Annotated in this window: 54 protein-coding genes (1 of these 54 only partly in view); 31 read left to right on the top strand and 23 right to left on the bottom strand. The window is 71.5% G+C overall.

Going from position 1 to position 55,942, the window contains the following annotated elements; all coding sequences use genetic code 11:
* Positions 1 to 19: 19 nt before the first annotated feature.
* Positions 20 to 976, bottom strand: a complete 957-nt coding sequence (locus tag ABR737_RS42415) for an NAD-dependent epimerase/dehydratase family protein (RefSeq protein WP_350256469.1) — start codon at positions 974 to 976, stop codon at positions 20 to 22.
* 423 nt (positions 977 to 1,399) lie between these two features.
* Between ABR737_RS42415 and ABR737_RS42420 the strand changes: the two genes are divergently transcribed.
* The 8 genes from ABR737_RS42420 (at position 1,400) to ABR737_RS42455 (ending at position 9,405) form a co-directional block, all read left to right on the top strand.
* Positions 1,400 to 2,215, top strand: coding sequence for a thioesterase II family protein (locus tag ABR737_RS42420; protein ID WP_350256470.1), 816 nt, complete (start codon positions 1,400 to 1,402; stop codon positions 2,213 to 2,215).
* A complete protein-coding gene (locus ABR737_RS42425) occupies positions 2,212 to 3,813 on the top strand; it encodes an MFS transporter (RefSeq protein WP_350256471.1) in 1,602 nt (533 codons plus the stop codon). The genes ABR737_RS42420 and ABR737_RS42425 overlap by 4 nt, the downstream gene beginning before the upstream one ends.
* 271 nt (positions 3,814 to 4,084) lie before the next feature.
* Complete coding sequence (locus ABR737_RS42430) at positions 4,085 to 4,348, top strand: acyl carrier protein (protein ID WP_350256472.1); 264 nt, start codon at positions 4,085 to 4,087, stop codon at positions 4,346 to 4,348.
* Positions 4,348 to 5,580, top strand: coding sequence for a beta-ketoacyl-[acyl-carrier-protein] synthase family protein (locus ABR737_RS42435; RefSeq protein WP_350256473.1), 1,233 nt, complete (start codon positions 4,348 to 4,350; stop codon positions 5,578 to 5,580). The genes ABR737_RS42430 and ABR737_RS42435 overlap by 1 nt, the downstream gene beginning before the upstream one ends.
* Positions 5,581 to 5,640: 60 nt before the next feature.
* A complete protein-coding gene (locus ABR737_RS42440) occupies positions 5,641 to 5,877 on the top strand; it encodes a hypothetical protein (protein ID WP_350256474.1) in 237 nt (78 codons plus the stop codon).
* Complete coding sequence (gene crtI, locus ABR737_RS42445) at positions 5,874 to 7,409, top strand: phytoene desaturase family protein (RefSeq protein WP_350256475.1); 1,536 nt, start codon at positions 5,874 to 5,876, stop codon at positions 7,407 to 7,409. Before ABR737_RS42440 ends, crtI begins: the two co-directional genes overlap by 4 nt.
* Entirely contained in the window at positions 7,406 to 8,395 is a 990-nt protein-coding gene (locus ABR737_RS42450; RefSeq protein WP_350256476.1) for a phytoene/squalene synthase family protein, read from the top strand. The genes crtI and ABR737_RS42450 overlap by 4 nt, the downstream gene beginning before the upstream one ends.
* A complete protein-coding gene (locus tag ABR737_RS42455; RefSeq protein WP_350256477.1) occupies positions 8,392 to 9,405 on the top strand; it encodes a DUF5914 domain-containing protein in 1,014 nt (337 codons plus the stop codon). Before ABR737_RS42450 ends, ABR737_RS42455 begins: the two co-directional genes overlap by 4 nt.
* 92 nt (positions 9,406 to 9,497) lie before the next feature.
* Here the strand turns inward: ABR737_RS42455 and ABR737_RS42460 are convergent, their stop codons facing one another.
* Both ABR737_RS42460 and ABR737_RS42465 read right to left on the bottom strand, forming a co-directional pair.
* Positions 9,498 to 11,054 carry an FAD-dependent oxidoreductase gene (locus tag ABR737_RS42460; RefSeq protein ID WP_350257136.1) on the bottom strand — a complete coding sequence of 519 codons (1,557 nt, stop codon included), beginning with the start codon at positions 11,052 to 11,054 and terminating at the stop codon, positions 9,498 to 9,500.
* A 102-nt stretch (positions 11,055 to 11,156) separates the two neighbouring features.
* On the bottom strand, positions 11,157 to 12,347 hold the full coding sequence (locus ABR737_RS42465; protein WP_350256478.1) for a lycopene cyclase family protein: 1,191 nt from the start codon (positions 12,345 to 12,347) through the stop codon (positions 11,157 to 11,159).
* A 341-nt stretch (positions 12,348 to 12,688) separates the two neighbouring features.
* Between ABR737_RS42465 and sigK the strand changes: the two genes are divergently transcribed.
* The 4 genes from sigK to tgmB all read left to right on the top strand — a co-directional run bounded on the left by sigK (position 12,689) and on the right by tgmB (position 15,796).
* Positions 12,689 to 13,276: an ECF RNA polymerase sigma factor SigK gene (sigK, locus tag ABR737_RS42470; RefSeq protein WP_350256479.1), complete on the top strand. Its 588-nt coding sequence runs from the start codon at positions 12,689 to 12,691 to the stop codon at positions 13,274 to 13,276.
* A complete protein-coding gene (locus tag ABR737_RS42475) occupies positions 13,273 to 14,019 on the top strand; it encodes an anti-sigma factor (protein ID WP_350256480.1) in 747 nt (248 codons plus the stop codon). Before sigK ends, ABR737_RS42475 begins: the two co-directional genes overlap by 4 nt.
* A 649-nt stretch (positions 14,020 to 14,668) precedes the next feature.
* The gene (gene tgmA, locus ABR737_RS42480) at positions 14,669 to 14,860 is read left to right on the top strand and encodes a putative ATP-grasp-modified RiPP (RefSeq protein ID WP_030079154.1); all 192 of its coding nucleotides are present in this window, start codon (positions 14,669 to 14,671) and stop codon (positions 14,858 to 14,860) included.
* 6 nt (positions 14,861 to 14,866) lie between these two features.
* Entirely contained in the window at positions 14,867 to 15,796 is a 930-nt protein-coding gene (gene tgmB / locus ABR737_RS42485; RefSeq protein ID WP_350256481.1) for an ATP-grasp ribosomal peptide maturase, read from the top strand.
* A 168-nt stretch (positions 15,797 to 15,964) separates the two neighbouring features.
* Here tgmB and ABR737_RS42490 read toward each other — a convergent pair whose 3' ends face one another.
* From ABR737_RS42490 to ABR737_RS42500, 3 genes are all read right to left on the bottom strand, one after another.
* On the bottom strand, positions 15,965 to 16,477 hold the full coding sequence (locus ABR737_RS42490; protein ID WP_502964540.1) for a hypothetical protein: 513 nt from the start codon (positions 16,475 to 16,477) through the stop codon (positions 15,965 to 15,967).
* Positions 16,478 to 16,682: 205 nt separating this feature from the next.
* A complete protein-coding gene (locus ABR737_RS42495; protein WP_502964541.1) occupies positions 16,683 to 17,960 on the bottom strand; it encodes an acyl-CoA dehydrogenase family protein in 1,278 nt (425 codons plus the stop codon).
* A gap of 338 nt (positions 17,961 to 18,298) precedes the next feature.
* Positions 18,299 to 18,757, bottom strand: a complete 459-nt coding sequence (locus tag ABR737_RS42500) for an RrF2 family transcriptional regulator (RefSeq protein WP_350256484.1) — start codon at positions 18,755 to 18,757, stop codon at positions 18,299 to 18,301.
* Positions 18,758 to 18,926: 169 nt separating this feature from the next.
* Between ABR737_RS42500 and ABR737_RS42505 the strand changes: the two genes are divergently transcribed.
* From ABR737_RS42505 to ABR737_RS42535, 7 genes are all read left to right on the top strand, one after another.
* Positions 18,927 to 19,418, top strand: coding sequence for a (2Fe-2S)-binding protein (locus ABR737_RS42505; protein ID WP_350257137.1), 492 nt, complete (start codon positions 18,927 to 18,929; stop codon positions 19,416 to 19,418).
* Between the two features lie 65 nt (positions 19,419 to 19,483).
* Positions 19,484 to 20,482 carry an FAD binding domain-containing protein gene (locus ABR737_RS42510; protein WP_350256485.1) on the top strand — a complete coding sequence of 333 codons (999 nt, stop codon included), beginning with the start codon at positions 19,484 to 19,486 and terminating at the stop codon, positions 20,480 to 20,482.
* Positions 20,479 to 22,728: a xanthine dehydrogenase family protein molybdopterin-binding subunit gene (locus tag ABR737_RS42515; RefSeq protein ID WP_350256486.1), complete on the top strand. Its 2,250-nt coding sequence runs from the start codon at positions 20,479 to 20,481 to the stop codon at positions 22,726 to 22,728. Before ABR737_RS42510 ends, ABR737_RS42515 begins: the two co-directional genes overlap by 4 nt.
* Before the next feature lie 246 nt (positions 22,729 to 22,974).
* A complete protein-coding gene (locus tag ABR737_RS42520; protein ID WP_350256487.1) occupies positions 22,975 to 23,685 on the top strand; it encodes a response regulator transcription factor in 711 nt (236 codons plus the stop codon).
* Complete coding sequence (locus ABR737_RS42525; protein WP_350256488.1) at positions 23,682 to 25,184, top strand: sensor histidine kinase; 1,503 nt, start codon at positions 23,682 to 23,684, stop codon at positions 25,182 to 25,184. Before ABR737_RS42520 ends, ABR737_RS42525 begins: the two co-directional genes overlap by 4 nt.
* 51 nt (positions 25,185 to 25,235) lie before the next feature.
* Positions 25,236 to 25,643 (top strand): hypothetical protein, encoded by a 408-nt coding sequence (locus ABR737_RS42530; RefSeq protein WP_350256489.1) that lies wholly within the window; start codon positions 25,236 to 25,238, stop codon positions 25,641 to 25,643.
* On the top strand, positions 25,640 to 25,870 hold the full coding sequence (locus ABR737_RS42535; protein ID WP_350256490.1) for a hypothetical protein: 231 nt from the start codon (positions 25,640 to 25,642) through the stop codon (positions 25,868 to 25,870). The genes ABR737_RS42530 and ABR737_RS42535 overlap by 4 nt, the downstream gene beginning before the upstream one ends.
* Positions 25,871 to 26,062: 192 nt before the next feature.
* Here the strand turns inward: ABR737_RS42535 and ABR737_RS42540 are convergent, their stop codons facing one another.
* Positions 26,063 to 26,722 (bottom strand): NADPH-dependent FMN reductase, encoded by a 660-nt coding sequence (locus tag ABR737_RS42540; protein ID WP_350256491.1) that lies wholly within the window; start codon positions 26,720 to 26,722, stop codon positions 26,063 to 26,065.
* Between the two features lie 163 nt (positions 26,723 to 26,885).
* A complete protein-coding gene (locus ABR737_RS42545) occupies positions 26,886 to 27,143 on the bottom strand; it encodes a WhiB family transcriptional regulator (RefSeq protein ID WP_350256492.1) in 258 nt (85 codons plus the stop codon).
* 485 nt (positions 27,144 to 27,628) lie between these two features.
* On the opposite strand from ABR737_RS42545, the gene ABR737_RS42550 reads away from it, so the two are divergent.
* Positions 27,629 to 28,231, top strand: coding sequence for a hypothetical protein (locus ABR737_RS42550; protein WP_350256493.1), 603 nt, complete (start codon positions 27,629 to 27,631; stop codon positions 28,229 to 28,231).
* A 161-nt stretch (positions 28,232 to 28,392) separates the two neighbouring features.
* The gene (locus ABR737_RS42555; protein ID WP_350256494.1) at positions 28,393 to 29,382 is read left to right on the top strand and encodes an ornithine cyclodeaminase family protein; all 990 of its coding nucleotides are present in this window, start codon (positions 28,393 to 28,395) and stop codon (positions 29,380 to 29,382) included.
* 771 nt (positions 29,383 to 30,153) lie between these two features.
* Here the strand turns inward: ABR737_RS42555 and ABR737_RS42560 are convergent.
* Complete coding sequence (locus ABR737_RS42560; protein ID WP_350256495.1) at positions 30,154 to 31,056, bottom strand: LysR family transcriptional regulator; 903 nt, start codon at positions 31,054 to 31,056, stop codon at positions 30,154 to 30,156.
* Positions 31,057 to 31,148: 92 nt separating this feature from the next.
* Here ABR737_RS42560 and ABR737_RS42565 point away from each other — a divergent pair, with 92 nt between their 5' ends.
* On the top strand, positions 31,149 to 32,123 hold the full coding sequence (locus ABR737_RS42565) for a PhzF family phenazine biosynthesis protein (RefSeq protein WP_350256496.1): 975 nt from the start codon (positions 31,149 to 31,151) through the stop codon (positions 32,121 to 32,123).
* Positions 32,124 to 32,264: 141 nt separating this feature from the next.
* Here the strand turns inward: ABR737_RS42565 and ABR737_RS42570 are convergent, their stop codons facing one another.
* Entirely contained in the window at positions 32,265 to 32,801 is a 537-nt protein-coding gene (locus ABR737_RS42570; protein ID WP_350256497.1) for a GNAT family N-acetyltransferase, read from the bottom strand.
* Positions 32,802 to 32,944: 143 nt separating this feature from the next.
* Here ABR737_RS42570 and ABR737_RS42575 point away from each other — a divergent pair, with 143 nt between their 5' ends.
* A complete protein-coding gene (locus ABR737_RS42575) occupies positions 32,945 to 33,424 on the top strand; it encodes a protein-tyrosine phosphatase family protein (protein WP_350256498.1) in 480 nt (159 codons plus the stop codon).
* 851 nt (positions 33,425 to 34,275) lie between these two features.
* Here ABR737_RS42575 and ABR737_RS42580 read toward each other — a convergent pair.
* Complete coding sequence (locus ABR737_RS42580) at positions 34,276 to 34,728, bottom strand: DUF6086 family protein (protein WP_502964460.1); 453 nt, start codon at positions 34,726 to 34,728, stop codon at positions 34,276 to 34,278.
* Positions 34,729 to 34,896: 168 nt separating this feature from the next.
* Between ABR737_RS42580 and ABR737_RS42585 the strand changes: the two genes are divergently transcribed.
* Complete coding sequence (locus ABR737_RS42585; RefSeq protein ID WP_350256499.1) at positions 34,897 to 35,331, top strand: hypothetical protein; 435 nt, start codon at positions 34,897 to 34,899, stop codon at positions 35,329 to 35,331.
* Between the two features lie 270 nt (positions 35,332 to 35,601).
* On the opposite strand, the gene dacB is transcribed toward ABR737_RS42585, so the two are convergent.
* From dacB to ABR737_RS42600, 3 genes are all read right to left on the bottom strand, one after another.
* Positions 35,602 to 37,215: a D-alanyl-D-alanine carboxypeptidase/D-alanyl-D-alanine endopeptidase gene (gene dacB, locus ABR737_RS42590; protein ID WP_350256500.1), complete on the bottom strand. Its 1,614-nt coding sequence runs from the start codon at positions 37,213 to 37,215 to the stop codon at positions 35,602 to 35,604.
* A 309-nt stretch (positions 37,216 to 37,524) separates the two neighbouring features.
* Entirely contained in the window at positions 37,525 to 37,857 is a 333-nt protein-coding gene (locus ABR737_RS42595; protein WP_350256501.1) for a barstar family protein, read from the bottom strand.
* A 75-nt stretch (positions 37,858 to 37,932) separates the two neighbouring features.
* Complete coding sequence (locus ABR737_RS42600) at positions 37,933 to 38,646, bottom strand: hypothetical protein (RefSeq protein ID WP_350256502.1); 714 nt, start codon at positions 38,644 to 38,646, stop codon at positions 37,933 to 37,935.
* A gap of 624 nt (positions 38,647 to 39,270) precedes the next feature.
* On the opposite strand from ABR737_RS42600, the gene ABR737_RS42605 reads away from it, so the two are divergent.
* Positions 39,271 to 40,629 carry an alpha/beta hydrolase gene (locus ABR737_RS42605; RefSeq protein WP_350256504.1) on the top strand — a complete coding sequence of 453 codons (1,359 nt, stop codon included), beginning with the start codon at positions 39,271 to 39,273 and terminating at the stop codon, positions 40,627 to 40,629.
* 143 nt (positions 40,630 to 40,772) lie between these two features.
* On the opposite strand, the gene ABR737_RS42610 is transcribed toward ABR737_RS42605, so the two are convergent.
* The 3 genes from ABR737_RS42610 to ABR737_RS42620 all read right to left on the bottom strand — a co-directional run bounded on the left by ABR737_RS42610 (position 40,773) and on the right by ABR737_RS42620 (position 44,121).
* Positions 40,773 to 42,593: a TIGR03767 family metallophosphoesterase gene (locus tag ABR737_RS42610; protein ID WP_350256505.1), complete on the bottom strand. Its 1,821-nt coding sequence runs from the start codon at positions 42,591 to 42,593 to the stop codon at positions 40,773 to 40,775.
* Positions 42,594 to 42,846: 253 nt separating this feature from the next.
* Complete coding sequence (locus tag ABR737_RS42615; RefSeq protein ID WP_350256506.1) at positions 42,847 to 43,284, bottom strand: SMI1/KNR4 family protein; 438 nt, start codon at positions 43,282 to 43,284, stop codon at positions 42,847 to 42,849.
* A 231-nt stretch (positions 43,285 to 43,515) separates the two neighbouring features.
* Positions 43,516 to 44,121 (bottom strand): DinB family protein, encoded by a 606-nt coding sequence (locus ABR737_RS42620; RefSeq protein ID WP_350256507.1) that lies wholly within the window; start codon positions 44,119 to 44,121, stop codon positions 43,516 to 43,518.
* A 277-nt stretch (positions 44,122 to 44,398) separates the two neighbouring features.
* On the opposite strand from ABR737_RS42620, the gene ABR737_RS42625 reads away from it, so the two are divergent.
* The 3 genes from ABR737_RS42625 (at position 44,399) to ABR737_RS42635 (ending at position 46,867) form a co-directional block, all read left to right on the top strand.
* Entirely contained in the window at positions 44,399 to 44,578 is a 180-nt protein-coding gene (locus ABR737_RS42625) for a ribbon-helix-helix domain-containing protein (protein ID WP_350256508.1), read from the top strand.
* Position 44,579: 1 nt separating this feature from the next.
* Positions 44,580 to 44,924: a VOC family protein gene (locus tag ABR737_RS42630; RefSeq protein ID WP_350256509.1), complete on the top strand. Its 345-nt coding sequence runs from the start codon at positions 44,580 to 44,582 to the stop codon at positions 44,922 to 44,924.
* A gap of 326 nt (positions 44,925 to 45,250) precedes the next feature.
* Positions 45,251 to 46,867 (top strand): DHA2 family efflux MFS transporter permease subunit, encoded by a 1,617-nt coding sequence (locus ABR737_RS42635; RefSeq protein WP_350256510.1) that lies wholly within the window; start codon positions 45,251 to 45,253, stop codon positions 46,865 to 46,867.
* On the opposite strand, the gene ABR737_RS42640 is transcribed toward ABR737_RS42635, so the two are convergent.
* Together ABR737_RS42640 and ABR737_RS42645 are read right to left on the bottom strand one after the other, a co-directional pair.
* Positions 46,841 to 47,563, bottom strand: a complete 723-nt coding sequence (locus tag ABR737_RS42640; RefSeq protein ID WP_350256511.1) for a hypothetical protein — start codon at positions 47,561 to 47,563, stop codon at positions 46,841 to 46,843. The genes ABR737_RS42635 and ABR737_RS42640 overlap by 27 nt on opposite strands.
* 342 nt (positions 47,564 to 47,905) lie before the next feature.
* Positions 47,906 to 48,415 carry a MarR family winged helix-turn-helix transcriptional regulator gene (locus tag ABR737_RS42645; RefSeq protein WP_350256512.1) on the bottom strand — a complete coding sequence of 170 codons (510 nt, stop codon included), beginning with the start codon at positions 48,413 to 48,415 and terminating at the stop codon, positions 47,906 to 47,908.
* A gap of 166 nt (positions 48,416 to 48,581) precedes the next feature.
* Here ABR737_RS42645 and ABR737_RS42650 point away from each other — a divergent pair, with 166 nt between their 5' ends.
* From ABR737_RS42650 to ABR737_RS42660, 3 genes are all read left to right on the top strand, one after another.
* Positions 48,582 to 48,995 carry a hypothetical protein gene (locus ABR737_RS42650; protein WP_350256513.1) on the top strand — a complete coding sequence of 138 codons (414 nt, stop codon included), beginning with the start codon at positions 48,582 to 48,584 and terminating at the stop codon, positions 48,993 to 48,995.
* Positions 48,992 to 50,512 (top strand): FAD-dependent monooxygenase, encoded by a 1,521-nt coding sequence (locus ABR737_RS42655; protein ID WP_350256514.1) that lies wholly within the window; start codon positions 48,992 to 48,994, stop codon positions 50,510 to 50,512. The genes ABR737_RS42650 and ABR737_RS42655 overlap by 4 nt, the downstream gene beginning before the upstream one ends.
* 334 nt (positions 50,513 to 50,846) lie before the next feature.
* Positions 50,847 to 52,886: a glycoside hydrolase family 5 protein gene (locus ABR737_RS42660; protein ID WP_350256515.1), complete on the top strand. Its 2,040-nt coding sequence runs from the start codon at positions 50,847 to 50,849 to the stop codon at positions 52,884 to 52,886.
* 113 nt (positions 52,887 to 52,999) lie between these two features.
* Here ABR737_RS42660 and ABR737_RS42665 read toward each other — a convergent pair whose 3' ends face one another.
* The 4 genes from ABR737_RS42665 to ABR737_RS42680 all read right to left on the bottom strand — a co-directional run.
* The gene (locus ABR737_RS42665; RefSeq protein ID WP_350256516.1) at positions 53,000 to 53,599 is read right to left on the bottom strand and encodes a hypothetical protein; all 600 of its coding nucleotides are present in this window, start codon (positions 53,597 to 53,599) and stop codon (positions 53,000 to 53,002) included.
* Between the two features lie 146 nt (positions 53,600 to 53,745).
* A complete protein-coding gene (locus ABR737_RS42670) occupies positions 53,746 to 54,096 on the bottom strand; it encodes a UBP-type zinc finger domain-containing protein (RefSeq protein ID WP_350256517.1) in 351 nt (116 codons plus the stop codon).
* Positions 54,093 to 55,550, bottom strand: coding sequence for an ATP-binding protein (locus ABR737_RS42675; protein WP_350256518.1), 1,458 nt, complete (start codon positions 55,548 to 55,550; stop codon positions 54,093 to 54,095). The genes ABR737_RS42670 and ABR737_RS42675 overlap by 4 nt, the downstream gene beginning before the upstream one ends.
* Positions 55,547 to 55,942, bottom strand: partial view of an NAD(P)/FAD-dependent oxidoreductase gene (locus ABR737_RS42680; RefSeq protein WP_350256519.1) — the 3' portion only. The gene runs 1,284 nt beyond the window's last position; 396 of the gene's 1,680 nt are visible here — the last part of the coding sequence; the start codon falls outside the window, past its right edge; the stop codon is at positions 55,547 to 55,549. The genes ABR737_RS42675 and ABR737_RS42680 overlap by 4 nt, the downstream gene beginning before the upstream one ends.

Raw genomic sequence — 55,942 nt, forward strand, 5'->3', positions numbered from 1 at the left:
GGCATGCCGCGTCCCGGTCTCAGCTCCGGGCGCCGGCCGGCAGCGCGCGGTACCAGTCGACGGTGGCGTCGAGGGTGGCGGCCAGCGGTATCGGGTGGACGCCGAAGGTCCGGGTGAAGGCCGCGGAGTCCATGATCTGCGGCTCGGTGTGCTGGTAGAACATCTCCGCGTACTCGTCCATGAACGCCGCGTCGAACGGCCCGAAGGGGCGCGGCTCGGGAAGGACGACTCGCTGCAGCGGGCGGCAGACCCGCTCCTCGATCATCGAGTGGATCTCGCGGGTGGTGGCGGCAGGCGCGGTGGGCAGATGCCAGACCCTGCCGTCGCCTTCCGGGTGCTCGCCGAGGGTGGCGAGGCCGCTCGCCACATCGCGGATGTCCGTGTAGCTGTGCGGCAGGTCGATGTCGCCCATGCCCAGGACCTCCCCTCCGGTCAGCGCGCCGGGGAAGACCGCCCCGCCGAGCGTGGAGTTGAGCACGCCGGGGCCGACGAAGTCCGCCGACCGGCCGAGGACGACCCGGGCGCGGCCCGCTCGGTGCGCGTCGAGATAGCGCGCGTCCAGCTCGGCCCGCATCCGCCCCTTGCGGCTGGTCGCCCGCCACGGAGTGTCCTCCGTCATCACCTCGCCGCGCGTCGGGCCGTACGGGTACAGCGTGTCCAGGACGACCAGGCGGGCACCCGTGCTCTCGACGGCGGCCAGCACCGCGCGCTGGACCTGCGGCATCACCTCGATCTGGCGGTGATAGTCGACGTTCACACAGTGGTACACCACGGCGGCGCCCTCGACGGCGGCCAGCGCCCCCTCCGGCGTGCTCACATCGGCGGCGTACCGCTCGATGCCCTCGGCACTGCTCTCCGGCGCCGAGCGGCTGACCAGCCGTACGGCGTGGCCGCGGCGGACGAGTTCGCCGGCGAGCGCGGTACCGGCGGGCCCGGCGCCCAGCACTGCATGGAGGGAAAGTTCTGCAGCAGACATGGCGATTGATTCCTTCTCTACGGGCCGGTGGCTGGCGGCCGGTGGTCGACGTTGCGCTCTGCTCTCTCACTTCTGTTAGAGACTATAACTCTCGTGATGAGGCATCGCAATGGGAGGGGTCGGTGGCTGTGCCAGGGGCCGACCCGCGGGGCGGACGCCCGCGGCGGCATCGGTGGCTGCCGCCGTTGGTGTCAGAGGGCGGCGGCGCCGTGCGTGGTGTGTGGAGTGCGGGGGCGGGGGAGTGCAGGGTCGGCGTGGGCATCAGTCGTGTGCCCGGCCGGAGGGCTCCCGGGGCCGCCGGCCGGTCGGCCGTGGGCGCCGGGACGGCCCGGCGCCCACGGCGGAACGCCGCCCCGTTCGGGGCGCTTTGCGCGGCAAGGGCGGAGCCCGGACCAGTGGAGCGCGAGGCGAAGGGCGTATGTCATGGGTGTCGGTTTCACGGAAGAGTCGACGCCGGTGACGGTCGCGGCCTCGGCGGTGCCGCAGCGCGTGGTGCTCGACGCCCGGCCGCAGGCGGCGCTGCGGCTGTACGGGGTGCCGCCGGCCGGGGCCGGTCCGGACTGCTATCTGCGGTGGGTGCCGTTGCTGCCGTCCTGGATCGAGCCGTGTTCCGTGGCGCTGCCCGGCCGGGGAGCCCGCTCCGCCGAACCGTCGCTGACCGACCCCGCGTATCTCAGCGCCCGCCTGGCCGCGGTGCTGGACGACTGGGCCGACCCCCGCCCGTTCGCGGTCTTCGGACACAGCGCGGGCGCGCTGCTGGCCTACGAGGCGAGCCGGCATCTGCGGCGCACCCACGGCCGCCTGCCCGCACTGCTGGCGGTGTCCTCGCTGTCGGCGCCGCATATCGATGCCTACAGCGCCGGGCTGCCGCCGCGCCTGACGGCCGGCCTGGAGGGCATCCGCGAACTCGTCGGCCCCATCCCCGAGCAACTGCTCGCCGACGCCCGTCTGATGGCCGCCGCCTGCACCCCGCTGCTGGCCGACTGCCTGCTGCTCCTGCACTACCGGCACCGCCCCGAGCCGCCGCTCGATCTGCCGCTGGCTCTCTACGGTGGCGAGCAGGACCTCGTCACCCCCGTGCAGGAACTCCAGGCCTGGAACGACCTGGTCACCACACCCGCAAGCCCCCGGCTCTTCCCCGGCGGGCACACCTACCCGCAGACCGGGACGAAGGCGCTGGTGGACCACCTCACCGGGGCGCTCGGCGCCGTCATCAACCGCCCCGTGGCGACGGCATGACGGCCGCTGCGCCGGCCGGACCCGCGCGGCGCATGGGAGCGGCCGCCGTGGTGTGCCTCGGCCTGTTCATGCTCGGCCTGGACCTGACGGTCCTCAATGTCGCCGTCCCCGACCTGCAGGGCGACCTGGACACCTCCACCGCGCAGGTGCAGTGGATCGTGGACGGCTACGCCCTGGTGCTGGGCGGAACGGTGCTGGCCGCGGGGGCTTTCACCGATGCCTGGGGCCGGCGGCGTTCCTTCGTCTGCGGAGTGGCGGTCTGCGGGGGCGCCTCGCTCGGCGGCGCACTGGCCGGCCACCCGTGGCAGGTGATCGCCGCGCGCTGCTGCATGGGTGCCGGGGCGGCCCTGCTGATGCCGGCGACTCTGGCGGTCCTGCACCAGCTGTTCCCCGAAGCCCGCCTGCGCAGCCGGGCGATCGCCGTATGGGCCGCGGTCGGCGGTATGGGCGGCCTGTGCGGTCCGGTCATCGGCGGCTGGCTGGTGGAACACTCCTCCTGGCGCGCCGCCTTCTGGATCAACCTGCCGCCGGCCGCCGTCATCATCGCCCTGGCGCTCGTGCTGGTCCCCGAGTCCCGGGCGCGGCGGCATGCCGGCTTCGATGTGCCCGGCGCCGCACTGTCGGCCGCGGGGCTGCTGGCCCTGGTGTGGTCCATCACCGAGAGCCCGCACCGCGGCTGGACCAGCCCGGCCGCACTCACCGGATTCACCGTGGCCGCACTGCTGCTGGCCGCCTTCGTCGGCAGGCAACTGCGCACGCCCGCCCCCATGCTCCCGCTGTACCTGCTGCGGGTGCCGGGCATCGGAGTGGCCGCCGCGGCCCTCGCCCTGATGTCCTTCGCCATGTTCGGGGCGCTGTTCGTCCTGACCCTCTACCTCCAGGGCGTGCTCGGCTTCAGCCCCTGGCAGGCCGGTGTACGGACGCTGCCGCTGCCGGCCGGGCTCGCGCTCGGCGCGGTGTGCGCGGTGCCCGTACGGGCCCGGCTGGGCGGCAGGATCCCCGTCGTCGGCGGCCTGATGCTGGTGACGGCGGGCTTCGCCGTCCTGGCGACCACCACGCCCGACTCCGGCTACCCGCACTGCGCGGCGTTCCAGCTGATCGCGGGCGTCGGCGCCGGACTGGTGGCGGCAGCGGCCACCGAATCGGTGATGGGCTCGGTCGCCACCGAACGGGCCGGGCTCGGCTCGGCCATCAACGACGCCACCCGCCAGGTCGGCTCCGCCCTCGGGGTGGCCGTCCAAGGCTCCCTGCTCGCGGCCGTCTTCACCTCCCGGCTCAGCACCTCCCTCACCGATCTGCACGCCCCCGCACTCGTGACGGAAGCGGCCGAGCACAGCATGCTGTCCGTCCCCGTACAGGCGATGCGCCTTCCCGGGCCGCTGCGCGACGGTGTGCTGGCCGCCGCGCGCCAGGCCTTCACGGACGCGATGACGCTCACCGCCGTCGTCGCCGGAGCCGTCACGCTGCTCACCGCTGCCGCGGCCGCACGCTGGCTCGGCCGGCCGCCCGGTGCGCACGAGGCCCGCCTCCCCGGTGACGGCCGTGTCGCAGCGCCGGCCGCGGCCGGGCCCGGGGACCAGCCGCAACCGGCCCGATAGAGCGATAAGTCACTCGTTCGGAGGTGCCTTCAAGCCCGTTGCCCGAGCACCGGGTCGGAGAAGGTAGGGAGCGCGAGACCGCCTCCGCACACCGGCCTCCGGTGTGCCTTCCGCCGCCCGCCTGGAGCCGCGATGACCAGCCCCGCCCGCACCGGCACGTTCCGGGGCGCCCCGGGCCGCTGCTGAACGGACGCGCGGTGCCGGTCCGCACCGGACGGCACCGCGCCCGTGGCCTTCGCCGGCACCCCCTCACCCACCGAAGGAGTCACCCGTGTCCACCCGTACCGAGCTGATCACCAGCACCCTCACCGAAACCTTCGATCTCGACCCGGCCCAGGTCACCCCCGAGTGCACCTTCGAGGATCTGGGGCTGGACTCGCTCGCGCTGGTCGAGATGGGGCTGATGCTGCAGGAACGGACCGGGATCTCGCTGGAGGACGTTCCCCTGCGGACGACCATCGAGGAGCTGGCGGCCCTCATGGATGCCCGGGACCCCGACACGGCTCTGACCGCGGCGCCGAACAGCGGGGTCTGATGCCCGGTCAGTGCCGGGATGCCGCCGTCACCGGCCTCGGCGTCATCAGCCCCGCCGGCATCGGCGCCCGGGCCACCTGGGACGGCCTGCTCACCGGCCGGTCCACCGCCGCACGGGACGTGGAACTCGCGGGTCTGCCGGTGGACATTTCCTGCCGGGTGCCGGACTTCGACACCGCCGCCATGGTCGGCCGCAAATCCGCCTGGCGGCTGGACCGGTTCGTCGCCATGACCCTCCTGGCCGCCCGGCACGCCGTCGCCGACGCCGGTCTCGGCAGCCCGGCCGGCTGGGACGCCGCACGTGTCGGGGTGGTCATGGGGACGGGCACGGGCAGCATGGAACGCTATCCCGTCGAGTTCGCCAAGCTCGCGGCCGGCCGTCCCCTAGACATCTCTCCGCTCGCCATCACCCGCAGCGTGCCCAACATGGCAGCCGCCGAAATCGCCCTCGACCTGGCGGTCACCGGGCCCAACTTCGCCGTCTCCACCGCCTGCGCCTCCGGCAGCAGCGCCCTGGGCATCGCCCGTGATCTGCTGCGCGCCGGGACCTGTGACATCGTCCTGGCCGGCGGGGCGGAATCCGCGTGCCACGCCATCCCCGCGGCCTGTTTCCACCGCATGGGAGCCCTCTCCCGGCGGACGGAGGACCCCGCGCGCGCCTGCCGCCCCTTCGACGCCCGACGCGACGGCTTCGTCCTCGCCGAAGGCGCGGCCGTCCTGGTACTGGAGCGCCCGGCCCACGCGCAGTCCCGCGGTGCCCGCCCGCGCGCACATCTGGCCGGCTACGGGGCGAGCTGCGACGCCTACCACTACGCCGCCCCCGAACCGGACGGCCGGGGCGCCGTGGCGGCCCTCACCGCGGCGCTGGCGGACGCCGGCGCGGCCCCCGGGGACATCGACCACATCAACGCGCACGGCACCGGCACCCGGCGCAACGACCTGGCCGAGGCCAAGGCGCTGCGCAGCGTCTTCCCTGAGCCTCCCGCCGTCACCTCCCTCAAGGGCGCGCTCGGACACGCCATCGGCGCGGCCGGCGCCATCGAAGCGGCCGTCACCGTCATGAGCCTGCAACGGGACACCATCCCTCCCACCGCCAACCACGAAGACACCGACCTCGACATCGACCTGGACATCGTGGCCAAAACCCCCCGCACCACGGCCCAGTCCGCCGCCGCCAGCCTCTCCATGGGCTTCGGCGGACAGAACGCCGCACTGGTCTTCCGGTCCGCCTGACGGGCACGTGGGGCGGACGACGGCCCACAGAACGGCGCGGAACGGCCCATGGAACGGCCCATGGAACTGCCCGCGGAACTGCCCGCGGAACTGCCCGCGGAACGGGCCACGGAACGGGCCACGGTGCGCGCCGGGCCTCCCTCCGACCTGACGAGAGGAACCACGATGCGCCCTCGTACCGGGGCACCGGCACACCCCGCCGTGCGCGGCGCCGAGTTGCGCGCGGCCGGCCCGCCGCCCACCGGCCGTCCGCCGGGGAAGGTGCCCGCGCACCCGGCCGAAGGGTGCGCTGCATGAGAACCGTCAAGGGCCCCACCGACCACGTCGTGGTGGTCGGTGCCGGCCTCTCCGGACTGTCCGCCACGCTGCATCTGCTCGGCGCAGGACGGCGGGTGACGGTCGTCGAGCGCGAGGCGCTGCCCGGCGGCCGGGCCGGCCGGATCGAGCGCCACGGCTACCGCATCGACACCGGGCCGACCGTGCTGACCATGCCCGACCTCATCGACGAGGCGTTCGCCGCGGTCGGCGAACGCCTCACCGACCGGATGGAACTGCGGGCCCTGCACCCGGCGTACCGCGCCCGGTTCGCCGACGGCAGCGAGCTGGACGTGCACACGGACCCGCAGGCCATGGAGGCGGAGGTCGAACGGTTCGCCGGCCCCGCGGCGGCCCACGGCTACCGGCGGCTGCGGCACTGGCTCCAGCAGCTGTACGCCCTCCAGCGGCACCGTTTCATCGACGCCAACTTCGACTCACCGCTGCAGCTGCTGCACCCGGACCTGGTCCGCCTCGCCGCGCTCGGCGGCTTCGGCCGACTCGACGACCGTATCGGCCGCTTCCTGCCGGACCCGCGGCTGCGCCGGGTCTTCTCCTTCCAGGCGCTGTATGCCGGTGTGCCGCCCGCACGCGCCCTGGCCGCCTACGCCGTCATCGCCTACATGGACACGGTCGCCGGCGTGTACTTCCCCCGCGGCGGGATGCACGCCCTGCCCCGGGCCATGGCCGACGCGGCCGCCGACGCCGGCGCCGCCTTCCGCTACGGCCACCCGGTCACCCGGCTGGAACGCCGCGGTGACCGGATCACGGCCGTGGTGACCGCGCACGAGCGCATCCCCTGCGACGCGGTGGTCCTCACCCCCGACCTCCCGGTCGTCCACCGGCTGCTCGGCCGCAGCCCCCGCCGCCCGCTCCGCCTCCGTCACGCGCCCTCCGCGGTGGTCCTGCACGCCGGCACCGACCGGACCTGGCCGCGGCTGGCGCACCACACGCTCTCCTTCGGCGCCGCGTGGGAGCAGACCTTCGACGAACTCACCCGCACCGGGCGGCTGATGAGCGATCCCTCGCTGCTCGTCACCCGCCCCACCGCCACCGACCCCGGGCTCGCCCCGCCAGGACGCCACCTGCACTACATCCTGGCGCCCTGCCCCAACACCGAGACCGGCCCCGGCGCCGGGGACTGGCACGACCTGGCCCCCCGGTACCGCGACAGCCTGCTCGCCGTACTGGAGCGCCGGGGACTCACCGGCATCGGTGCCGCCACCGAGGTGCACCACCTGGTCACCCCCGCCGACTGGGCCGCGCAGGGGCTCGCCGCCGGAACACCGTTCTCCGCCGCCCACACCCTGGCGCAGACCGGCCCCTTCCGTCCCCGCAACCTCGTACGCGGCACCGAGAACGCCGTGCTGGCGGGCTGCGGCACCACCCCGGGCGTCGGCGTCCCCACCGTCCTGATCTCCGGCAAGCTCGCCGCCGCCCGGATCACCGGTCCGCGGCCCGCCCGTTCCCCCGCAGGCACCGCCCGCCCCGCCCCGAGAGGCATCCCGGCATGACCACTCGCGAGCTGGACGCCGCAGGCATCACCGACCCCCTCCTGCGCGACGCCTACGCCCACTGCCGCCGGCTCAACGCCCGGCACGGCAAGACCTACTTCCTCGCCACCCGGCTGCTGCCCGTGGAGCGGCGTCCGGCCGTCCACGCCCTGTACGGCTTCGCCCGCCGGGCCGACGACCTGGTCGACGACCCCGGACCCGGCCGCTCCACCGCCGACTGCGCACGAGCGCTCGATGCCCTTCAGCGCTGTCTGGAAGAGGGCCTGCGCGGGGGAGAGACCACCGAACCGGTGGTGCGCGCGCTGGCGCACACCGCGGCCGTGTACGGCATCGACCACCGGCACTTCACGGACTTCATGGCGTCGATGCGCAGCGATCTGACCGTGACGGACTATCCGACGTACGACGACCTGCGGCGCTATGTGCACGGCTCGGCAGCGGTGATGGGCCTGGAGATGCTGCCGGTGCTCGGCACCGTCGTGCCGCAGGAGGAGGCCGCACCGTACGCCGCCGCCCTGGGCGTCGCCTTCCAGCTCACCAACTTCCTGCGCGACGTCGGCGAAGACCTCGACCGGGGCCGGATCTATCTGCCCGCGGATCTGCTGGCGGCACACGGCGTCGACCGGGCACTGCTGCGGTGGAGCAGGGACACCGGCCACCGCGACCCGCGGATCACCGCGGCCATGGCGGCGGCCGCCGACCTCACCCACGGCGTCTACCGCGAGGCGGAGCCCGGCCTCGCCCTGCTCGACCCGGTGTCGCGCCCGTGTATCCGTACCGCGTTCGTCCTCTACCGCGCCATCCTCGATGCCGTGCGCGACGACGGGTACGCCGTGCTGCACCGCCGCTCGGTGGTCTCCCGCAGCCGCCGCGTGGCCACCGCGTGCGGCGGTCTGGCCAGGGTTGCGGCCGCCCGTATCGCCGCCCGCCGCCCCGCCGTGCGACGTGACGGGGTGTCACCCCGCCCGCAGGAGGAGACCTCATGACCCGACAGACCCGCCGGCCTCCGCGGCTTCCGCTCCGGCTCCGGCCGAGGCCCGTGCCGTGGGAAGCGCAGCGTCCGACCTGGCGCGACGCACAGCCCGCGCGCCTCGCCGACGCCGTCAAGGCCGCCCTCGCCCGCCCGTCCGGCAATTGGTTCGTCCTCGGCGCGGCCGGCGACATCGGCGTCCACCGGGCCTTCGGCCGCACCGTCGCCGGTGTCGAGGTCGTCGCCTGGCGTGACGCGGCCGGCCGGCTGATGGCCGGGCCAGGGGCCTGTCCGCACCTCGGTGCGCCGCTGGACCAGAGCCCCGTGCACTGCGGCATCCTCCGCTGCCGTTGGCACGGACTCGCCCTGGACGGCGCCCCGTTCGCGGGCTGGGAGCCGTTCCCCGCGTACGACGACGGGCTGCTGGCCTGGGTACGCCTCGACGAGGCCGGCGGTGAGCTGCCGCTGCCCGAGCCGGTCCTGCCCGCACGGCCGGGGACGGCGGGTGCCGTCACCGCGGTGCACACCGTCACCGGACGGTGCGATCCGGAGGACGTGGTCGCCAACCGTCTCGACCCGTGGCACGGCGCCTGGTTCCACCCCTACTCCTTCGTCGACCTCACCGTGGCCGGCACCCCCTCGGACAGCGGCGGGGAGGGGACGGAGGGCATCGCCGTCGAGGTCTCCTTCAAGGTCGCCGGGCGTGCCGTGGTGCCGGTCACCGCCCTCTTCACCGCCCCCGAGCCGCGCACCGTGGTGATGCAGATTGTGGCCGGCGAGGGCCGGGACTCCGTGGTGGAGACCCACGCCACCCCGCTGGGTCCGGACGACCGGGGGCACCCGCGCACCGCGGTCACCGAGGCGATCGTCGCCACGTCCCGGCGCCCCGGATTCGCCCTCGCGCGCGCGGCCGCGCCCGCCCTGCGCCCGCTGCTGCGCGCCGGTTCGCGACGGCTGTGGCGGGACGATCTGGCCTACGCCGAGCGCCGCTGGCAACTGCGCAGCAGCGGACGCTTGCCGGGCTGACGCCGGCCGGCGGCTTCCCAGGCCCCGCCTCCCCGACGGGCCGGGAGCACCCCCCGGTCACCGCCCCGCCCGGCGGACCGGGAGCCCCCCGGTCACCGCCCCGCCCACCGCGCCGCCCACCGCAGCGCCGCGGAGCGCCCCCTGTCCGGCACGGTCCACAGGGTCTGGCCGCGCACACCCCAGCGCCCCAGCAGCGCATTGGCCGCGAGGAACCCGGTCGTCGCCGCGCGTTCCATCAGCGCCACCGGGTACGGGGTGCGCACCGCATCGCCCGCGACCACCACCAGGGGGTCGGGCGTGTGCACGGTCGGCCGGTCGCCGTAGCCGCCCACCGGGAACAGCGGGCAGTCCGCGCGCCACTCGTCCCGCCGGTCGACGATCCGGACACCGCGGGTCTCCGGGTAGACGGTGTGCAACTGCTCCACCAGGCGCCGCTGTTCGGCGGCCCGGTCGGCCCCCGGGGCGACGGCGTAGGCATGCAGTTCGAGCACCGAGCCGCCGGTGCGGGCCGACCAGCGGGCCGCCTCCCCCTCCCAGCGCTCCAGCACACTGACGTTGTCCAGCGAGCCGTAGCCGCTGGTGCCCAGGAAACCGGGCCGGTCGGCGCGCACCCGCCGCTCCAGCCACAGCCGTGACACCAGGAAGGGCGGCGCGGTCCGCAGCCGCCCGATCCGCGCCCGCCATGCGGTATCCCCCAACCCGTTCGAAGCGGCGACGAGTTGACGCAGCCCGCCGGGGTCCGGCGCCAGCACCACCGCGTCGAACCGGTGCGCCTCGCCCCGCGCGACGACCCGCACCCCGCCGCCCGCCGCCGGCTCGACCCGGGTCACCGCCGTGTCCGTGCGCAGCCGCACCCCGTGCCCCGTCAGATACCGGCCGAGGGGGTGCCACAACGCCTGCGGGAAGGGCTCGGCGGGCACGTCGAAGAGCAGCCCCTCGCTGGAGCCCAGAAAGTAGATGTGGAACATCAGGACCAGTTCCGCGGCGGACAGTTCCCGCGGGTCCGCGAAGAAACTCCGGGAGAACACCTCGAACGCGAGATGACGCGCGGCCTCGGGGAAGCGGATGCGGGAGAGGAAGTCCTGCGCGCTGATGCCGTCCAGCCGCTCGTAGACCTGCGGCACCCGTACGTCGAGCAGCGGCAGGGCCGCACCCGGACGCATCCGCGCCAGATCCCGCCAGGTGAAGGTGGGACTGAGCGCCACAAAACCCAGTGCGCTCCACGGCGGTGTCCGGGGCACCCGCGCAAAACTGTCCCGCAGGCCCGCACGGTGGCGCAGCGGGTAGTCGGGCAGCCGTCTGAGCAGGTCCAGCCCCGGGTCGGCCCGGCGCAGCAGCCCCCGCAGGTTGTAGTACTGCGGGAAGAAGGCATGGAATCCCCGGCTCATGGTCGCAGCCGAGCCGTCGGCGAGCCGCACGGGCCGGCCCGCCAGCCGGCCGCCCAGGTCCGCTTCGCGTTCGTACAGCGTCACCGGCACCCCGCGCTCGGTCAGCGCGGTCGCGGCGGCGAGACCCGCGATCCCGCCGCCGACCACCGCCACACCGGGGCCGCCGGGCGCGGCCCGCGCCCGTCCCGGCGGCCCCGGCACCCGTTGCGCCCGGCGGTCGCGTCCGTGCCGCGCGGCCCCGCCCCGCGCAGGTCCGCAGATCACGCTCTCTCCCGCAGGGCGCACCCCGTGGACGGTTCGCCCTCGTGCGGCAGTGTCATGGCGGGCTCTCCTCCGGTTGTCGGGAACGTGCGACGGGCTGGTTCACCGCACCGTGGCCCGACGGGACAGCAGCGGAAGTTCGGCGGCGGTGCGGAGCATGGGCAGCACCGGGGAGCGCAGGCCGATGGCGACGTCCTCCCAGAGGCGGGAGCGTCCGTCGAGAAACCGCAGCAGCCGCTCCATCGGCACCGTACGGAACAGCCCCGTGAAGAACTCGGCGCCGTCCACCCGGCCGCGGTCCAGTGCACGCAGCAGCACGGCGTCCATCGCCCGGTGCCAGGCCGAGTGCGCCGGCGGGGGGAGCGGAGGCCGGCCCGCCAGGAGGGCGGCCGCGATGTGCGCGGACTGCCGTTGCACGGCGGCGAAGGTGTATCCGGTCGACGCACGGGTGGCGCCGCCCGCGGTGCCGATGCGGAACACCGAGCGGCCCGCCCGCCGCGGAAACCGGCCGTCGGTCATCGGGATCGCGCCCTGCTCGACGGCGGTCACCCGGAACCCGTCCAGCCGCAGCACCTGCGCGGTGTACCGGAGCAACGCCCGCTCGTAGGCGGCGGTGTGGAGGATCCGGCGGGAGAACTCCGTGTACTCCACCAGCGCGGTGTGCTCGCTCAGCGGCAGGACATACCCGAAGGACAGGCCGTGAGCGGGCTGCGGGGTGCGGAAGTCCATCAGATCCGCGGTCGCGGGATCGAACACCGGCCGCGCGGTGCGGACGAACCAGCCCCGGAAGTGCTGCTGGAGAGTGGTGCGGGCCGGCGGGAGCCGGACGCCGGGCCGGGAGTCGAAGGCCCAGCGCGCCCGGTAGACCACCGGCCGTCCGGCCTCGTCGCGCCCCCGTACCTCCGCGCCACCGGCGGAGTCCCGTACGGACTCCACCGTCGCGGTGGCCCGCGCGACGCCGCTCCGGCCGGCGAGGCGGGCGCCGACGAAGGCCTCGAAGTCGCGCGAGCGCAGCATCTTGTAGCGGAAGGGGGCGGGCCGTCCTTCCGTCGCCGCCCCGTCGGGACCGTGCACGCGAAGCCGCTCCCACGACGCGGTCAGCGCGGAGTCGAAGGCGCCGCCCGGCGCTTCCCAATAGCACCAGGTCCGTTCCTGCGGGGTGCGCGGCCCGTGCGGGGCGTCGATGAGCAGCACCCTTGGCTGCCGGTTGCCCGCCGCCGGTGCGCACAGCCGGTAGGCGAGCGACAGCCCGGCCGCTCCCGCGCCGACGATGACGGCATCCGCGTCCCGCACGCCCGGTCCTCCCTGTGCCTCGATGAGCCCGGCCCGTCGGTGATCCTTCCGCAGCAAGGGGCCGGGAGGCGGTGTCCGACGCGCGGGCAACCGGTGGGCCGGCCGACGCCGCCGCCTCCTGGCGGTTTTGACTACCGGTCAGGAGCAGGAGCAGGAGCAGGAGCAGGCGCGCAGGCGCGCAGGCGCGCAGGCGCGCAGGACCGCGCGGTGACGGGCCGGCGCCATGGCGGGCGGGCCTGCCCGCGGCGCCCACCACGGCGTAGGCCAGAATCCTTTCCGACCAATCCGGGTGCCGCCCGGCGCCGAATCACCGGTGACCCTGTCACCGTCCGGAGGTGTCCATGCCCGTCGCAGCCCGCGGCGACCGATCCTCAGCGCCGCATTCCGGTGCCCTGGAAGCACTGCTCGACCGCGTCTCCCGCGGTGACCAGCAAGCGTTCGAGAGTCTCTACACAGCAGTGGCCGGTTCCGTTCTGGGTCTGGTGCGCCGGGTGGTGCGGGACCCCGCCCAGTCCGAGGAGGTGGCACAGGAGGTGCTGATCGAGGTGTGGCGGTCCGCGGCCCGTTACGACGCGCGACAGGGCAGCGCCATGGCCTGGATCATGACCTTGACCCACCGGCGCGCGGTGGACCGGGTCCGCTCGTCCCAGGCCGCGGCCGACCGCGACCACCGGGCCGGGGTGCACGCCTACACCGCGGCCTTCGACGAGGTCAGCGAGCAGGTCGAACGGCGGCTGGAGCGTGAGCAGGTGCGCCGCTGCCTGGGGCAGCTCACCGAACTCCAACGGGAGTCGGTGACTCTCGCCTACTACCGCGGGTACACCTACCGGGAGACCGCCGACCTGCTGGGTACGGCGCTGGGCACGGTCAAGACACGGCTGCGCGACGGACTGATCCGGCTCCGCGACTGCCTGGGGGTGTCGGCATGAACACCGTCGATCTGCACACGCTCACCGGTGCCTATGCCCTGGGCGCGCTCTCCGGACGGGAGGCGGCGGAGTTCACCCGCCACCTCGCCCAGTGCGAGGCCTGCGCCCGGGAAGTGCGGGAGTTGCAGGAGACCGCGGCCCGGCTCGCCCTGGCGGTCGCCGAGGTGCCCCCGGCGGATCTCCGGATGCGGGTGATGGCGGCCCTGCCCGAGGTCCGGCAGCTTCCTCCCGTACAGCGCGAGGCCACGGTGGTCCCGCTGCGCCGTCGCGCGCGCCGCCGCCTGCCCTACCTCGCGGCCGTCGCCTGCCTGGCCATTGCCGCGGTCGCCGGCGCACTGGCCGTCAACGCCCGCTACGACGCCGACCGGCAGCGGGACCTCACCGCCCGCGCCGAGGCGCAGGCGGCCGAGGTCAGCGCCCTGATGACCGCTCCGGACGCCACCTTCCACACCACGGCCTTCAAGGGCGGGGGCAGCGGGACCGTGGTGGCCTCCAAGCGGATGGGACGGACCGCCTTCCTGTACCACGGCCTGCCGGCACTGCCGGATCAGCGGGTGTATGAACTCTGGTACAGCCGCAACGGCACGATGGTGCCCGCCGGACTCGTCGAGCCCGGCCGCTCCTCGGGCACCCTGCTGCTGACCGGCGGACCGCAGGGCGCGGACGGAGTCGGCGTCACGGCCGAACCCCCGGGCGGCTCCAGCAGTCCCACCAGCCCGCCGCTGGGGCTCCTGCGGGTATGACGGCTGTGGCGGGTATGAGCTGAAGGACGCGACGGGTGACCGGCGGCCGACCGGCTGCCGGTGTCACCCGTCGATGTGCGGGCCCCTCGGCAGCCATGCCGTGCGGGGCCACACCATGCCCCGCGGCGCCCGTGAGGGGCGCCGGCTGACTGTGAAGCTCGTCACTGCCCACCTGGCCGGCGGGCCGTTGCCGGTACCGGCCGACGAGCGCACGTCGTCCGGATAGCGGCCCATATCCCGCACACCAGCCCCGCCCGCCACACCTTTCTGCGCACGTCCCGTCGGTCGCGCGCGCGGCGGGCGCGCAGCGAGAGGTGCGCACGACCCGGCGCGCGTTTCTGCCCCGCCCCTGATCGCCGTGCCGGGGGCCTGCCGCGTGCTCAAGTCCCGTGCGGGGAAGTCTTCTTGAGGGTGGGCAAGCGGTGTGCGCTCTTCCCTGAACGGGCCGTCAGGGCGTGCCTCGACGGCGGTACTTGGCATGTCCGGCGAGTACGTGATCGTCGCATTTGAGTCAAGAGAATCGCCGAAAACGAGCAAATGAAGCAACTTAGTGGCCAGATTGTCGCGTCTTCCGTGCAGAGTCATCAAACGGGGCCTTCAAGTGTGCCCCGCGCCAAGGGCTCGGAAACCGGGCTTCGAAGGAGAAGGTATGCGACCGTTTGCGTTGAGCTACGCCCGTCCGGCGGTGAAATCGCCGACGACCACCCCCTACAGCTATGACGCCACACGGCAACTCAACGTCCTCCCGGACGGGCGCCCGGCCACCTGTAGCCGGGCGGTGCTGCTGGCCACGGGCACCACTGCCTCCACCGCCGGTTCCAAGACCCACTTCGACGACTGAGCGCCCATGACCGTCCTGGTCCTCACCTGCGAGGAAGACTTGACGGCGGATATCGTGGTGTCCACGCTGCAGGACCTCGGTGTCCCGCTCGTCCGCCTCGACCCCGCCGACCTGCCCGGAAGGGTCGCCCTGTCGGCCGAGTACTCCGGGGACGACTTCCACGGATATCTCAAAGCGGGCACACGCATGGTGAGCCTCAGCAGCCTGCGTTCGGTATGGGTTCGCCGCCCCGGCACCCCCGGGGCACGCGCCCCGGAACAGTCCGCCTGGATCACGGCGGAATCCGAGCAGGCGCTCTACGGCATGCTCTCCTGCACCCCGGCGCGCTGGATGAACCACCCCGTCGCGTCCATGCAGGCACGTAACAAGCCCTGGCAGCTCCATGTCGCCCATCGCAGCGGTTTCCTCGTGCCCCCCACGTTGGTCACCACATTTCCGGCGGTCGCCCGGCAGTTCGCCGCGGCCCATCAGGACCTCGTGGTGAAATCGGTCAGCGGAAAGCACCCCGGTGACCCGCCACTCGTCCTGCCCACCACGCGCATCAGCCCGGACGCGGACTTCAGCGGGGTCGCGGCCGGCCCCACCCTGCTCCAGCAGCACATCCACAAGGAGGCCGATATCCGGCTGACCTGCGTCGGCGAGCAGCTGTTCGCCGCCCGCAAGAAAGCCGACCCCGACGAAGTGGACAGCCGTTTCAGCCAGCACGGCACCTGGGAGCCTGCCGAGGTGCCGGACTCCGTCCAGCAGGCGGTGAGCACCTATATGTCCACCGCCCAACTTGCCTATGGTGCCTTTGACTTCGCCGAAGACCCGGACGGGACATGGTGGTTCCTCGAATGTAACCAGGGCGGCCAGTTCGGCTTCGTCCAGTTGGAGACCGATCAGCCCATTGCCCAGGCCATCGCCGCCTGGCTGGCCGTGGAGCCCGTCACCTGATTCCTCGGGGGCGGACGGCCGCGGGAGCACGGTGCCGCGCGGGCGGGGGCGGGGGCGGGGTGGGGGGCGAGGCCGTGTCGCTGCCCCTTGCCTCTTGCCCCTCGCTTTCGCGGCACCGTCGCACCGGCAGTCCGGGGCCGGCGCGCCCCGGGCGGCCACCGCCGCCCCCTACTTGCTCAAGACGTTCGCCACCACGATGAACAGCCCGATCAGCACATCCACGCCACCGACCCTGAAGGACCCCGCCCAGCCCCGGCCCGCCACCCGGGCCGCCCACACCCCCCAGCCGAACAGCGCCACCATATTGAAGCCCAGGGCGACGTCGATCGCGCTCGCCTCGCCCCACCACTTCGCCTGGGCGCCGAGCAGCACCGCGATCGTCGGCACCATGGCGGCCACCAGCGGCCATTCGGTCAGCATGGAACGTACCGCGCTGGCGGTGACCTGAGTGTCGTCGTCCGTCCGGTGCGCGATGGAGTGGGCGTAGCCGTGCGCGGCGGCCGACGCCACCGCCGACAGGGCCACCCACAACGCGTCGTACCCGGGATCCGCCGGGGTGCCTTCATGGCCCAGCGCCGCCGCCAGCGCGCTGGCCAGCACCGAGCCGTAGACCCCGCCGAACAGCAACCGCTGCAGGGGCTCCCCCCGTCTGGCGGGCGGCAGGGGATCGTTACGCAGCACGGACACGGCGCCACCTCACAGGACCGACGGGGCTGCCCCACTCGGGGATGCCCCTACGAGATGTAGCAGCCCCCGGCACGGTCCGTCCGAAGCTACGCCGACCACTCCGGGCGAATTCCCCCCGTGGCGCGGCGGTGTGGCCCCGCGGTGTGGCCCCGAGGTGTCGCACGGAACCCCGGACTCCGCCCGGCCTGCGGCTGCGTCGTCAGGGGCGCAAGGTCAAGGCGGGATGCGTACCGTTCAGATAGTGGTCGCCGATGTCGCGCAGACTGCGGGTGGGGGAGGCCTGTGCCGTCAGCAGACGTGCATTGCGCCAGAACCTGTCGAATCCCAGGGCCCCGGCCGGGGAGTCGGCGCCCTGGGTGAGTTCCAGGACACGGGTGGTGATGTCCATCGCCGATCTGCTGGTGACGGCCTCGGCCGCGGCGACGAGGAGGGCGATGTCCGCGCGCTCGTCCACACCGAGTTCCTGCCCCGCGAGAAGACCCCGGGCCAGCGCCTCGGTCGCCGATTCGACCACCGCCGCGGCGGTGCGGGCGGCGGCCACCAACTCCCCGTAGGCGAGCAGCAAGTAGGGGTCCGTACCCGTCCGGTCCGGGTACGCATCCGGGTACGCACCGTTGTCCGGACCCGTAGCAGGGCGGCTGCGCGACGCGGCCCGGTCGATGTCCCGTGCCTCGGCAAGTGCTCCTTCGGCGGTCCCCAGGCTGACGTGGACCAGGGCGAGCCGGAGCGCCAGCGGGGCGAGCGTGGCGAAGGGGGAGACGGCGTGCTCATCGCGGGGGACGGCGCCGAGCACCTGATCGGCGGGGACGGGGACACCGTCGAAATCGAGGCGCCCGGCGCCCGCGAGACGCTGGCCGAGACGGTCGTGCTCGCTATCGGCAGCCACCCCCGGGTCGGCCGGATCGACGCAGACGATCAGTGACTCACCGCTCTCGGCGCACACCGCGCCGAGCATCAGCCGGTCGGCGACCTGGACGCCCGCGGCGAGCGTCTTGCACCCGTGGAGGACGTACCCGCCGCCGGCCGGGGTGAGCGTCAGGTCGGTGCCCGCCGCGGGCTCCAGATCTGGGATATCGGTACTGCCGCCCCAGAGCCACTGCTCCGCCGCCGACCTGAGTTCGAGCCCGTCGGCCCTTTCCGGGGTGCTGAAGAACCGTGCGCTCCACGACAACACATAGTGCCGGGCCAGCAGTTCACCGATGGAGCTGTCGGCCGCAGCGATCTCCCGGATGACCGCGCAGGCGGCACGCCAGTCGGTGCCGCACCGGTCCGGTCCGGGTGGCGTCAGCAGGCCGGGCAGACCCGCTTCGCGCAGCCGTGCGGCCTCGTCGAACGGAGGCTTGCCCGCCCGGTCGCGGCTGAGCGCGTCAACGGCGAGGTCATCCGCGATCTCCCGGGTGATGCGGAGCCGGATCTCTTCATCGGCAAGGGGGTGAGGGTCCGGGACGGCGGGGCGTGCAGCGGATTTCTTCGGCATGGCGCCGTTCACCGTCCCGTCGGGTGTCTTCGGCGCGGCCGGGGAGACCGGACCGCCGACCGGTGCATCGGTACGTACCGGTGTCCGCACGCCCATTTCTCCCACCCCTGGTTCCCTAGTTTTCCCACTGGATTGATAGGGAAGAGGATGCTTCCGGACTACGGGCGGATCAAGGGGTGTTCAAGGGGTGGACAGGCCGGTCTTGGCATCCGGATGCTCGCGTGGAGCCCCCGGGGGTTCCGGGGTAGGGGAGCGCTGAGGGCTCCCGGAACCCTGAGAGGCCCCGACATGCCTTGAGAAGCCCTGAAGAAGCCCTGAAGAAGCCCTGAGGGAGTCCTCTAAGGGTTGGACCAGGACGCCGGGTCCTCGGTCAGTGCGGATACCGGGGCCGGCAGCTCGGCCGAGGCGACATCGGCCAGAGAGACGCCGTCGAGGATCTGGCGGACGTTGGCCCGCAACGCGATCCACAGCGGCAGCAGGGACTCGGCGGGGCCCGTGTAGGACAACTCCGGTGGGCGGACTCCGCGTACGGACACCAGCGGGCCGTCCACAACGCGGATGACATCCGCGATGCTGATCGCCTCCGCGGGCTTGGCCAGCCGGTAGCCGCCGTTGCCGCCACGCCGGCTGTGGACGAGTCCGCCCCGGCGCATGTCGTTCAAGATGCCTTCGAGGAATTTATGCGGAATGTCCTGAGCCTGGGCGATGGCCTCGGCCTTGAGCGGCCCAGCGTCCCGGGCGGCGGCGAGTTGCAGCGCCGCCCGCACGGCATAGTCCGCTCTGGCTGAGATCCGCATGCTGCGCATTATCCCGTAAGGGGCCCGGCCCGGGACCTCCGGGTTCCTCACCCCCTTCGCCCGGTTGCGAGCCCGTACGACCGGACGGAGGCTCGACGTAGGCACCGACTCCGAGGTGAGTGTCGTGGCACACAAAGGCGCGTCAACGTCCGTCGCCGAGTCCTCGGCCATGGAAACGCGAGGGCCCGAGAGCGTGGGAATGACCCTGGTCGTCAACGGCGTCTCGTACGTCCTGGACCTGGAGCCCCGTGTCAGCCTGCTCGACGCGCTGCGTGAGCACATGGCTCTCACCGGTTCCAAAAAGGGCTGTGACCAGGGAACCTGCGGGGCGTGCACGGTCTGGGTCGACGGTCGCAGAGTGCTGGCCTGTCTGACGCTGGCCGTCACTTGCGAAGGCCGGGACGTGACGACCATCGAAGGCCTCGCCGAGAACGGGGAACTGCACCCGATGCAACGTGCCTTCCTCGAGCACGACGCCTTCCAGTGCGGGTACTGCACACCCGGGCAGATCATGTCGGCCGTCGCCTTGCTGGACGAAGGACATGCCGGGTCCGACAGCGAGATCGCCGAGTGGATGAGCGGCAACATCTGCCGCTGCGCGGCCTATCCCCACATCCGCTCCGCCATCCGCGAGGTGCACGGCCACAGGACAGGACAGTGATCAGCCAGGACGTTGACCGGACAGGACAGTGACCAGGCAGGCCGGCGAAGTGACGGGACAGTGAAGTGCGTGCCATCAGCTACACCCGTGCGACGGATGTGACCACTGCGGTCCGGGCGGTGACCAGTGACCCCGGAAGCTCCTACCTGGCGGGCGGCACCACGGAAGTCGACCTGCTCCGCCTCGATGTGCTGCGGCCCCATCGCCTGGTGGACATCAACCGGCTTCCCCTGGCCGGGATCGAGGACCGTCCCGACGGGGGACTGCTCATCGGCGCGCTGGCCCGGATGAGCGAGGTGGCCGAGGCGCCGGCCGTCGTGCAGCGCTTTCCGATGCTCTCCCAGGCACTGCTGCTCGGGGCCTCCGCCCAGCTGCGGAACATGGCCTCCATGGGAGGGAACCTGATGCAGCGGGTGCGGTGCGCCTACTACCGGGACACCGAATCCGCATGCAACAAGCGCGTCCCGGGTAGCGGCTGTTCCGCTCTGGAAGGAGCCCATCGCGGGCACGCGATCCTCGGCACCAGCGACCACTGCATCGCCACCCACCCCTCGGACATGGCGGTCGCGCTCGTCGCCCTGGACGCCGTCGTGCACGTGGAGGGCGCCCACGGCTCCCGCCGCATCCCGGTCGACGATTTCTTCCTGCTCCCGGAGGACACACCCGAGCGGGAGCACCCCCTCACACCCGGTGAACTGATCACCGCCATCGAGGTGCCCCCGGCCCCCGTGGCGCGCAGGTCGCTCTACCTCAAGGTGCGCGACCGGGAGTCCTATGAGTTCGCCCTCGCCTCGGCAGCGGTGGCGCTGGCGCTGGAGGACGGGGTGATCCGTGAGGTCAGGATCGCCCTCGGCGGCGTGGCGACCAAGCCGTGGCGCGCGCACCGGGCCGAGGACGTGCTCGTGGGGCGGCGCGCCGAGGCGGAGGTGTTCGCACGGGCCGCGGCCACGGAGCTGGCACCCGCCGTCACCCGCCCGATGAACGCGTTCAAGGCGGAACTCGCCCGGCGGACCGTCGTCCGTGCCCTGCAGACCGCTGCCGTGCAAGGAGGCGGGACGGTATGACCACGGGCGCCACCCTCACGGCCGTCGGCCGGCCTCTCCCGCGCGTCGACGGCCGGGCCAAAGTCACCGGAAGCGGCCGCTACGCAGCGGAGTACACCCTGCCCGGCACCGTGTACGCCGCCCTCGTCGGCGCCCGCACCGCCTGTGGCCGGGTCACCGGCATCGACACCAGTACCGCGGAGAACGCCGGCGGTGTGCTCGCCGTACTGACCCACCGGAACCTGCCGAAAATCGCCGGCCCGCCCCATCTGCTTCCGTCGCTGGCCGGTCACGCCGCCCCCGGGGAGAGCTTCTTCCCGATGCAGGACGATGCCGTGCACTACTTCGGGCAGCCGGTGGCCATGGTGATCGCCGACTCGTACGAACGCGCCCAGTTCGCGGCCCGGCAGATCCATGTCGACTACGAGCGAAGCGCCTCCGTCACCACCCTCGAAGAGGGCCGGGACCAGGCCTACGAACCCGAGGCGATCTTCGCGGGATTCCTCCCCGCACGCAGCGTGCGCGGAGACGTCGAAGCCGGCTTCCGGGCGGCCACCCAACGCCTCGACGCGACCTATCACTTCGCGGCAAACCACCACAATCCCATCGAATCCTCGGCCACCACAGCGGTCTGGGACGGCGACCGGCTCACCCTCTACGACGCCACCCAGGGCATCGTGGCAAGCCAGAACACCGTGGCGGCGCTGCTGGGCATCCCCTCGTCGAAGGTGCGTGTCCGTGCGCCGTTCGTCGGCGGGGGATTCGGCTGCAAGGCCATGATCTGGCCGCATGTCACCCTGGCCGCCATGGCCGCACGCCATGTGCGGCGCCCCGTCAAGCTGGCGCTCACCCGCGAGCAGATGTTCACCTCCTGCGGCCACCGCGAGGAGCAGGAGCAGCGCATCGAACTCGGCGCCACGGACGAGGGCCGGCTCACCGCCCTGCGCCACCACAAGCTCTCGCTGACCTCGCCGTTCGACGACTGGGCCGAACCCTCGCTCAGCATCGCCTCGCAGGCCTACGCCTGCCCCAACTACGAGGGCGTCTACCGGCTGATCCGCAGCAACACCATGACGCCCACCTTCACCCGCGGACCCGGCGAGACCACCGGCATGTACGCCATGGAATGCCTGATGGACGAGCTCGCCCACCGCATCGGCGTCGACCCGGTACAACTCCGGCTGCGCAACCACGCACAGTCCGACCCCCGGAGCGGCCATCCATGGTCGAGCGACGGTGCGGAGGAGTGCTACCGGCGCGGCGCGGCCCGCTTCGACTGGCACTCCCGCAACCCCGAACCCCGCTCCCAGCGGGACGGCAACTGGCTGATCGGCAAAGGCATGGCAACCGCCGGATACCCGGTGTTCTTCCCCATGCAGCCGCAACGTGCCCGGGCCCGTCTCTACGCCGACGGCTTCGCCGTGGTGCAGGCCGGCACGCAGGAATTCGGCACCGGAGCGGCCACCGCGATGACCCAGGTCGCCGCCGACGGCCTGGGAATCTCCGTGGAGAACGTGCGGTTCGAGTACGGCGATACCGACCTGCCGAACGTCGCGGCGACGGTCGGCTCGGCAGGCGCCGGCATGATCAGCGCCGCGGTGCACACCGCGGCCACCACGCTCCGCGACCAGATGATCGAGCAGGCGATCGCCGACCCCGCCTCCCCCCTCCACCAGATGGACCCGGCCGCCGTCGTCGTCCGTGGCGGGCGGATGGAGCTACCGGACCGGCCCGGCAGCGGCGAGTCCTACCGAGACCTGATGCAACGCCACTTCATGACCGATATGGACGCCCTCGGCAGCTGGAGCCCGCCGCCCCCGGACGTCCCCTACGGGCTCGCCACCTTCGGCGCACAGTTCGCCGAGGTCGCCGTCGACCCGGATCTCGGGGTGGTCCGCGTACGCCGGATGGTCGGCGCCTTCGCCCCGGGCCGGATCCTCAACGCCGCCACCGCGCGCAGCCAGGTCATGGGCGGCATGCTCTGGGGCATCGGCCAGGCGCTGTTGGAGGGCACCGTGGTCGACCCCCGCGACGGCCGCTGGGCGAACGCGAGCCTGGGGGAGTACCTGGTACCGGTCAACGCCGACGCCCCCGATGTCGACATCGAGTTCGTGGAGGTACCGGACACGGTCGTGAACCCGCTGGGCGTCAAGGGCCTCGGCGAAGTCGGCATGGTCGGCGCCGCGGCAGCCATCGCCAACGCCGTCTTCCACGCGACCGGATACCGCGCCCGCGAACTGCCGATCAGGATCGAACACCTGCTGTAGGGCCGGGCTCGCGGCATGCCGCCTCCCGCGTGCTGCCTCCCCGGCGTGCTGCCTCCCCGGCGTGCTGCCTCCCCGGCGTGCCGCCTCCTGGCCTGCTGCCCCTCGGCCCGTGTCCGGCATACGACGCCGACGGCAGGCAGCCGGCGCGGCCCGGCCCCTTGAGAACCCGGATCCGGACCGTGGCTGACGCCCGCCGGAGCCCATGACGCATGATTTCGTCAGGCGGTGTCCAGCACGGAGGCAAGCATGTACGGACAAAGCAGTACCGGCCGGGTCCTGCTGGTGGACGATGACGCGGCGATCCGGCGGTCGCTCGGGCGCGGGCTGCGGCTGAACGGCTTCACCGTGGGGCTGGCGGACGGCGGCCGGGCCGCGCTGGAGCGGATGGCCGAGGCGCCGCCGGACGTCATGGTCCTCGATATCTCGATGCCCGACCTCGACGGCATCGCGGTGTGCCGGCAGCTCAGGGAGCACGGCAACGACCTGCCCGTGCTGATGCTCTCCGCGCTCGACGAGGTCACCGACCGGGTGGCCGGACTGCAGGCAGGCGGGGACGACTACCTCGTCAAACCGTTTGCCCTGGACGAACTGGTGCTGCGCCTGCACGCGCTGCTGCGGCGCCGCCCGCCCGCCCCCACCGACGGCGTACGCGTCGGCGGTCTGGCGCTCGACACGGCGGCACACCGCGCGCGGCTCGACGACCGGGAGGTGGAGCTGACCCGGCGTGAGTTCGCCCTGCTGGAAGTCCTGGCCCGCAACGCCGGGCAGGTGCTGACCCGGGACCAGCTGCTGGAACGCGTATGGGGCTACGACTTCGAGGTGCGCACCGACGCGGTGGACACCTTCGTCAGCTATCTGCGGCGCAAGCTGGAAGCGGGCGGGCGGAGCCGGATCGTGCACACGGTGCGAGGCGTCGGCTTTGTGCTGCGGGACGACGAGAGCGGGTCGGCACGATGAGGCTGTCCACCCGGATCGCGCTCGTCGTCGGGATGGTGGTGCCGCTGCTCGTGGTGGTGTCCGGCTGGCTCCTGGTGCAGCTGGTGGGCAAGGATCTGCGTATCCAGGCGGACCAGCGTCTCACCGAACGTGCGCAGAGCGTGGCCGTGGCGGCGCGCGGCGTGCTGCGGGCCAGCTCCCACGACCGGCCCCGCGCCGAACAGGCCCGCCAGCGGAAGCTGTTCACCGCGGCCCTGGACGTCGGCGTCCGGCTGTCCGGCTCCGGCACCACCGTCATGGACGGCCCGCAACCCGACGCCTCGGTTCCGCTGCCCGCCGGTGCGCGGCATCCGTCCACCGTGCGGTCACAGGGCAGGAGCTGGCGGGTGCTGGCCGTACGGGTCACCGGTCGCAGCGCAGGGGTGCACGGGATGCTGTGGCTGTTCTCCCCGGACACGGCGCGCGAGGCACAGCTCAACATGGTGCGACGGAGGGTGATCATGGTGGCGCTGCTCGCGGCTCCGCCGGCCGGTGCCGCGGCCTGGCTGCTCGCCGCCCGTGCGGCCCGGCCGCTGCGGCGTCTGCAGCAGGCAGCCGGCGGACTCGACCCGCACACCAGCGCCGCTCGGCTGGATCACGCCCCCACCCGCATCACCGAGGTCGACGACCTCGCCCGGACCCTGCAGACCTTCCTGACCCGGTACGACGAGCAGGCCGCCCGCACCGCCGAGGCGCTGGCCTCGGCACGCTCGTTCTCCGCCGCCGCGTCCCACGAACTGCGCACCCCGCTGATGAGCATGCAGACCAACCTCGACATCCTCGATGCCTTCCAGGATCTCGACGCCGCCGACCGAGCGGAGACGGTGGACGATCTGCGGCACGAACACGCCCGTCTGCTGGGCCTCTTGGTGATGTTGCGGGCCCTCGCCCAGGGGGACCTGGTCGAGGCCGACTCGTTCGCCGTCATCGACATGGCCGATCTCGCCGACGAGGCCGCGGCGGATGCCCGGCGCAGGTACCCCGGGGCCGAGGTGGCGGTCCACAGCAGCCCGGGGCTGACGATCCATGGATGGCAGCCGGGGCTGCGTTCGCTGCTGGACAACCTCCTGACGAACGCGCTGGTCCACGGTCGGCCCGCCGAGGGCGGCGCTCACGTCACGCTCTCCCTCCGCGCCGGTGCGGACGAGGGCACCCCCTGTGTCGTCCTCGGCGTCGAGGACCGCGGGCCGGGTGTGCCGCACCAGCGCCGGGAGGCGGTCTTCCGGCGTTTCCAGCGCCGTGCGGACAGCCCGGGTTCCGGCCTCGGTCTCACCCTGGTCGCCCAGCAGGCCGCCCTGCACCGGGCGAGCCTGCGGCTTGCGGACGGCCCCGGCGGCCGGGGAGCCCGCTTCGAGGTCACCTTCCCCGCCGCGTCCGCCGCACCTGCCCACCCTCCTCAGCACACGGCGCTGCCTGCGCATCGGGACTGGCTGGCCGACCCCGCGGACCGCCCACAGGGTTTCCACAAAGAACATCCCTAACTTCTCCTCGCGGACGGGCACCGTGCCCGTCCGCTCGTGAGGAGGACCCTTATGCGTACCCGGAGCATCGCCCTCTCTTCGGTGGCTGTCGCGACAGCCCTGCTCGGTGTCGCGGGCACCGCCGCCGCGGACAGCAGCACCCCTGCTCCGTCCGCCTCGGCCAAGACCCGTACGGGAGACGGCGCACAGGCGCTGTGCAAGCGTGCCCCGAAGATCGAGAAGCGCCTCCACCGGGCACTTCACCGTCTGCAGGGCAAGGCCGGGGTCCGTGGCTCCGTCGCCCGCCTGGAGAAGCGTGCGGAGAACGCGAAGGCCGCCGGCCACACCGAGATCGCGACCTTCCTCAACCACAAGCTCGCCCACCGCAAGTCCCTCGTCCCCACGCTCCAGCAGCGGCAGAAGGACCTCGCCAAGGTCGCCACCTGGTGCAGGTCCCAGCACAACACGACCTCGTCGTGACCCGGACGGGACAGGCCGCGGTGCTCGCGGCGATCACCCTGATGTGCGGACTGCTCGTCGCCGGATGCGGAAACGGGGTACGTACCGAGGGCGATGCCCCTCATGTGACACCGTCGCCCTCCGCACCCACCCCCGCGCCCACCGACCTGGCGGAGATGCGCAAACTGCTGGACGGCGCCGAGAGCGCAGCGGCCGCGGCGGACTCCGATGCGGCCGCGGACCGCTAGGGAGACACCGAGACACCGAGACACCGAGGCACCCTGGGGACGGCGAAGACAGGACCGGGCTCGCTCCTCGCCCCCTCGCTCCTCGCCCCCTCGCTCCTCGCTCCTCGCCCTTCGTCTGTCTCGCCCTTCGCCTGAGCGTGTCACCCCGGCGCGCTCGGGCGATCCGGGGCAGATCTCCGCTCAGTCCGCCGCTCAGTCCTCCGCCCGCTGGGTGACGGGAGCCCCGGTGCGGTCGCCAGGGAACTCGTACCAGCGGCGTTGCAGACAGACATAGCGCGCATCGGCCTCGACCAGATGGAGGAAGGCCGTCACGGTCTCCCGCAGGCGCTCCTGCAGCGCGGGATCGGTCAGCTGCCCGTCCTCGGTGAACCCCTGATGCGCCGCCGCAAGACTGAACATATCGGGGTAGACCCGGGTGCCCAGATGCTCCAGCGGCACCCTCAGGGCCCACAGTCCCCGGTTGCCGCCCACCAGGGACGGGGAGGCGGAGACCAGCAGCGCATGCTTGGTCTTGAACGGCTGCGGCCGGATCCGCGAGACCCAGTCGATCGCATTCTTCACGACCCCCGGCAGGGAAGCGTTGTACTCGGGGGAGGCGACCACAAAGGCCTCGCAGCGCTCCAGCCGGTCCCGCAGGGCCAGCGCACCGTCCGGAACCCCTCCTTCGGCCTCGGCATCCCCGTCGTACAGCGGCATATCGAATTCCCGCATCGTGGCGAGATCCACCACGGCGCCGGCCTCGGTCATCATGCGTCCGACAAGGGACGCCAGACGGGCATTGGTCGACCCTGCCCGCAGCGCGGCGCCGAGAACAAGGACGCGCAGCGGTCCGGGGTGTTCATCCGTGGGCATGGTGACGTCCTTCCGGCACAGGAGAGCGCGTGCCCGTTGCTGCCGCACACACGGCCACCGCCTGAGGTGACGAAAGCGTACAGGCGCACAGACGGCACACCCGGTACCCACCACGCCAGTTCTGACCTGCGCCGCTAGCCGGCGCGGGCGCCCCCTGTGCGGGCTATGCGGAAGTGCTGCGTGCCCGGTTCCGGGCGGCCCGGCGCCGCATGGCGCGCCGCTCGTCCTCGCTCATCCCGCCCCACACTCCCGCATCCTGACGAGATTCGAGCGCCCATTGCAGGCACTGCCCCATCACCGGGCAGCGGCGGCAGACGGCCTTGGCCTCCTCGATCTGCAGGAGCGCGGGGCCGGTGTTGCCGACGGGAAAGAAAATCTCCGGGTCCACTTCGCGGCACACCGCGTCGTGACGCCAGTCCATGGCTGCCTCCGTTCTCCGCGGCCGAGCGCGGTCGGTTTCCTCACATTCGAGGCGCCGGGGCTTTGTGCGCACGTCCTCAACTGCCTTGCCCGGGCCCCTCGTTGTCGCCCTGTCGTCGTCTTGTTGTCGTTGTTGTCCTCGTGTGCCCGTTCCTGTGCCCACAATGCGCCGTCATCGCGGTCACCCATCGCCATCGACATCACCATGGCCACCGCCAACCGGCATTGCGGTCCGGCGCGGCGGGACCACCGTTGCGTACGGCTGTGGCGGCGCCTACCCGTGGCTCGCCGTGGCACTCCTCCACCGGGCAGGGTGGGGAGAGCGCACGTGCCCCGCGTCGCCCGATGGCGCCGGTCGCCCCCTCTCGGGGACGATAAGACCGGCGTTGTCCACGTCGTCAATGCCATCGTCATTAATGCCATCAACGCGCCTTCTCCGCTTCTCCGCAAGCAGCCCGAAAACGAGCGCCCCACAGGGATGAACCAATGACCCACCCCGAAGACCGGCAGCAGCAGGCGACCATCAGCCGTCTGATGCTGTACCACCTGAACGCACCCATCGCCGAAAACTGTTCCCTGCGAGGCGTCCTGCCGGCCCCCGGCGCCGTACGGATCGCCGTCCATGGCGGAGACGAGAAGATCTTCCTCTACGAGATCCCCCACGACACCGTGGCCCCTGCCTATCTCCCCGGCATCATGCGCACTGCCCTGACCGGGACCCAGATCTACAGCAGCGACGACGTCGGCGAGGCCATGGGGATGACCCTCATCCGCCTTCACCCGGAGAAGATCACTCCCACCCCCGAATCCGGACAGAGCCAGGCGCTCAGCGTGCTGCGCGCCCTGTCCGACCCCGGCGACGACGAGGACCCCTTTCTGATCGGCTTCCTGTGGAATGGCGACAGCGCGATGCGCCTGTATGTGCAGCCTCGCGCCCGCACCGGCATCATCGGCGCCGACATCCGCCTGACCGACATGCTCACCGGGCTGATCGCCGCACTTCCCACCCTCATCGAGGAGGAGGAACGCCATCAGCCGGCCCCGGATGACCCGCACTGCGATCTCCTCGTGGACCTGACCGGCTGGTAGGCGCACACCCGCCCTCGCGGCGCTCCCCAGGACCACTCCTCGCCTCGCGTCCCAGGGCCACCCGCCGATCGTTCACCGAACGAAACACGCAGGGGACTACGGTCGCCGCCACGGCTCGGCGTACCGTCGGCCGTACCGCTGTGATCAGGAGGTTGAGACGGATGCTGGTACTTGGGCGTTCGCAGGTCGAGGCGCTGCTCGACCTGGATGCGCTGATCGACGCCCTGGCGTCGGCGATGACGGACCTGAGCGCCGGCCGTGCTTCCTCGCCGGACCGGGTCGCCGCCGTGGTGCCGGAACGGGACGGGTTCTTGGCAGCCATGCCGGGCTTTGTACCGTCGGCCGGGGTGCTCATGAGCAAGCTGGTCTCCGTCTTCCCGCGCAACGGGGGCACCCCCGTGCCGACCCACCAGGCACTGATCGTCGTCTTCGATCCGCACACCGGAGAACCGTCAGCGCTGCTGGACGGCACGGCCATCACCGCGGCACGGACCGCTGCCGGTTCGGCGCTCTCGGCACGCCTGCTGGCCCGCGAGGACGCCTCGGTGCTGGCGGTCCTGGGCACCGGCGCGCAGGCCCGGTCGCATGCGGAGGCGATGTGCCGGGTCCGCCCGATCCGGCACATCCGTGTGGCGGGCCGCGACCGGGCGAAGGCGGCCGCCCTGGCGGGCCTCCTGTCATCCGAACTCGACATCCCGGCCGAGGCGAGTGCCAGCTACGCCGAAGCCCTTGACGGCGCGGATATCGCCGCCGCGACCACGCACGCCGTCGACCCCGTGATCCGCCGCTCCTGGCTGACCCCGGGCGTGCATGTGACCTCGGTGGGATTCAACCCGGAGGGCCGGGAGATCGACGATGCCACGGTGGCCGAGGCGCTGGTATGCGTCGAGTCACGGCAGGCGGCGCTGGCGCCCTTCCCCGCGGGCAGCAACGACCTGCTGGTCCCTCTCCGCGAGGGCGTCATCACCGAAGCGCAGGTCCACGCCGAGCTCGGCGAACTCCTCGCGGGCAGCAAGCCGGGCCGTACATCGCCGGACCAGATCACCCTCTACAAGTCCGTCGGAGTAGCAGTGCAGGACGCGGCGGCCGCAGCCCTTGTCGTCGCCGCGGCCCGCAAACAGCCGACGGGGACGGACATCCGGCTGGACTGATCGACAACCGGGCCGGCGGGCGCAGGGGTGCACGCCCACATGGACGCACGAGCCCACAGACGCCCGGGCCGCCTCAGCGTCCGTACGTCCGGTGGCACAACCGCAGAAGATCCGAACGGACGTGGCCGGACGCTATCCGGCACACCACGCCGGCGTCCATGCTCGGCCGAGGCCGCGGGGCCCGCGAGAGCGCTCGCGGAGCAGGGGCCGGGGCCTGGGCCTGGGCCCTGTGGTGCCGATGCCGGGGCACCGCCCGTACCGGCTCCGGGCGTGACCTCGGCGGCGCGGCGGCGTGAGCGGGGCGGGACAGTGTCCGTCCCGCGCCCCGTTGCCGCCGGTTCCCCGGCACCGTATGCCGGGGAGCGGCGCCATCACCCTTGTGTATCTTCGAGTGCCGTTTCGCCTTCCGCCTCACGGACGCAACATCCACCACCCGCTCATGCAACGGTCCCCGCGTGGGCAGCACCAACGGGGACGGCCGGGCCGGCGCGACCGTGCGTCCGCCCGGTGCGCGACCGGGGCCGTGCAACGGTCCGCCGGCCGGAAGGGATACGCAGCCGCTGGTGGCCAGGAGGACGGCCGCCGCTGCGGCGAGGCGAAAGAGTAGAGGGCGCACGCACTCACGGTGTCGGAGGGCCGGGGCCTGTCCAAACGACGCGCCGGGCGTCCACGCGGACGAAGGACAAAACCGAACTCTCGTGGGGCTCCTGAGCTCACCGGGAAGAGGCAGTATCTCCGAGGAGCGGCGCTGCCGGTCTGCTCTGCCGCGGTTCACCCCTCCGCGAAGGTGCGCGTCAGCTCCTCGGCCACGATCTGCGCGCCCGGCGCGAACCACCGTCTGCGGTGCCGGACGAGCTGAACGGGCACCGGCTGCGCCTTCGGGCCGTCCACCACCGCCAACTGGGCTTCCTGAAGGTGGCGTTCGACGGTGACACGGGGGAGCAGCGTCAGACCGAGGCCGGCCGCGACACACGACCGGGCGGCGTCGATGCTGCCGAACCGGGTGATCCGGGGTGGGGTCCCGGGCAGGCCCAGCAGCGTGCGGACGAGGCGGTCGCTGTACGAGCACCCCTCCTCGTGCACGAAGAAGCATTCACCCGCCAACTCCTCCCAGTCGGCTGCCCGACCGGCCAGCGGATGACCGGGCGCCGCCACGTACACCAGCGGTTCGTCCGCGATCCTGCGGGCCAGCAGATCGCTCTCGTCGGCCTCCGGCTCCAGCAACAGTGCGATATCCAGTCGGCCGGTGCGCAGTCCGTCCACAGCCGAGGCCGTGCCGGCGGCATGCAGTTGGACATCCAGACGAGGGTGCGTGTGCCGCAAGGAAGCAATCACCGCGGGCAGCCGGGAGGCGCACAGCGAATCACCCGCGCCGACGGCGACCTGGCCCTCGATGCTCCCGCCCGCCACGTCACCCTGGCCGGCCGCGGCTGTCGCGTGGAGCCGGGCCACCGCGTCGAGTACGTCTTCGGCCTCTTCCAGCAGCCGCAGCCCGGCCCGGGTCGGGACCGTCCCCGAGGGCATCCGGTCGAAGAGCGGGGTCCCCAACTCCCTTTCCAGGGTGCGGATCTGGACGGTGACCGTGGACTGGGCGAGATGGAGTGCGCGAGCTGTCGCGGTGAAGCTTCCCGCCCTGGCGAGCGTCACGAAGGTACGCAGAAGTCTGGTGTCCACCGGGCGTACGGTATCGCGGTATCGCGATATCCGATGGGCCCGAGCGAAAAGCATCGTTGGACGCGATGGGGCCGCGCTGCCATCGTGAAGCCATGACTTCCCAAGCATCGCCCCGTACGTCCCCCACCGGTCAGGGCCCGCACCCGGACAGCCTCACGGCCCCGGACGCCCTCGTGACCTCGGATGCCCTCCGGAGCCCGGACACCGTCGAAGTCCTGCGCTACTCCGCCTTCACCGCCGACCCGACGGGTGGCAACCTGGCCGGTGTGGTGCTGGACGCCGCATCCCTTGACGACGCGCGGATGCTCGCCATCGCCGCGGACGTCGGGTACTCGGAGACCGCATTCGTCACGGCACACGACACCACCGCCCGCCGCTACCGCCTGCGGTACTTCAGCCCTCGTGCCGAAGTCGCCTTCTGCGGACATGCCACGATCGCCACGGCCGTGGCCCTCGCCTCCCGTTACGGAACCGGCGAGCTGCTGTTCGACACGCCCGCGGGTGAGATCCGGGTGGGGACCGGCCTCGTCGACGGGTCGGCCCAGGCCACACTCACCAGCGTGCCGGCGCACTCCCACCCGGCCGAGGAGGCCACCCAGGTCGACCCGGTGCTGCGCGCCCTGCGCTGGACCAGGAACGATCTGGACGACGACCTCCCGCCGCACGTTGCCTTCGCGGGCAACGACCATCTCGTCCTGGGAGTACGGAGCCGGGCACGACTGGCCGCCCTCGACTACGACTTCGACGCGCTGCGCGACCTGATGCGGCAGCACGGCTGGACGACCGTGCACCTTGTCCACCGCGCGGGGCCCGGCCGCCTCGACTTCCATGCCCGTGACCCCTTCCCGGTCGGCGGAGTCGTGGAAGACCCGGCCACCGGCGCGGCCGCCGCGGCCTTCGGCGGGTACCTGCGCGCCCTGGGTCTGGTCACGGAGCCGCTACGGGTGCACATCCGGCAGGGCGAGGACATGGGCCGGCCCAGCGACCTCTACGTCGACGTCCAGCCAGATGACCCGCAGGTGCGGGTGACGGGGCAGGCCGTCCCGCTCCCCGCTCCGGGCCGGTGAGCCGGCAGGCGTGGCGGAGGTGACGGGTGGCCGCCGAGCTCACCGACCGGCGGCCACACAGCGGCGCGGACGGACGCCCCGAGGCGGCAGGCCGGACACCCCGAGGCGGCAGGCCGGACGCTCCGAGGCGGAAGGGGCCGATCACATGGGGAGGGACCGCAGAACTACCGGCCCCACGGGCCACTGTGCCCCGTCGTGCAGTGGCACCCACATGGACCGCAGCGGCATGACCACGGGGCCGTCCGGCTGCTCGACCTGGACGTCCTCCTGCAGTGTCCGCCAGCCGAGGCGTTGGTAGAGGGAGACAAGGTGCGGCCGGCAGAAGAGGAGCCCGTACGGCGGCCCCATCGTGCGGGCGTGTTCCAGAGCCGGGTCGACCACGAGCCGTGCCAGCCCGTGCCCCCGCAGATCAGGAGCGACGACCACCCCGCCGAAGCCCACCACCTGGGTCTCGACCGGGCCGGCCGAAAGGGGAAGCGTCACCAGGCCCGTGTGCGCTACGAGGCGGCCGTCCCGTCGGATGCCGAAGTGCTCCTGTTTGGGCAGCCAGGTCAGACCGGTCCCGGAAACGCCGAAGGGGTCATCGTTGTCCCCGACGATCTCCCTCAGCTCCGTAGCCGTATACCGCGCGAGCCGGACCACGGCAGGCGGCGACACTGAAGACGGGTTGGTTGTCATTCTCCGCATGATGGTGCCCGCGCCCGGCTGCGGGCAACGCCGGTCCGTGCACAGACCACCGCCAACCAACCCGCGTCGGCCCAGGGTGAGTTGCCCTCGCCTCGGTACGCCCGGCCCCGGACGTCGATCGATAGGGTGCGCGTATGACCGAGCACTGGAGCGCGTCAGACCCAGGAGTCCTACGCTTCCCCTCGGGCGCCTTGGTACGCGGCAGGGGCCTGCGCCACCCCCTTCCCTCCGGATCCACACCTACGCCTACGCCTACGCCTACGCCTTCGTCCTCGCTCACGCCCACCTTCGCGGTCTATCTCCTCGGTAAGCAGCCGCCACCGGCCGAGTGGGACGCTCGGTGGCTGTGCTGGCCTGATTTCCGGCTTCCCAAGGACCGCCGCGAGGCTCGTCTCGTGTTCAGGGAGGCGCTGACCCGGGCAGCGAACGAACGCGTCGAGGTGGCCTGCGGCGGCGGCCGCGGCCGGACGGGAACAGCACTGGCCTGTATGGCTGTTCTCGACGGGGTGCCGCCGGACCGAGCCGTCGCCTACGTCCGTCGCCACTACCACCCTCGCGCCGTGGAAACCCCCTGGCAACGACGCTTCGTACTGCGCTTCACGGACGACGCGTAGTGCGGCCCTCGGACACTCCCGAGTAGGTGATAGCGCTGCGGACCGTGCACCTGAACGCCCCCGCCGGTAGCCGGAATATCGTGGTCCCCACTGTCGTCGTGTTCCTTCCGCGCAGTGAGAAGAGCGTGCAGGCCATCCGTGCTCAGCAGGATCTGCGCGGGCCCCGACGTGGCGGCGGTCGCTTGGCGCAGCGTGGTGGCCGCCCTGTCCCCCCAACTCCTGACTGGTTCCGCAGTGTGGGCCTCAGCACGCAGCACGAAGAGGTCATCGGCCGGCTCCGGGGCAGCATCGGGAAGAATGCTGCGCAGCAACCGGTAGCGCCTCAGCCCAGGTCGTTGAATTCCCGGCACCTCTTGATCAATGCGGCCCACCATGGCCGCTCGGTGCTCACGCATGAAGGCGAGATGGGCCTCGTCGCTCGCCCACCGCGCACCACTCAGAAGCAGTCGTCCGTCCCGGCTCCCGAAGCAGCTGAGCTGCCGGAATGCCTCGGGCTGAAACCTCGTGCACAACTCGCGCCACTCACCGAGCAACGCTTCCGCCGCTGCATGTTGCCGCTCCGGTGTGTCCACGATCCATTCACTGACCAGAATCGTGCCGGCATCGGGCCGGGGCATGTCGGGCAACGATCGAGAAGCCATCTGTCGCCTCCAAGGAGTGGAGACCGAGCATCCGACCTCAACCGAAGTTGAGGTCAAGTCGTGGCGCCAGCGCTGCACAGAGCCGACGGCGACAGTTGAGCAGGTGGCTGCAGTCACCACCATCAGCCTCATGCGACACAACAACGGTGCGATCGCCCGGGGCGCTCATGACATCGTTTCTGACGGCTTCCCGGGCTCTGCGGACGTGGCTCAGCGGACCATGTAACGGTCGAGTTCGCGCGCCTTCTGGCGCAGGGCAACTGCCCATACTTCCCGGCCGGGAGCCGGAGGCACCGGTACCTGGACGTCCCTGAGGCCATCGACCGCGGTGCAGTCGGCCGCCTCCCAGTCGACCTCGATGCCGGCCCTCTGCGCGAGGACCAGCACCGTGGCGACGAACCCTTCGGACAGGGCGACCATGACGGTATGGCTGGTGTCGTGGTGTCGCGCCAGCAGTGCGCCGACGAACGCCGTGAAGTCGGTGGGGTCGATCTGGCACTCGTCGGCATCCATCGGTCCGACACCGGACGGCAGAGCCAGTTCGGCTTCATAGAGGGCAACTTGGCGCAGGAACAGCCGCGACACACCGCTGGACGGGTTCCACAGGGTCTGGTCGCCCATGTCGTAGTACTGGCTCATCGGGGAGGCCTTTCTGCTGGTCACGGTGGCAGCGTAATCAGGCGCTCCTGCGCGGCCGCTGACCTGCACCGGGTGCGGGTGCGAGGTGCGGGCGCGGGTGCGGGTGCGGTGCCGGACCGCGCCCGTGTCGGAGTGCGGCAGCGTCCCGGAAGTGCGGCGACACAGTGGTCGCACCGACCGTACGGTGCTGCCATGACCTCCACACCGGCCCTCGGACTCGCCCGTCCCGTACGGGGAGTGAAGGTGCACTCCCGACAGACGCTCGGCGGTTGTGCGCCGACGTACGGAAGGATCGAGCTCGACTTCGAACCCCTGCCCGCAGCGGTCGCCTCGTCCCTCGAGTTCGCCTGCGCCGTCTCACCCGAACCGGCACCGGAGTTCGAAGACTTCCTCACCCGGGGCGTGCTGCGAGAACTGTCCGGCACGGACACCGAAGACCCCGAAGCCCGCCGAGGCGCTCCGGTGCACGCCCGGGTCATCGTGCGCGCCATGTCCTGGCACTATGTCGACACCTGCGAGCTGGTGTTCCTCCGCCTCGGAGCCTTGGCAGTCCGAGAAGCACTGCGCTGCGTGGCGGAGGACCGTGAACCGCAGCTGATCGACACCAGGGCCAGGCTGGTCTTCTGATCCGGGCCGACCGGCGAACGAGGCCGGCACGGACGTTGCGAGATGCGCCACGGGCGTCGCGAGATGCGGCACGGACATCGCGAGATGCGGCACGGACGTCACGAGATGCGCCACGAACGTCGCGAGATGCGCCACGGACATCGCGAGATGCGGCATGGACGTCGCGAGATGCGGTCATGTCGCAGGTGATCCGGCATGAGCAGGTACTGGTCGGAACGTACGCCGAGAGGTGGCTCTGCAGCGCGCTCCGCCGGCCGGCGGGCCCGTCGTTCAGCGGTGGCCCGAGGCCTGCTGCTGGAGGTAGGCGGCGACATCGGCCACATCGTTGCCGATCGCCAGGACACCGTTGATGGCAGCGCTGGGGGTCGAGGCGCCGTTCACTCCGGCGAAGAACACCTCGAAGTGGCCCGGGCGCGTCTCCAGGTAGCCGGCCGCGGTCTCCGCGCCCACGGCCAACCGGTCATTGAGGGCGTCACCGCCGGCCGCGGTGCCGGTCTTGGCGAAGACCTTGCCGCGTGCTGGGCAGCTGCGGCAGGAATCCGCCAGGGTTCCGTCGACGCCCAGGATCGGTAGCGAGGTGCGGAAGCGCTGCGCCTCGGAGGTGTGCTGCCAGTACGTCAGAATCTGCGCCAGGGCGCGTGGTGTGGTCCGGTCGGCCGGGTTGCCGCCGCGGCCGTCGGCGAGCTGCACCGCCTTGCGTTCCACCCGTGCGTGGTCCAGAAAGGTGGCCAGTACGGGGAAGCCGTCCTCGCAGTCGGTGCTTCCCGTACTGGTGGCCATCAGGCAGATCCCCAGGTTCGCCCCGAGGTTGTGGCTCACCTTGAGGATGAGTTTGGCGTACTCGGCGTACAAGGGGGAGGTGTACCGGGCCACCGTGGGCACGCCCTCGTAAGACTTCGGCAACTGCCGGGCCGGGTTGGGCCCGATCGCCTTTGCGCGGACCTCGACCCCGGCCCGTTTCAGTGCCTCGATCAGCGCGGTCCGGCCGAAGGCATTCGGGTCCTTGATGGCGGACACCCGGAGCACGGGAGCCGATCCGGCGGCGATGGTGCCGGACAGCCGGATCCGCGTGCCATCGGCGGAACTGCTCACGCTGATGTCGGCCGGTTTGCCCGCCGCGACGGTCCGGACGGCGGATGTGACGTGGTAGGGCGCGACCTTCGGGCGCCAATCCAGGCCGGCCGGGGCGCCCGCTTTGGCGCCGGGGGAAGTCAGCAGATCGATGACGTTGTCGTTGATGATCAGTGGTGTCGGGGTCGGCGCGAGGACCGGATCAGGCCGGAACAGGCGCGCGTCGATGACCACGTCGCCGTCGACGCGGCGGATGCCCGAGTGGCGCACCTGGCGGGCCAACTGGTCGATGCCGGCCAGCGGATCCTGCGGGGTGAGGGTGGCCCCCGGGACGGCGTTAGCGTAGGTGTGGTCGACGGCGGTGAAGGCGACGGTACCGTTTTTGCGCGTACGGCCGCCGAGGGTGAGGTCGCCCTGCGCGACCAGGTCCAGATTGCCCTTGAGCGTCGTGTTGTGGCGCTGCCCGACGGCGTGGACCGGTGTGATGAAGCGGTGGTCGCCGCCGAGGGTGTGCCAGGTGCCGCTGACGCTGAAGAGTTTGGCTGTGGATCCGGGGATGAAGAACTGGTCGGCGTCGCGGGACTGCGTCAGCCTGCCGGTCTCCGGGTTCCGCTGGAGCAACCCCCACCGGGCATAGCGGTAGTCCGGCTTCCGAATGATCGAGGTGATCCGGGGATCGAGCGTGTGGGGCGTGGGGGAGGGGGAGGGCGCGACCTGGACGAGACCGGTGATGACGACGCCAACGGCCAGCGCGACGCCCAAGGATCTGGCGAGGCGCCCGCGGGAGGCCCGAGGAGTGACGGAGGGGGACATGCAGACTCCACCGATGGTGTTGATCTGTCGTGTATCTACCGTTATGTCCCATGAAGGTACTGCGCACCGTCACCACGGGGCCGCAGGCGTCGGCCGGGGTCCCCCGGACGCTTCAGCGCACGGGCCCGTCAGGCCCGTCAGGCCCGTAAGCCCGTCAGCCGGTCACCGACGTCAGCCCGTCAAGCGCCACAGGCGAGGAAAGCCGACCGCCGCCCCGACCGGCGCTCCCGGCCGGCCACCCGGCGGCAGGCAGGTCGCAAGTGCGCCGCAGCTCTTGAGGAGCCATGGCCACCACGGTCCGGTTCGGCTTCACTCGAGGACCACCGTGGCGCCGGCGCCTTCGAGGATCTGCACGATCTCCTCGACGTAGGAGAACAGCCCATCCGGTCCGGACGCGGCCCCGTCCGGCGCGCGGCGCGCGATCGCGGCATCGTGCCAGATCAGAGTGAAGGGCGCGATCACGCCGAAGCCGCCGCACAGGCAGTCACGGAACGCGTCCCATCCCCAGCCGAAGTACCGTCCGGGGCCCGCGAGGGCTTCGCTCAGCGCGCAGTGCACCCCGGGGATATCCGTGACGAACCGGCCGTCGAGGTGGTGCACGCCGCCCGAGCGGTCGGGGCGTCGGGGCCCGGTGTTCCGCATGGCGAGCCTGAGCCATTCGGCCCTGCCCCGCGCCGAGTACGGAGCCCATCCGTTGGGCGTCGTCGGAACGCCGTGTTACCAGGATTCCCAGACCGGGCGGACGGCGGGCGAAGGGCGGTTGTCGCCGCCATCCGCGAGGGTGATGTCGACCAGGGCACCCCCGAGCACGGACGGGCGCGCCCCGTGGATGTCCAGGCCGACGTCCTGGCGTGCCATCACCCGCCCGGTGCGGTCCAGCGCCCACAGTTCGGCCCCGTCCCGCTCCCACCTGCGCGGCCTGCGCAAGGCGGCGAGCAATCGTTCCGTGGGTTCACAGCCGATGAGCTCCATGGGGATCTTGGCCGGGGCCGGTCGTGAGGCGAACAGGCCGTCCACCGCGAGGCAACGGCCTGCGGAAGCATCGCCCCCTGTGAAGAGCTCGAAGCGCGGGGGCGCGGTCGCCTTGAAGCCACCGGACGACGGCCCCTTCACCCCTGCACCCACAACGACGTCCAGCAGAGAGGGATCGAAAGCTGAGGGGTGGTGGGCCAGGACGACGGCATCCACCAGTTCCCACCATCCGGCCTGGGTGTCGTCCGAAGCCGCGATCCAGCCGTCACCGAGAAGGTCCGTTGCCTCCCCGGGCCGGGCCACGGCCTCGCGCAGCGGTCCTGAGGGAGCGCAGCCGCGGAAGATCAGGACCTCCCGTGGTGGCGGTGCCGGCTCCACGAACAGCCCCTCGACGCCCGCGCACCGGCCCCACAGCTGGTCTTCGCCCTCCTCGTCCTCGCGGGCCAAGAGGTACTTCACCGGAAAGCTCCGGTCCCACACGGCATGATCCCCGACCCGCACACAGCCCCCGAACACTCGGACAATCCCTACGGACAGTCTCCATGAACAATCCGTACGAAGGTATCGAAATTACGGCGACCGCCCTCCGGTTCGTCCTCCTTGCTCGTCGTCCGGCTCCTCACACGGGCTGACGGTGCCCGACTGCCAAGGCGGGCCACGCGGGGAGAAGTTGCGGCAGGCAGGCAGGCAGGCAGGCAGGCAGCGGGGCGGAGCTGGGCGGAGAAGGGCGGACCGGGGCAGCGGGGACCGGCCCCTCAGGGGTGGTCCTGGTGCCACCCCGAAAACGGGCACCAGTGTGATCGAAACCCGTCCCCTGACCCCCGAGGATCCCTTGTATGGCAGCGCACCCTGCGCGCCGACGGGAGGATCGCGATCGATGTCCGCGTGGAGAAAACCGTGGTGGCCGGTGGCCGCCCTGTCCGGAACGATGGCTGCCGCGCTGATCTCGGCGGTGCTGCCCACCGCGCCGCCGGCCCGGGCGGCGGGCCGGGCCGGGCCGGGCCGCCGATACCGGCGCGCTACGCCCATCAGCGGCTGCACTGGCAGCCCTGCGCGGCGAAACCCTCACTGGAGTGCGCGAGCATGACCGTGCCGCGCGACTGGCACCATCCGGGTACCGGGGCCGACCTCACCATCGCGGTGTCCCGGCATCGTGCGGCCGGCCCCGCCCGGCGGCGCGGGGTGCTGATGATGGCGGCGGGCGGGCCCGGCGCCTCGGGGCTCACCCGGCCCGCGGACTTCGCCGCGCGCTCGCCCGCCGTGGGCGCCGCGTACGACGTGGTCGGCTTTGACCAGCGCGGCGTCGGCAGCAGCACGCCCGCGCAATGCCAGACCGACGCCGAGTTCCGGGACTTCTACGCCCACGACTTCCGCGACCGCTCGCCCGCCGCTCTCCGCGGTGTCCTGGCCCGGTCGCGGCAGCTCGTCGCCGGCTGCCTGCGGCACGGCGGCGATCTGGTCCGCCGGCTGACCACCGACCAGGCCGTGCGCGACATGGACTTGTTCCGCGCGCTGCTGGGCGTGCGCAAGATCACCTATTACGGGCCCTCGTACGCCACCTGGCTCGGTGCCTACTACGCGACGGAATTCCCGCAGCGTATCGAGCGTGCCGTACTGGACAGCAACGAGGACTTCAGCGGCACCTGGCAGCACGCCCGAGGCGGTCTGCCCAAGAGCTTCCAGCGACGCTTCGAGCAGGACTTCCTGCCCTGGATCGCACGCTACGACACGACGTACCACTACGGACGCACGGCGGCCGACGCCAAGGCGAGATGGGAGGCACGCCGTCGCGCCCTGCACGAGCGCCCGCTCACCGTCGGCGCGCTGACGATCGGGCCCAACCAGCTCGACAACACCACGATCCAGAGCATGTACAACGCGCGGCAGTTCCCGCAGCTGGCGTCCGCGCTCAGGGCTCTCGACGACTGGCCGTCCACCACACCGGCCGAGCGCACACGGGTCGCCAAGCTCTTCACGAGCTACCTGTCACCAGGATTCGCCGCCGTGTACTCCTCGGTGACCTGCAACGACACCCCGTGGCACGGCGACCTCGACTACTGGCTGGACCGCAGCGCGAAGGACACCGCCGCCTCTCCGCTCGTCGGGGCGCGCGAGCTGGCCTACGCGGCCACCTGCATGGCCTGGCCGGTCTCCGACGCGCCGCGCGTCCGGGTCACCGGCCGGGGCCTGCCTACCACGCTGATGCTCAACTCCGTTCACGACCCTGCCACTTACTACGAGGGTGCACGTGCGGCACACCGTGCGCTGCGTGGTTCACGGCTGGTCACGGTGACGGGCAGCGGCGATCACGGTCAGTACCAGAACGACAACGCGTGCGTGGACGGCATCGTGAACGCCTACCTCCTCGACGGAACCGCTCCGGACCATGACGTGACCTGCGCGGCCGGCCCGTTGCCCGTGCCCTCGGGACGCCGCCGATAAGGGGGACGAACGAGCGCGATGGACGGGGGCGGAAGAATCGGCGGGATCGGGTGCGGGTCGGCGGAAGTCGGTGGAGGCCGGTGGAAGCCGGTGGGTGGCTTCCGACTCCTGCCCGGCGGAGGGCCCGGTGGCCGGCCCCCGTCTCACGCCCGGCGGACGAGGAGTTCGGTATTGCGGTCCGCCGCCGTGCCCGCCATTTTTTCGTGGACGCCGTCGGTCAGGCCCGCGGCGAGCCCGGGCGCGTTGTAGGACAGCTCGCGGTAGAGCGAGGCGAGGCCGACCGAGGAAAGGTCGTCGAAGTCCGTGTGGTGCGGGGCGGCGGACTCGATGAGGGTGGTGAACAGGGACAGCGTCCCGTCATGGTTGTCCACGAGTTCGATGATCCGCGCGTGCTGTGGATAGTCCACGTGTGAGGCGGTGTTGACCTCCCAGAAGGAGCGTGCGGCCGTCGGGTGGGCATGCGGCGTGATGTGGTTGATGTGGCTGTGACCGTTGACCCATGCCACCACGTTCGGGAACCGGCTCAGCAAGGCGATGACCTCTTCGCCGTCGTGCCGCTTCTCCTCCGAGCGGGCCGCGTCGGGGCGCCGGGTCATACTCGGGCTGTGGTGATGGCTGAACACCAGGATGTGCGCGTCATCGGCACCGGTGTTGCGTACCAGCCGTCCGTCCTCGTCGTAATGGCGGGAGCTGTGAGCGGCCAAGGTCCCCTCCAGCCACCGTAGTTGCTCGGTGCCCAGCGATCCTTCGTAGTGGCCGCTGCGGTAGGTGGTGTCGATGCTGATGCCGATGACACCCTCGGCGATGGTGAAGGAGTAGTACATCCGGTCACCGTCGAGGTGGTTGTCGGTGTAGCCGTGTCCGACCGGCCCCGCGCCGGCGAAGGCCGGGTTCAGGTGCGCCCGCAGGTACTCGTGGGGTGTGAACATCCGGCGGCGCTCGTCGGCGGTCACGGTGCGTGCGCGGGAGGCGTTCCGGCGGAGGATGTCCTTGAGCACGGTGCTCTTGGGGTCGTCACCGCTGTCCAGCACCTTGCGGAAGGCGGCCACATCGCCATCCGGTACGGAGAACAGCTTGCGCGCCCCGGTGACGTACTCCGTCAGCACGGGGTCCTGGGGCGCCAGACAACCGCCCGGCAGATCGTCGTGGTTGCCGGGCGTGGAGTACCAGGGAAGCCGCAGGCCGGGGCTGACGACCGGGCGCATCGCGGCTTCGAGGTAGCCGGGGATCGGCGGCAGCCCGCGTCTCTTGTCCTGGTCGCGCAGGCCGTTGTCCGGATGCCAGTACAGCGCGAGGCCGGAGTTCTGTACGCCCTCGTACGACGCCGGGTCCCCGGTGTTGGGGGTGATGCGGCCACCGCTCATGAGCGTCAGGAACCACTCGAGTTCCACCATGGAGTGGTTGTCGATGTTGTCACCCGTGGACATGACGAAGGCCGGCGGCCGGCCGGTGTGCGGTCCACTGCGGACCGCGTTGGCCTGCTCCACCAGCGACACCGCACCGGCCACCGACAGCGCCTCCTGCGCCCGCCACGATCCCGGCGATCCGACGCGCAGGTACTCGGTGCGCAAGGGGCTCTGTACGTCGGCCACATGCAGGTCGGTGAACTGGACGAAGCACGCCAGGGCGGTCTGCCGGTCCTGGCGTCCGGCCGCGGCGGAGGCGAGCTCACCGCGGACGACCAGGGGCCATCCGGGACCGGAGGTGATCCGGCGGTAGCTGCCGCTGCCGACGAGGCGGGCCGTGGTGTCGAGGGTGGTGGTCCCGAACGGGGCCGCGCGTCGCCCACCGGGCTGGGCCGGCGACGTACGGCTGAGGGACTGTGCGTGGGCGGTGCCCGGGGCATCGCTGCTGCTGCGCCGGCTCGGCAGTGCCCATGCGGCACCGGCTCCGGCGACGGCGGCACCGGAGCTGAGGAGGAAGCGACGACGGTTGGTGGGGGTGTGGGTTTCAATACCGGCCATGAGGCCCTCCGTGCCGTGGCCGGTGTACCTGACCACGGCGGTGTCACCAAGCGGAATGTCTCATTCCAGATCCTGGGCGGAGAGCGTGACCAAAACTTGAACGGGCCCGGAACTGGGCACACCCATTGCCCATCGGTAGGGTCCGCCCCTTCGGGGGCGCCCCGGTAGCGTCCCGGTGGCGCCCGGATGACGCGCGGAGGGCCGTGGCGACCGCCCACGGCGGAAGAGGTGGCGCCGTCCTGTCAGTGAGGGCTCAGGGCTGGTACCAGTCGTCGTCACCGACACGCAACGAGCGACCGAGATAGTCCCGCAGGCTGCCGGCCACCCACCTGCGGCTGTCGCTCTCGTGCTCCCAGACGAAGACGTCCGGCCGCTGGGGCTTCCGCACGAAGGCGAACTGATCACCGCCCCCGTTGTCCCCGAAGAACAGGAGGGCATCGAACGGCATGTACAGCTGGGCGAAGGACTCGTCGGACCAGAAGAGAAGGTTCTGCTCAACGATCTGGTCGATGCTCCAGACCGTGTCCACCTGGCTGTGGCCGATCACCCCATTGCTCTGCAGAAGCAACTGCTTGAGCTCCGGCGGCAGAACGCTCCCCAGCCGCCCCTCGGCCTCGACGAGCTCCGATTCCTGTACCGGTTCCCGAAGGCCCGCCTCGGGGCAGGCCTCCAGCACTGTTTGCGTCCACATGATCACGAGCGTAGCCACCTCATTCGCCGACATGAACGGCGTCTGCAGGTCAGAGGCCTTACGACGGAAGCGCTCCGGCCGATGCCGGTGGCGTCGCCGACCGGCTCACCGAACGCGGGATTGCCGTCGTTGCCGTCGATGCCGTCGATGCCGAGCGCCGCAACATCGCCCGCCCGCTGATGCACCGTGAACCCGCCGGATCACCGGCCCCGCCCGGTCCGAAGCTACGCGCTACGCGTCCCGATGGGCTTCCCGACCGGCTTCCCTGGCTACCTCCTCCAGCCGGGCCCGATAGCTCGCCCACCAAGCCGAGTCGCCCGGAGGCATGTCGTCCTTTCCCTCGCTGATTCCCACCGCACCATCGGTGAGTTCCCGGATGATGTCGGCGTGCCCTGCGTGCCGGTGCGTATCGGCGAGCACGCGCACTACGGCCTGGTGCAGCGTCACCTCATTCTTGTGGGCCGGCCACCACGGCACTGTGCCTGTGGTGTCCAGTGCCAGCGCGTCGATCGTCGCGTCTGCGTGCACCCACGCCCGGCGATAGAGGGCCACTGTCTGCTCGCGTGATTCGTCGGCACTGGCCCACATGTCCGCGGTGGGCTCGGCGCCGTCGTCGAGCCAGGGCAGCGGCTCGCCGGACGGCCGCCCGAACGTGTCGCCGAGGTAGCCCAGTTCCACGCCGGCCAGGTGTTTTACCAGCCCCAGCAGGTTCGCGCCGGTCGGCGTCCGCGGACGACGGATGTCGTACTCCGAGAGCCCTTCGAGCTTCCACAGCAGGGCTTCGCGCGCGGACTGCAGAGAGGAGTGAAGATCAGCCTTGGCATCCGATGCGGTCATGGGGCCAGTCTGCCGCTCGCGCGATCTTCATTGACCGCCTTTCCGCATCGCGGTGCATCGGGCCTCTGACGGGACGGGGGAATCGGGTGGATCCCTCGCGGTGCGGGCATGGCATCAGCCGGCAGACCGGGGCCGATCTCGGGTAGTTGCCCGGCCTTGGTAGTTGCCCGGGCTCGGCCGCGCGGACGGCAACCGGGCCGGCGCGTGAGCTGCAAGAGCAGACAGGCAAGCATTCGTGGGCTAGCATGCTAGCAATCTAGCGAGCTAGTATCCGTGCATGGGTGACACGGAAGTCAAACAGTTCAACGTGTATCTGCCGCTGGGGCTGATCAGGCAGGTCAAGCATCACGCGATCGAGACGGGCATGTCGCTGTCGGCGCTGGTCGCCGACGCATTGCGCGCCTACCTCGACGACGCCCGTGGACAGCGGGAGCACTCTTCCGGAAAGGAGTCATGACATGGCAACTGAAGGTATCGAGGCGGTCTTCGTGGAGACCCGCAACTGGGGGAGGACCGCAGGGTTCTTCCAGGAACTGGGTTACGAGCTGGAGACCTCCGCCGGCGACGGTTCCGGTGTATTCCGCAACGGCGAGGGCCCCTATCTCGTCGTGGTCGAGGTCCCTGAGGACCGGGAGCCCGGAGTACAGGTCGCGCTGAAGGTGCCCGATGCGGACCTGTTCCGTCCCGGCTCCGCCGTGGAGGTGGCCACGCCGTTCGAGGACACGCACTACGGGACCCGGGAGATGACCGTCCGGGATCCCGACGGGCGGCTGTGGAGTCTGCAGGCCCCTGCCAAGAGCTGACATCTGTCTCTCGTCCGGGCGGGCCGATTCGCCCCGGCCGGTGGTGCCGGCGCCCTGCCGGGCCGTTCCTGCAGCAGTGACGCGGCTCGCGCGGCTCGGCAGCGGCATCGCGCAGCTCGGCAATGGATTGCGCCGGGCAGGAGAGGCAGGCAGTACGTCGCTGCCTCTCCTGCCCCTGAGCGCGGACTGATCGAACCGACCGAGGCGAACTCCGAGGGACGGCACCGGCGCTGCACGGGTCATGCCACGGCGGAGACCGACGCCGACCGCCCGTCGAGCCGTCGAGCGGATTCTCGGGGACGCCAAGAGCAAAGGATGGGATACGCATGAGGAGTTGGCGCGGTAATCCCTGGGCGGTGCTGCTGACGCTCAGCCTGGGATTCTTCATGACACTGCTGGACCTGACGGCCGTCAATGTGGCCATCCCCAGCATGGTCGGCGATCTGCACGCGTCGCTGGACGAGGTGTTATGGGTGATCAATATCTACGTCCTCGTTCTCGCTGCACTGCTGATCACATTCGGTCGGCTGGGCGATGTGCGAGGGCCGCGCACCATGTTCATCGGGGGCGTCGCGCTGTTCACCCTGGCGTCCGTGCTCTGCGGCCTGTCGCAGGATCCGGCCCAGCTCATCGCCACCCGGGCGGTGCAGGGTCTGGGTGCGGCGGCGCTGATGCCGCAGACCATGACGATCATCATCGGCACGTTCCCGGCCGAGCGCCGGGGGGCCGCGCTCGGCGTCTGGGGCGGTGTCGCGGGCGTGGCCACGATCGCCGGGCCCACTCTCGGCGGGCTCCTGGTCAGCACGGCGGGCTGGCGGTGGATCTTCTTCGCCAATGTCCCGATCGGCGCGATCGTCCTCGCGATGGCCGTCACGCTCGTCCCCGGCATCCGGCACGGCAACCGCCGGAAGCTGGACGTTGTGGGCGTCCTGCTCGCCGCGGCGACGCTGGTATGCCTGACCTTCGCACTTACCGAGGGGCAGCGGTACGACTGGAACGCCGGGATCTGGGCGCTGCTGGGCGCCTCCGCCCTGCTGCTGGTGCTGTTCCTGCTGCACCAGGGCGCCCGGCAGCACCGCGAACCGCTGCTGCCCTTCGTGCTCTTCCGCGACCGCAACTACACGGTCATGAGCTTCGTGTCCGCGACCGTCCAGGTCGGGATGCTTGGCCTGTTCCTGCCGGTGATGATCTATCTGCAGTCGGTGCTGCGCTTCAGTGCCCTCGCGGCCGGACTCGTCATGGCACCGGCGATGGTGGTGTCAGCGGTGCTGTCACCGGTCGCGGGCCGGATGGCGGACCGGATCGGCGGCAAGTACGTCCTGATGACCGGCCTGACCCTGTTCGCGGCCGGCATGGCCTGGCTCACCTGGGTCACCGATGTCGGCCGCGCGTGGTGGGAGCTCCAGCCCGCCCTGATCACGGCCGGAGTGGGCATCGGCTGCGTATTCGGCCCGATGGTCACGGTCGCCATGTACCAAGTGGAGCCGATGATGGCCGGGGCGGCTTCCGGTGTGCTGAACACGATCCGTCAGATCGGCACCGTGATCGGCAGTGCCGCAGTCGGTGCGGTACTGCAGAACCGCCTGGCCGCCTCGCTGCAGGACGAAGCGGCAAAGCGGGCGTCGGACCTCCCTGCCGGTGTCCGCCGCCCGTTCCTGGAGGGCTTTCGCCACGCGGCCGAGAGCGGTCAGGAGGTCGGCGTCGGGCAGAGCGGCGCGGTGGTCCACCTGCCGCAGGGAACGCCGTCGGGCCTGGCCCACCACGTCGAGCAGGTGGCGGCCTCCACGCTCGGACACGGGGTCGTGCACGCGATGCGGCCGACCCTGGCACTGCCCATCATCGTGATCGCGGCCGGCGCCCTCGCGTGCTTCCTGGTGCGACGCCGGCAAGTCGCCGTCCCGCACCCCGCCCCGGAGTCAGCCGGCGTCAGTACCTCGGCCTGACCCAAGGTTGAGGGCGGTGCCGAGGTCGACGGACGGGTCGAGTGCGGCGTCGATACGGATATGCAGCAGTGATCCGCCGCCGGTGAAGCAGGTGGTGCCGAGGGCTGCGTTGAGGCGGGCGGCAGCGGCCGCGGTGACCGTGATGGCGGTGTTCGCGTGCAGTGCGGCGGCCTCGGTGTCGATGGCTGATGCGGTGCGGGGCCGGGGGAACGTCCCCAGGGTGACTCTCCGGCCCCGGTCCAGGACGGCGCTGAGCTTGCCTTGGCTGAGGTCGTCGACGAATCCGGTGAGCTTGACGGCCTTCTCGGTCTTGATGTTGACCAGTGCGATCCCGGCACGGGTGAACCGGAGTTCGCCGCCGACCTTGCCGCCGCTGTTGGTGACCGCACCGCTCCTGATGTCCTGGCGCACGTCTCCGGTGGCGAAGTGCGGGCTGATCCGGCCCTGGGTGTCGACCTCCGCCAGGGCCACGCCGCGGGTGTTGAGGGCAGCGAGGAGGGCCGGGGGCACCGAGAAGCGCGCTGAGCCGCCCTTGACGGGAACCTCGGTGTTTCCGGCGAGGCGGGCGGCGGCTGCGCGGCTGCTGCCGGTCGGTGCGGCGGTAGTAGTGGCAGTACGTGCCGGGGCAGGGGCGGCTGCGAGAACAGCGGTGGTCAGCGCCAGAACGGCAGCGGTGGCGAGATGGCGAGCGCGCATGCAGGTGAGGTCCCTTTCTCCGGTGGGAGCGGGCGGGCGGCTGCGGGGGCACCCGCCACCGTGATGGAGCGGTCACTCTACGTGCTCGGTGGTGCGGTTCGGTGGTGCTGCGACGCGTCGGTCGGATCGGGGCGGGTTACGGGCCGCACGCGTGCCTGCGGTCGTACGCCGCCCAGCCCTGCGGTGGTGCGGGCGAGGTGCGGCGTGGCTCGATGGGGTGGGGCGGCGCGGGTGTACCGGCCTCAGGGGTGTGCCGGTCCCAGGAGCACCGGTCTCAGGGAAGTCGCGGTCCCAGGAGTGCACCGGCCCCAGGGGCGCACCCGTCCCCGTCGCGCACCCGTCTCAGGAGTGGCGGCCCTCCAGGCTGATCAGCAAAGTGCGCAGCGTGCCGTTGAGCTCGCGTTGTTGCTCGGGTGTGAACGCGGAGAGCAAGGTGCGTTCGGCCTCGGTCTTGGTGGCGAAGACCTGTAGTGCGCGCTTGAGGCCTTCCTCGGTGAGTGTGACGAGAACGCTGCGGCGGTCGGCGGGGTCGAGCTCTCTGCTGACCCATCCTTTGGCTTCGAGTCGTGAGACGCGGTTGGTGACGGCTCCGGTGGTGAGCTGCATCTGTTCCAGCAGGTCCTTGGCGCTGAGGCGGTGGTGTGGTGCGCGGCGCAGGCAGGCCAGCAGTTCCAGCTCCCACAACTCGATCCCGTGGTGCGCCAGTTCACGCTTGAGCTCGATCTCCATGTGGTGAGCCACCCTCCGCAGGCGGTACACCAACGCCTTGGATTCCAGGTCGGCCAGGTCGTGCGCGCTGGAGATGACGTCGATCATGCCGTCGACGCGGTCGCGGGGCGAGCTTTCGGTCACGCGTCGGATCCTACCAGCGCGTTGACTAAAAGGCGAACATTAATTATCTTCACGTTAAGAGAATCGCGACGCCTTCCGCGTACCGCTACCGCGTATCGGGTGTCGGGTGTCGGGTGTCGCGCATGCGAATCGCGCATCGCGAATCGCGCATCGAAAGGGAGTAGCCATGGCGCCTACCAGGCGTGAAAAGCTCGGCCAAGTCGTCACCGTCGCCGGTATGGCGGCGGCCCTGCCGTCGGTCTGGCAGACCGTCACCCACATCACGGATGACACCTATCGGGCGCCCGAGGCGCGGGACGGCGCGGGCCACGTGCAGTACCACATGGCCCGCGAGGCCCTGATCACCGCGGGCAGCCTGGCGGCCATCGGGATCGGCGTGCTCGCCGGGCCACGGCGCGGCCGGCCGTTGTGGGGTGCGATGGCGGCCGCCGGCGCCGGTTTTGCGGCGGCAATGTGGTCCGGAGGCCCCACGACAGGCGTCTGGGCACCCAACGAGAAGGCGCTCGCCGTGCATATCGCCTCCACCACTGGTCTCGCCACAGGTATCTGGCTGCTGCGTCCCGAACGGGGGAACCGATGAGCGTCGAGGTGATCGTGGCGGGAGGCGGGCCGGTCGGTCTGCTGACCGCCGCCCTGCTGGACGCCGCCGGGGTGACCGTGGAGGTACTGGAGCGCAGGGCCGGTCCGAGCGAGCCCGCCAAGGCCACCACGATGCACCCCCGGACCCTGGAGGTCCTCACCCTGCTGCGCACCGAAGACGGCCGGCGGCTCTCCGACGTACTGGTCTCGCAGGGGCGCCGCGTACCGAAGGCGCACTTCGCCGTACTTCCCGACCCACTCGACTACGCGCAGCTCGATACGCCCTACCCCTTTGTGCTGATGGTCCCGCAGACGACCACCGAGCGAGAGCTGGTGGCTCACCTTCGCCGGCGCGGCATAGCCGTGCGGTACGGCCACGAGGTCACCGGGTTCACCCAGGATGCCGACGGGGTCGAGGTGACCGTCAACGGCGGTGTGCGCAGGGCTGGTTATCTGGTGGGCGCCGACGGCGCGCACAGTCTCGTGCGACGGCACGCAGGCATCGACTTCCGGGGGACCCCGCCCTCCATGGTGGGCTTCGTCGCCGATGTCACGCTGACCGACCCGCCGGACGGGGTGGTGCACTACTGGGACCACCGGCACGGCCAGCTCAGCTTCCTCCCCCTCCCCGACGGGGCGTACGGCCTCCCCGACGGTACGTACCGTGTCTTCGGCACCGAAACCGCGGACACCCAACTCACCTCCGACCAGGTACGCGCACGCCAGGCGCGATCCCTGACCCTCGACGAACTGCGCGCCGTCCTGCGCCGGATGACCGGCAGCGACCACGGACTACGGGACGCGCTGTGGCTGTCCACGGCCAATGACACGACCCGGCACGCCGTGAAGTACCGCGCGGACCGCGTCTTTCTGGCCGGCGACGCGGCACATGTCCATCTGCCCGCAGGTGGCCAGGGGCTGAATGTCGGCCTGCAGGACGCCGTGAACCTGGCGTGGAAACTGGCCGCCGAGATCCACGGCTGGGCTCCGCCCGTGATCACCGGTGGCGCGGCCGGCTACGAAAGCGAGCGTGCCCCCGTCGCCGCCGCGCTGGCCGACAACACCCTGGCTCAGGCAGCCCTGATGACCACCTTCACCCCGGCGGGTGCCGCGCTGCGCGACTTGATGAGCGCGCTGATCGCCAAGGGCGGCGACACGGCGGACGACCTGACCGCCTGGCTGTCCGGACTCGGTCTGTCCTACGCTCCTCCTGTCCCGGGGCACCCCTTGGACGGTTGTCGCGCCCCTGACCTTGCGCTGTCGGACGGCACCCTGCACCGCCGGCTGGCGGTCGACCGGTTCCTGCTCGCCGACTTCACACCGGACGCCGTCTTCACACCTCTTGACTCGGCCCGAGTCGAGGTGGCCCGGGCCCTGCCGTGGTCGGGGCTGTCCGCCGCACTGATCCGCCCGGACGGTTATATCGCCCGCGCCTGGACCGCCCCCGATGTCGATGAAGTGGCCGCGGCGCTCAGCTCCTGGACGACGCCGTCGCCGGCCATGTGGCATGAGGCATGAGGCATGAGGCACGAGGCACGAGCGATGAGCCATGAGCCATGAGCCATGAGCCATGAGCCATGAGCCATGAGTCCTTGAGCGTTCAGTGCTGACGGGCAGGCCCGGTGTGGTGTCCCGGCCGTCGACGGCGGCCGGGACACCACACGGCCGGGCCGCCCCGTGGCCGGAGCGCCCTTCGGCCGGACCGCCGTATGGCCGGGCCGAAAACGGCCGCAGAGGTATGGCCCCGCCGGCCACCCGTCGGTAACTTGTGGGTGTCCCGTCGGCGGTGCGACTGCCGCGGGGCTGCTCGCCGGACGGACCCGACGGGCACCCGACGAAGCAGGCGGATGACGTGAAGCCTCTCTTACGCTCGGCGTGCGGTGCCGTGACGCTGTGCCTCGCCCTCGTCCTCACGGGCAGCCCGGTCTACGGCGCGGCCGCGGCTGCCCCTGTCGGGCCGTACGACGCTTCTGCTGCCGCGGCGTCGGCCGTACGGACATCCGCCGGTGCGCCGGCCGTACACCCACCCGCCGCGGCATCGGCCGTCCACGCATCCGCCCGGGCCGCGGCCGCTCACGCACCCGCCGCCGCATGGACGGCGCCGCTGTCCACCAGAGGCCGCTATATCGTCGACGCCGACGGCAAGCGATTCCGGTTGAAGTCGGGCAACTGGGACGGCGCGCAGGGCTCGTGGAACGGTTCGGGCGACATCAACGACGCCGCGGCACACCACAGCGGTCAGAACTCGCACGGCATACCGCTCGGCCTCGACCGCGTGGGCATCGCCTCGCTGCTGCACGACTTCCGCGCCCTGGGCCTCAACAGCATCCGGCTGCCGTTCTCCAACGAGATGATCCACTCCGACGCCCCGGTGCCGGATGCCGCGGTCGCCGCCAACCCGCAGCTACGCGGCAAAACGCCGCTGCAGATCTTTGACGCCGTGGTCGCAGCCCTGACCGCGGACGGTTTCGCCGTCATCCTCAACAACCACACGAACACCACCCGATGGTGCTGCGGCCTCGACGGCAACGAGCGGTGGAACAGCCGCCAGAGCACTCGCCAATGGGCCGACGACTGGGTCTTCCTGGCCCGCCGTTACCAGGACAACAGCCGTGTCGTGGGAGCGGACCTCTACAACGAAGTGCGCCGTGACATCTGGGACGACCCCAACTGGGGCCTGGGCGACAACCACGACTGGCAGGCCGCCGCCCAGGAAGCGGCGGACCGGATCCAGACCGAGGCCAACCCCCGGCTTCTCCTCATCATCGAAGGCATCAACTGGACCGGGGTGCCGGTGGACGGCCTGCCGCACGGCCGCCCCGCCCTCACCCCGGTCCGTACGCTCTCGCACACCCTCGTCCGCTCCGGGAAACTTGTCTACTCGGCCCACTTCTACGGCTACACCGGCCCGCACCACAGCGGCGCCACCGGTATGGGGGAGACCAGCGACCCCCGCTACCAGGACCTGACCCGCGACCAGCTGCGCGCCGTACTGCACGATCAGGCGTTCTTCGTGTCCGCGGAGTCCGGTCAGCACTTCACCGCGCCCCTGTGGGTCAGTGAATTCGGCATCGGCTCCGACGAGTCGGGCGCCGTGCCCCGCGCCTGGTTCGCCAACCTGACGGATTACCTCGCCGCCAACGACACGGATTTCGCCTACTGGCCGCTCGTCGGCTGGAGCACCGACGCCCAGGGCCGCCCCGCCGGGGACAGCTGGGCCATGCTGCGGTACGACCGTGACGGACACCGCAGTGGAATCCTGGACGGCAACGACTGGCGTACCACGGCGTGGGACCGGCTGCTGGCGGCACCGCAACGGACCGGCCCTGTGCCACCGACCCCGGCCTGGCACCAACTCACCCTCGATCACCGTGATTTCGTCCAGTCCCTGAGCACCCGTGCGCTGGGCGACTGGGACTCCGGAGCCCGCAAAGCGGCCTGCCCCGACGGAGAACGGCTGATCGGCATCAGCCACACCCAAGGCCGCGGCCTGTGCACCGACGCCCCCGCGGCCCGGGATCTGCGCACCCCCGGAAGCACCCCCGAGGTCGTACGCGACGAGCGGTACGTCCCCGCCGGCGGCGACTGGGCATCCGGCTACCGCAAACTGCAGTGCCCCGCGGATCACTTCCTCACCGGATACAGCGTGCGCGGCGAGACGGTCTCCGCCGCACTGTGCATGCCCGCCCGCACCTCCCTGGGCACGGCGGGACAAACCCTGTGGTTCGACCGCGGCGACCACCGCCCGCCCGGCGACCCCGGCGGCGACTTCGCCTACGGCCACTACAAAGGCCAGTGCCCCTCCGACGCCTACGCGGCAGGCATCGCCTTCACCACCCGCCCGGGACACCGGGGCAGCCCCGACGCCCTGCTCTGCCGTCCGCTTTCCTGACCACAGGCAGACAGACCCCCGCCTCGACGAGCGTGGCGCGGCTGTCGGTCCCCTGACCAGGGCGGCGGTCCGGCTGTGCAGCGCGGCGGGGCCTGGGGTCCGCCGCAGGATGCTCAGGAGACGAAGTCGCAGAGGGCGGGAAGTGGAGCGGTCGCGTCGAGCGGGCCTATGTAGATGACGGCTTCCTCGAACTGGAAGTAGGAGAGTCCTTCATGGCGGGGGCCGATGACGAGCAGGTTGTCCCCGCAACGCCATGCGGCGTGACGCCAGTTGCCCTCTCCCATGGCCAGGGTGCCGCCTTCGGCCGTGATGTCGTGCTCGGGCGGACCGAGCCGATGGGTGAACGCGGCGACGGCCGCGTCGATGTGCGCGTCGAACATCTCACGTTCAGCGTTTGCCTGGCTGGACCAGCCGGGCAGCGTGCCCCACAGATCCGCGTTCCAGGCGTCGTCGTCAACCCAGTAGAAGTGGGCGAAGGACACGGCAAGGGTGTCCCCGAGATGGGCGAGGTGCCCCTCGTCGGTGATGAAGGTGTCTTCCCACGGCAAGTCGCCGTCGGCTTCGCACCAGCCCAGACGTCGCATCGCCGCCTCGGAGGCCGCCCAGTCGCCCAACGGCAGTTCCGCCAGGCCGGCGATCTGCTCCACCAGGCGCGGGGTGAAGGCACATGCGGCGACGTGGAAGGCAATGTCATCAGGGTCTTCGTCGGTCATGGCAGGACGATATCCGGGCTGTACGCGTGAGTGAGGCCTCGGCCGGTGGGCCCATGCCGGTGCGTGAGGGGATGTCGAGGAGATGTCGGGGCCGCTTTGGTCAACCCCGGTGGTCGGCTCCGGCCAACCCAAGTGGTCGGCTCCGGCTAACCCAGGTGGTCGGCCCAGTCCGCCGGGACTCGTCCCGCGGGGCCGGGGGTGGGCTGATCGGACGGGTGGCTCTCGGGGGGAGCCAGGGGCGGGCCGGTGGCGTACACCTGCGAGGTCCCGTAGTGGTAGAACCAGGTCTCGCCCGGTTCGAAGCTGCGAATGACTGGGTGCCCGGTGGCCCGCGCGTGGGCCGTGGTGTGCTTGGCGGGCGAGTCGTCGCAACAGCCGATGTGGCCGCACTGCGCGCAGCGTCGCAGGTGGAACCACCAGCCGCCGTCGGCCTCGCACTCGGCGCAGCCGGTCCCGCTGGGTGGGACCGAGGGGTCGATTCCGTCCGGGGAGTTCATGTCGGCTCCTGTGGGGGAGGGGGCTCGGCGGAGGCCAGCGGGAGGCGCACCTGGAAGCGGGTGTCGCCGGGTACGGAGTGGAACCGCAGGTCCCCGTTGTGCTTGTTGACGACGATCCGCCATGAGATGTCCAGACCGAGACCGGTACCTTCACCCACCGGTTTGGTGGTGAAGAACGGGTCGAAGACGCGGTCGCGGATCTCTTCGGGCACTCCGGGACCGGTGTCGCAGAACTCGACGAGCAGATGGTCTCCCTCGCGGGCGGTGCGTACGGTCAGCGTGCCGTCGGTGTCCGTGCCGTTCATCGCCGAGACAGCGTTGTCGATCAGATTCGTCCACACCTGGTTGAGCTCACTGGGGTAGGCCGGGATCTTCGGCAGGCTGCGGTCGTAGTCCTTGACGACGGTGATGCGGGGGCCGATCTTCGCGGAGACCATCAGCAGGGTGCTGTCCAGCAGTTCATGCACGTCCGCGACCTGGTGGGGCGCCCGGTCGAGTTGTGAGTACTGCTTGGCCGCGGTGACGAGGGCCGAGACACGGTTGGTCGACTCCTCGATCTCGTTCATCAACAGTTCGGTCTCGACGGTGTAGTTGAGCCACCGCACGGCTTCCTCAAGGGTGTCCGCGTCCACCGCTGCGGCGATCTGGTCCAGCCAGTCGGTGTCGAGGCCCGCCTGGACGAAGGTGGGGGCGAGCTGCCATCCGTCCCCGATGCCGTGGTCGTCCAGCCAGTCGGAGAGGATGTCCTCCCGGTCCGAGGCTTCCAGCGGGCTCAGGGTGGTGGCCTTGGCGACGCGTTCGGCCGTGCGTTCCTGGGCGTCGATGAGCGTCTGCAGGCTGTCGCGCCGGTAGGGGCGCGCCGCGATGAGGCCGAGCTTGTGGCGCATCCCTGCAACACGGTCGCGGAGCGCGGACGTGGCGCGCACTGCCGCGGTGGCGGGGTTGTTCAGTTCATGGGTCAGCCCTGCGGACAGCGACCCGAGAGCCAGGAGCCGTTCGCGCTGACCGACGGCCTCCTGGGTGCTCTTGGCGCCGAAGAAGAGGCCTTCCAGCAGGTGCACGGCCATGGGAAACCACTCGCGCATGATCGCGGCGAAGGTCTCGGCCGGCAGCACGAAAAAGCGTGCGGGCTCGATGACCCGCAGGGAGCTGTTGTACACCTGCCGCAGGCGGTCGCCCAGGTAGGCCTGGAAGGCTCCCGCGTACACCCCGCGGCCGGAGCTGCGGGTGATCTCGACGTCGTAGTCCCCGATCCGGCGCGAGAGCGCGAGGGTCCCTTCGAGCAGCACGTAGAAGCAGGTGGCGTCGTCGCCCTCCCCGTACACGGGCCCGGGTGCGAACTCCTCCACGCGGCCTTCGCGGCAGAGCCGGTCGATCTGGTCGGGGGCCAGCTTCTCGAAGAGGAAGAGGGAGCTGAGTTCTTCCCGGCTGCAGGGCCTCGGCCGGCCGTTCATGACTGCTCCAGATATCGGTGGGCGAGCATGACCGCCATGGCTCCCTCGCCCACTGCGGAAGCGACACGCTTGGCGGACTCGGCGCGGGCGTCACCGGCCACGAACACGCCCGGGACGTTGGTTTCCAAGTGGTAGGGCGGCCGGTCCAGCTCCCAGCCGGCCGGCGGGCGTCCGTCCGCGGTCAGATCGGGGCCGGTGAGGATGAACCCGTGGGAGTCCCGCAGCACCGTGCCCTCCAGCCAGTCGGTCAGCGGGGCCGCGCCGATGAAGACGAACATCCACTGGGCGTCGACGAGTTCGGTGTCGCCGGTGGTGGTGTCGCGCAGGGTGATCTGTTCCAGTTGATGCGCACCGTGGGCGGCATCGACGACGGTGTGGGTGCGCACCGAGAT

It is taken from the genome of Streptomyces sp. Edi2, from assembly GCF_040253635.1.
Taxonomy (GTDB): domain Bacteria; phylum Actinomycetota; class Actinomycetes; order Streptomycetales; family Streptomycetaceae; genus Streptomyces.

Coding starts and splice junctions, on each gene's coding strand:
- ABR737_RS42415 (WP_350256469.1), bottom strand. CDS start 976: ATGTCTGCTGCAGAACTTTCCCTCCATGCAGTGCTGGGCGCCGGGCCC.
- ABR737_RS42420 (WP_350256470.1), top strand. CDS start 1,400: ATGGGTGTCGGTTTCACGGAAGAGTCGACGCCGGTGACGGTCGCGGCC.
- ABR737_RS42425 (WP_350256471.1), top strand. CDS start 2,212: ATGACGGCCGCTGCGCCGGCCGGACCCGCGCGGCGCATGGGAGCGGCC.
- ABR737_RS42435 (WP_350256473.1), top strand. CDS start 4,348: ATGCCCGGTCAGTGCCGGGATGCCGCCGTCACCGGCCTCGGCGTCATC.
- ABR737_RS42440 (WP_350256474.1), top strand. CDS start 5,641: ATGGAACTGCCCGCGGAACTGCCCGCGGAACTGCCCGCGGAACGGGCC.
- crtI (WP_350256475.1), top strand. CDS start 5,874: ATGAGAACCGTCAAGGGCCCCACCGACCACGTCGTGGTGGTCGGTGCC.
- ABR737_RS42450 (WP_350256476.1), top strand. CDS start 7,406: ATGACCACTCGCGAGCTGGACGCCGCAGGCATCACCGACCCCCTCCTG.
- ABR737_RS42455 (WP_350256477.1), top strand. CDS start 8,392: ATGACCCGACAGACCCGCCGGCCTCCGCGGCTTCCGCTCCGGCTCCGG.
- sigK (WP_350256479.1), top strand. CDS start 12,689: ATGCCCGTCGCAGCCCGCGGCGACCGATCCTCAGCGCCGCATTCCGGT.
- ABR737_RS42475 (WP_350256480.1), top strand. CDS start 13,273: ATGAACACCGTCGATCTGCACACGCTCACCGGTGCCTATGCCCTGGGC.
- tgmA (WP_030079154.1), top strand. CDS start 14,669: ATGCGACCGTTTGCGTTGAGCTACGCCCGTCCGGCGGTGAAATCGCCG.
- tgmB (WP_350256481.1), top strand. CDS start 14,867: ATGACCGTCCTGGTCCTCACCTGCGAGGAAGACTTGACGGCGGATATC.
- ABR737_RS42495 (WP_502964541.1), bottom strand. CDS start 17,960: ATGCCGAAGAAATCCGCTGCACGCCCCGCCGTCCCGGACCCTCACCCC.
- ABR737_RS42500 (WP_350256484.1), bottom strand. CDS start 18,757: ATGCGGATCTCAGCCAGAGCGGACTATGCCGTGCGGGCGGCGCTGCAA.
- ABR737_RS42505 (WP_350257137.1), top strand. CDS start 18,927: ATGGAAACGCGAGGGCCCGAGAGCGTGGGAATGACCCTGGTCGTCAAC.
- ABR737_RS42515 (WP_350256486.1), top strand. CDS start 20,479: ATGACCACGGGCGCCACCCTCACGGCCGTCGGCCGGCCTCTCCCGCGC.
- ABR737_RS42520 (WP_350256487.1), top strand. CDS start 22,975: ATGTACGGACAAAGCAGTACCGGCCGGGTCCTGCTGGTGGACGATGAC.
- ABR737_RS42525 (WP_350256488.1), top strand. CDS start 23,682: ATGAGGCTGTCCACCCGGATCGCGCTCGTCGTCGGGATGGTGGTGCCG.
- ABR737_RS42530 (WP_350256489.1), top strand. CDS start 25,236: ATGCGTACCCGGAGCATCGCCCTCTCTTCGGTGGCTGTCGCGACAGCC.
- ABR737_RS42540 (WP_350256491.1), bottom strand. CDS start 26,722: ATGCCCACGGATGAACACCCCGGACCGCTGCGCGTCCTTGTTCTCGGC.
- ABR737_RS42545 (WP_350256492.1), bottom strand. CDS start 27,143: ATGGACTGGCGTCACGACGCGGTGTGCCGCGAAGTGGACCCGGAGATT.
- ABR737_RS42550 (WP_350256493.1), top strand. CDS start 27,629: ATGACCCACCCCGAAGACCGGCAGCAGCAGGCGACCATCAGCCGTCTG.
- ABR737_RS42555 (WP_350256494.1), top strand. CDS start 28,393: ATGCTGGTACTTGGGCGTTCGCAGGTCGAGGCGCTGCTCGACCTGGAT.
- ABR737_RS42565 (WP_350256496.1), top strand. CDS start 31,149: ATGACTTCCCAAGCATCGCCCCGTACGTCCCCCACCGGTCAGGGCCCG.
- ABR737_RS42570 (WP_350256497.1), bottom strand. CDS start 32,801: ATGACAACCAACCCGTCTTCAGTGTCGCCGCCTGCCGTGGTCCGGCTC.
- ABR737_RS42575 (WP_350256498.1), top strand. CDS start 32,945: ATGACCGAGCACTGGAGCGCGTCAGACCCAGGAGTCCTACGCTTCCCC.
- ABR737_RS42585 (WP_350256499.1), top strand. CDS start 34,897: ATGACCTCCACACCGGCCCTCGGACTCGCCCGTCCCGTACGGGGAGTG.
- dacB (WP_350256500.1), bottom strand. CDS start 37,215: ATGTCCCCCTCCGTCACTCCTCGGGCCTCCCGCGGGCGCCTCGCCAGA.
- ABR737_RS42595 (WP_350256501.1), bottom strand. CDS start 37,857: ATGCGGAACACCGGGCCCCGACGCCCCGACCGCTCGGGCGGCGTGCAC.
- ABR737_RS42605 (WP_350256504.1), top strand. CDS start 39,271: ATGACCGTGCCGCGCGACTGGCACCATCCGGGTACCGGGGCCGACCTC.
- ABR737_RS42610 (WP_350256505.1), bottom strand. CDS start 42,593: ATGGCCGGTATTGAAACCCACACCCCCACCAACCGTCGTCGCTTCCTC.
- ABR737_RS42615 (WP_350256506.1), bottom strand. CDS start 43,284: ATGTGGACGCAAACAGTGCTGGAGGCCTGCCCCGAGGCGGGCCTTCGG.
- ABR737_RS42620 (WP_350256507.1), bottom strand. CDS start 44,121: ATGACCGCATCGGATGCCAAGGCTGATCTTCACTCCTCTCTGCAGTCC.
- ABR737_RS42625 (WP_350256508.1), top strand. CDS start 44,399: ATGGGTGACACGGAAGTCAAACAGTTCAACGTGTATCTGCCGCTGGGG.
- ABR737_RS42630 (WP_350256509.1), top strand. CDS start 44,580: ATGGCAACTGAAGGTATCGAGGCGGTCTTCGTGGAGACCCGCAACTGG.
- ABR737_RS42635 (WP_350256510.1), top strand. CDS start 45,251: ATGAGGAGTTGGCGCGGTAATCCCTGGGCGGTGCTGCTGACGCTCAGC.
- ABR737_RS42640 (WP_350256511.1), bottom strand. CDS start 47,563: ATGCGCGCTCGCCATCTCGCCACCGCTGCCGTTCTGGCGCTGACCACC.
- ABR737_RS42650 (WP_350256513.1), top strand. CDS start 48,582: ATGGCGCCTACCAGGCGTGAAAAGCTCGGCCAAGTCGTCACCGTCGCC.
- ABR737_RS42655 (WP_350256514.1), top strand. CDS start 48,992: ATGAGCGTCGAGGTGATCGTGGCGGGAGGCGGGCCGGTCGGTCTGCTG.
- ABR737_RS42665 (WP_350256516.1), bottom strand. CDS start 53,599: ATGACCGACGAAGACCCTGATGACATTGCCTTCCACGTCGCCGCATGT.
- ABR737_RS42670 (WP_350256517.1), bottom strand. CDS start 54,096: ATGAACTCCCCGGACGGAATCGACCCCTCGGTCCCACCCAGCGGGACC.
- ABR737_RS42675 (WP_350256518.1), bottom strand. CDS start 55,550: ATGAACGGCCGGCCGAGGCCCTGCAGCCGGGAAGAACTCAGCTCCCTC.